The sequence below is a fragment of the Escherichia sp. KTE172 genome, from assembly GCF_000408845.1.
GTDB lineage: Bacteria > Pseudomonadota > Gammaproteobacteria > Enterobacterales > Enterobacteriaceae > Escherichia > Escherichia coli.
In genome coordinates this window covers 322,934-380,604 of the sequence record NZ_KE137316.1, presented here as the reverse complement: position 1 = coordinate 380,604, position 57,671 = coordinate 322,934, and the positions used below count along the sequence as shown (strand labels likewise).

Below are 57,671 nucleotides of genomic sequence, written 5' to 3'. Positions count from 1 at the left end.
CACTGCTGTTGCTGGGTGTTCTGGCGGAAATCGCCTCCTGGATTGTTGGTCCTTCTCGCGGGATGTATGTCACAGCGCAGAAAAACCTGCTGCCAGCGGCATTCGCTAAAATGAACAAAAATGGCGTACCGGTAACGCTGGTCATTTCGCAGCTGGTGATTACTTCTATCGCGTTGATCATCCTCACCAATACCGGTGGCGGTAACAACATGTCCTTCCTGATCGCACTGGCGCTGACGGTGGTGATTTATCTGTGTGCTTATTTCATGCTGTTTATTGGCTACATTGTGTTGGTTCTTAAACATCCTGACTTAAAACGCACATTTAATATCCCTGGTGGTAAAGGGGTGAAACTGGTCGTGGCTGTTGTCGGTCTGCTGACTTCAATTATGGCGTTTATTGTTTCCTTCCTGCCGCCGGATAACATCCAGGGTGACTCTACCGATATGTATGTTGAATTACTGGTCGTTAGTTTCCTGGTGGTACTTGCCCTGCCCTTTATTCTCTATGCTGTTCATGATCGTAAAGGCAAAGCGAATACTGGCGTCACTCTGGAGCCAATCAACAGTAAGAACGCACCAAAAGGTCACTTCTTCCTGCACCCGCGTGCACGTTCACCACACTATATTGTGATGAATGACAAGAAACACTAACCATGTCTGAATGGTTATAAGATAAGGGAGCGATAATTCATCGCTCCCTTTTTCGTGCTTGCTGTCGTATTGACTTAACCGGGATAAGTACGAGAATGAGCGCACATCTGTTTACCGGAAACCAGCACATATGGATATCTGCTCCCGAAACGAGAAATTAGCGATTAGAAGACCAGCGATACTGGTTGCACTGGCACTTTTACTGTGTAGTTGTAAAAGCACGCCTCCAGAGTCCATGGTGACACCACCAGCGGGTTCAAAGCCACCAGCCACGACGCAACAATCGTCACAACCGATGCGTGGCATCTGGCTGGCCACGGTGTCTCGCCTCGACTGGCCACCGGTTTCCTCGGTTAACATTAGTAACACCACCAGCCGGGCCCGTGTACAACAACAGGCGATGATCGACAAACTGGATCATCTGCAACGTCTCGGCATAAACACGGTCTTTTTCCAGGTCAAGCCAGACGGTACCGCCCTGTGGCCATCGAAAATTTTGCCGTGGTCCGATCTTATGACCGGTAAGATTGGTGAAAATCCGGGTTACGATCCGCTGCAATTCATGCTCGACGAAGCCCACAAGCGTGGGATGAAAGTACACGCATGGTTTAACCCCTATCGCGTATCGGTTAATACGAAGCCCGGTACTATCAGGGAACTGAATAGCACTCTGGCTCAACAACCAGCGAGCGTCTATGTGCAACACCGCGACTGGATCAGAACGTCCGGCGATCGCTTTGTCCTCGACCCGGGCATCCCTGAAGTTCAGGACTGGATCACATCAATAGTCGCGGAAGTGGTTTCCCGCTATCCGGTAGATGGCGTGCAGTTTGACGACTATTTCTATACTGAGTCACCGGGTTCACGGCTAAATGATAACGAAACGTACCGCAAATACGGAGGCGCATTTGCGTCAAAAGCAGACTGGCGGCGCAACAATACTCAGCAGTTAATTGCGAAGGTATCGCACACCATTAAAAGCATTAAGCCGGAAGTCGAATTTGGCGTTAGCCCGGCAGGCGTGTGGCGTAACCGATCACACGATCCGCTCGGTTCCGATACCCGAGGCGCGGCAGCCTATGACGAATCCTACGCTGACACCCGTCGATGGGTGGAACAAGGATTGCTGGATTACATTGCTCCCCAAATTTACTGGCCGTTCTCACGGAGTGCCGCACGTTATGACGTTTTGGCAAAATGGTGGGCGGATGTCGTTAAACCGACCAGGACCCGCCTGTATATCGGTATCGCCTTCTATAAAGTGGGTGAACCTTCAAAGATAGAGCCAGACTGGATGATTAACGGCGGCGTGCCGGAACTGAAAAAGCAGCTCGATCTTAACGATGCCGTGCCAGAAATTAGCGGCACAATCTTGTTCCGTGAGGACTATCTGAATAAGCCACAGACTCAACAAGCGGTCAGCTATCTGCAAAGTCGTTGGGGCAGTTAAACTCCCATTCTTACTTTGTAACAAGCCGGTGCTTTCCCCCCGGCTTGTTACCCTCTTGAAATATCCCACTAGTAATCATGCTTACTTAAGTCAAATTAACTACGCAATTAACCACACTTAGTTAAACAGTCATAAATCCCCTAGTAAAAATGTATGAATATGAAAAAACATACGATATTCGCTGTCACCGAAAAATAATTACGATGGGCTATACTCTTCTGAAGAACAGTAGCGTAGATTGAAACTGTCCTAAGTCGCTTATTTGTTTTCAGTATATCTTCATATTTCAGGAGAATATGGTGCAGTTAGTCGACCTCGCACGTTGCGTTTCGTTTTGATTCCGTCTGCTTTCCCAGCCTTATAAGGGTGTGAATTATGGAGATGTATTTTAAAAGAATGAAAGATGAGTGGACCGGGCTTGTCGAACAAGCAGATCCGCTCATTCGTGCTAAAGCCGCGGAAATTGCCGTTGCGCATGCCCATTATCTGAGTATTGAGTTTTACCGAATTGTCCGTATCGACCCGCATGCCGAAGAATTCTTGAGTAATGAACAAGTTGAGCGGCAGTTGAAAAGTGCGATGGAACGCTGGATTATTAACGTGCTTTCTGCCCAGGTTGACGATGTCGAAAGGCTAATACAAATCCAGCATACCGTCGCGGAAGTGCATGCCCGCATAGGAATTCCGGTAGAAATTGTCGAGATGGGGTTTCGGGTGCTGAAAAAAATCCTCTATCCAGTCATCTTCTCTTCGGATTATTCCGCCGCAGAAAAACTTCAGGTCTACCATTTCTCTATTAACAGTATTGATATCGCTATGGAAGTGATGACCCGCGCGTTTACCTTTAGTGACAGTAGTGCCTCAAAGGAAGATGAAAACTATCGTATCTTCTCGTTACTGGAAAATGCCGAAGAAGAAAAAGAGCGGCAAATAGCCTCATTACTTTCATGGGAAATAGATATTATCTATAAAGTCCTGCTGGATTCTGATTTAGGCAGTAGTTTGCCTTTAAGCCAGGCTGATTTTGGCCTGTGGTTTAACCATAAAGGTCGACATTATTTTAGCGGCATAGCCGAAGTGGGCCATATCTCCCGTCTGATTCAGGATTTCGACGGTATTTTCAATCAAACCATGCGTAACACCAGGAATTTGAATAACAGAAGTTTACGGGTAAAATTTTTATTACAGATAAGAAATACCGTATCGCAAATTATTACCTTGCTGCGTGAATTGTTTGAAGAAGTATCGCGCCACGAAGTCGGTATGGATGTACTGACGAAATTACTTAACCGCCGTTTCCTGCCGACGATCTTCAAACGCGAAATTGCCCATGCCAACCGGACCGGTACACCGCTGTCAGTGCTGATTATTGACGTTGATAAATTCAAAGAGATTAACGATACGTGGGGTCATAACACTGGCGATGAAATTCTGCGTAAAATCTCTCAGGCCTTTTATGACAACGTCCGCAGTAGTGATTATGTTTTCCGCTACGGGGGCGATGAATTTATCATTGTTTTGACTGAAGCTTCGGAAAACGAAACGTTACGTACCGCAGAACGTATTCGCAGTCGGGTGGAGAAAACCAAACTGAAAGCCGCAAACGGCGAAGATATTGCCCTCTCACTTTCCATCGGTGCCGCCATGTTTAATGGTCATCCTGACTATGAGCGCCTCATTCAAATAGCCGATGAAGCTCTGTATATCGCCAAAAGACGAGGTAGAAACCGTGTTGAACTCTGGAAAGCCAGTCTTTAGATGCGCCAGGATGCAGAGGTAATCATGAAGCTAACCGATGCGGATAATGCCGCCGATGGCATTTTTTTCCCCGCCCTTGAGCAAAATATGATGGGCGCGGTGTTAATTAACGAAAATGATGAAGTGATGTTTTTCAACCCCGCCGCAGAGAAGCTCTGGGGGTACAAACGTGAAGAAGTTATTGGCAATAACATTGATATGCTGATTCCGCGGGATTTGCGTCCCGCGCATCCTGAATACATCCGTCACAACCGTGAAGGCGGTAAAGCGCGCGTCGAGGGGATGAGTCGGGAGCTGCAGCTGGAGAAAAAAGACGGCAGTAAAATCTGGACCCGTTTTGCGCTATCGAAAGTGAGCGCCGAGGGGAAAGTTTATTACCTGGCGCTGGTACGGGATGCCAGCGTAGAAATGGCGCAAAAAGAACAGACCCGACAATTGATTATTGCCGTTGACCATCTCGACCGACCAGTGATTGTCCTCGATCCGGAACGCCATATTGTGCAGTGCAATCGTGCATTTACCGAAATGTTTGGTTACTGCATTAGCGAAGCCAGCGGTATGCAGCCCGATACACTCCTGAACATTCCAGAATTCCCTGCTGATAACCGCATTCGTTTACAACAGTTGCTATGGAAAACCGCCCGCGATCAGGACGAATTTCTGCTGTTGACGCGCACCGGTGAAAAAATCTGGATTAAAGCCTCTATCAGCCCGGTCTATGATGTGCTCGCGCATCTGCAGAACCTGGTAATGACTTTCTCGGATATCACCGAAGAACGGCAAATCCGCCAGCTTGAAGGCAATATTCTCGCCGCCATGTGCAGCAGCCCGCCATTTCATGAAATGGGGGAAATTATTTGTCGTAACATCGAATCTGTACTCAACGAATCGCATGTTTCGCTGTTCGCGCTGCGCAACGGGATGCCGCTACACTGGGCGTCATCTTCGCACGGTGCAGAAGTTCAAAATGCGCAAAGCTGGTCAGCGACCATTCGTCAGCGTGATGGTGCGCCTGCGGGGATCCTGCAAATTAAAACCTCGTCAGGAGCAGAAACCAGCGCCTTTATCGAACGCGTGGCAGATATCAGCCAGCATATGGCCGCGCTGGCGCTGGAACAGGAAAAAAGCCGTCAGCATATTGAACAACTCATCCAATTTGATCCGATGACCGGTCTGCCAAATCGCAATAACCTGCACAATTACCTCGATGACCTGGTCGACAAAGCCGTCTCTCCGGTGGTGTATCTCATCGGTGTTGACCATATTCAGGATGTGATTGATAGCCTTGGCTATGCGTGGGCCGATCAGGCATTGCTGGAAGTGGTCAATCGCTTTCGTGAAAAACTCAAACCGGATCAGTATCTCTGTCGTATCGAAGGTACGCAGTTTGTCCTCGTGAGCCTGGAAAACGACGTCAGTAACATAACCCAAATCGCCGATGAGCTACGGAATGTGGTCAGCAAGCCGATAATGATTGACGATAAACCATTCCCGCTCACCTTGAGCATTGGCATCAGCTACGACGTGGGTAAAAACCGCGATTACCTGCTCTCCACTGCTCACAATGCAATGGATTATATTCGCAAGAATGGCGGTAACGGCTGGCAGTTCTTCAGCCCGGCGATGAACGAAATGGTAAAAGAGCGTTTGGTTTTAGGCGCGGCGCTGAAAGAAGCGATTAGCAATAACCAACTAAAACTGGTTTACCAGCCGCAAATCTTCGCAGAAACGGGTGAGCTCTACGGCATCGAAGCCCTTGCTCGCTGGCACGATCCCCTGCATGGTCATGTGCCCCCTTCACGGTTTATTCCTCTCGCAGAAGAGATCGGTGAAATCGAAAATATTGGACGCTGGGTCATCGCGGAAGCTTGTCGTCAGTTAGCAGAATGGCGTAGCCAGAATATTCATATCCCGGCGTTATCCGTTAACTTGTCGGCGTTGCACTTTCGCAGTAATCAGCTGCCTAATCAGGTGTCTGATGCAATGCAAGCCTGGGGTATTGACGGCCACCAGCTGACGGTGGAAATCACGGAAAGCATGATGATGGAACACGATACCGAAATCTTTAAGCGCATTCAGATCCTGCGCGATATGGGCGTAGGTTTATCTGTCGATGATTTCGGCACGGGTTTTTCTGGTTTATCCCGCTTAGTCAGTCTTCCGGTAACGGAAATCAAAATTGACAAAAGCTTTGTCGATCGTTGTCTGACCGAAAAACGCATCCGAGCCTTACTTGAAGCCATTACCAGCATTGGGCAAAGCCTCAATTTAACCGTCGTGGCAGAAGGCGTCGAAACCAAAGAACAATTTGAGATGCTACGCAAGATTCACTGTCGCGTTATTCAGGGATATTTCTTTTCCCGCCCCCTACCCGCCGAAGAAATTCCTGGCTGGATTAGCAGCGTGTTACCGCTGAAAATCTGACAATTTTCTCCCGCCCGCACTCGCGGGTTTTCATTTAACGTGACACTGTCACTTAAATACTGTGATTTCAGCTACGATTCCGGGAGATTCCTTCCTTAACTTCCCCTCTTGCACCAAAACTGCACTACGCTGCACAAATGTTGATCAAAAGTTAAAAAATATAACTTTAAGCCAGCATTCTGGCGCTTATCCCGGCGTGGCATGAGATCTGCATAAGCGGAAAGCGCAGCAATTTTTGTCTTATACAGGAACCGTTTATGTCAGATACCACCGAACTGGTTGATTTAGCCGTGATCTTCCCTGATCTGGAGATCGAATTGAAATACGCCTGCGCTGATAACATCACAGGTAAAGCTATTTATCAGCAAGCGCGTTGTCTGTTACACAAGGATGCGATTACCGCGCTGGCGAAAAGTATCAGTATCGCCCAGCTGTCAGGCTTACAACTGGTGATTTACGATGCGTATCGCCCACAACAAGCACAGGCGATGTTGTGGCAAGCCTGCCCAGACCCGCAATATGTTGTTGATGTGACGGTCGGTTCTAATCACAGCCGTGGCACGGCGATCGACCTGACGCTTCGTGATGAGCACGGGAACATACTGGATATGGGTGCAGAGTTTGATGAAATGCACGAACGTTCCCATGCTTATCACCCTTCCGTCCCGCCCGCCGCTCAGCGCAATCGGCTGTTGCTGAATGCGATTATGACTGGCGGTGGCTTTGTCGGTATCCCGAGCGAATGGTGGCACTTCGAATTACCCCAGGCAGCGAGTTACCCACTACTCGCTGATCAATTCACCTGTTTTATATCCCCTGGCACACAGCACGCCAGTTAATCAGGAAACTGTCATGAAGAGATCGATTTCGTTTCGTCCTACATTGCTCGCGATCGTCCTTGCCACAACAATGCCGGTTGCGCACGCCGCCGTACCGAAAGATATGCTGGTGATCGGTAAAGCTGCCGACCCACAAACCCTCGACCCAGCGGTGACAATTGATAATAACGACTGGACAGTGACCTACCCGTCTTATCAGCGACTGGTTCAGTACAAAACGGACGGTGATAAAGGCTCAACCGACGTTGAAGGCGATCTGGCGAGTAGCTGGAAAGCGTCTGACGATCAAAAAGAGTGGACATTCACCCTGAAGGATAATGCTAAATTTGCCGATGGCACTCCTGTCACTGCCGAAGCAGTAAAACTCTCTTTTGAGCGGTTACTAAAAATCGGCCAGGGGCCAGCAGAAGCATTTCCCAAAGATTTAAAGATTGATGCTCCCGACGAACATACAGTGAGGTTTACCCTTAGCCAGCCATTCGCACCGTTCCTCTACACGCTGGCGAATGACGGTGCATCCATTATCAATCCGGCGGTCTTAAAGGAGCATGCGGCGGATGATGCCCGTGGTTTCCTCGCGCAAAATACCGCTGGCTCCGGACCGTTTATGCTGAAAAGCTGGCAAAAAGGTCAGCAATTAGTTCTGGTGCCAAATCCGCATTACCCCGGCAATAAACCGAATTTCAAACGGGTATCGGTAAAAATTATCGGTGAAAGTGCTTCCCGTCGCCTGCAGCTCTCCCGTGGCGACATTGACATTGCCGATGCGCTGCCGGTGGATCAACTCAACGCACTGAAGCAGGAAAACAAAGTCAATGTGGCAGAGTATCCGTCACTGCGCGTCACCTATCTGTATCTGAATAACAGCAAAGCGCCACTTAATCAGGCGGATCTGCGTCGGGCCATTTCCTGGTCTACCGATTATCAGGGTATGGTTAACGGCATTCTGAGTGGTAACGGAAAACAAATGCGCGGCCCGATTCCGGAAGGCATGTGGGGATACGATGCGACGGCAATGCAATACAACCATGACGAAACGAAAGCCAAAGCCGAATGGGATAAAGTGACGAGCAAACCCACCAGCCTGACGTTTCTCTATTCTGATAATGATCCGAACTGGGAGCCTATTGCTCTGGCGACACAATCCAGTCTCAACAAGCTGGGCATCAACGTGAAGCTGGAAAAGCTGGCGAACGCCACCATGCGCGACAGAGTGGGAAAAGGTGATTATGACATTGCGATTGGCAACTGGAGTCCGGATTTTGCCGACCCGTATATGTTTATGAATTACTGGTTTGAGTCAGACAAAAAAGGTCTGCCGGGTAACCGCTCGTTCTATGAAAACAGTGAGGTCGATAAGTTACTGCGCAATGCGCTAGCGACCACCGACCAGACGCAGCGTACTCGGGACTACCAGCAGGCACAGAAAATCGTCATTGATGACGCTGCTTATGTGTACCTGTTCCAGAAAAACTACCAACTGGCGATGAACAAAGAGGTGAAAGGTTTTGTGTTCAATCCCATGCTGGAACAGGTCTTCAATATCAATACCATGAGTAAATAACGTGACCTTCTGGAGTATTTTACGCCAACGCTGCTGGGGGCTGGTGCTCGTGGTGGCGGGCGTCTGTGTGATAACGTTTATTATCTCGCACCTGATCCCCGGCGATCCGGCGCGGTTACTGGCGGGTGACCGCGCCAGCGATGCTATCGTGGATAATATTCGCCAGCAACTGGGACTGGACCAGCCACTGTACGTACAGTTTTACCGCTACGTCAGCGACCTGTTTCAGGGTGACCTGGGAACATCCATTCGTACCGGGCGTCCGGTGCTGGAAGAGTTGCGTATATTTTTCCCGGCGACGCTGGAACTGGCTTTTTGTGCCCTGCTGCTGGCACTCCTGATTGGCATCCCGCTGGGCATACTCTCTGCAGTCTGGCGAAATCGCTGGCTGGATCATCTGGTGCGAATAATGGCCATTACCGGAATCTCCACACCTGCGTTCTGGCTTGGGCTGGGCGTCATTGTGCTGTTTTATGGTCATCTGCAAATTCTTCCCGGCGGCGGAAGGCTTGATGACTGGCTGGATCCACCAACGCACGTTACCGGCTTTTATCTGCTCGATGCGCTGCTTGAAGGCAACGGTGAAGTCTTCTTCAATGCGCTGCAACATCTCATCTTACCGGCATTAACGCTGGCGTTCGTTCACCTGGGAATTGTCGCTCGCCAGATCCGCTCAGCTATGCTGGAACAATTGAGTGAAGATTACATTCGTACCGCCCGGGCCAGCGGCTTGCCCGGCTGGTATATCGTTTTATGTTATGCGCTACCCAATGCGTTGATCCCTTCGATTACCGTATTGGGTCTGGCGCTGGGCGATTTGTTGTATGGCGCAGTGCTCACCGAAACCGTTTTTGCCTGGCCCGGAATGGGGGCATGGGTAGTGACATCAATACAGGCGCTCGACTTCCCTGCGGTGATGGGATTTGCCGTCGTGGTTTCGTTTGCTTATGTGCTGGTCAACCTGGTGGTGGATTTGCTCTATTTGTGGATTGATCCGCGTATCGGACGTGGAGGTGGTGAATGATGCTAAGCGAGGAAACGTCAGCCGTGCGCCCACCAAAACAAACGCGATTTAACGGTGCAAAACTGGTATGGATGCTGAAAGGCAGCCCGCTTACCGTGACCGGCGCAGTCATCATTGTATTAATGCTACTGATGATGATTTTTTCACCGTGGCTGGCGACGCATGATCCCAACGCCATTGATTTAACCGCCCGCCTTTTGCCGCCTTCTGCGGCGCACTGGTTTGGCACCGATGAAGTGGGACGCGATCTGTTTAGCCGCGTACTGGTCGGCAGTCAGCAATCAATTCTCGCCGGATTAGTGGTGGTCGCCATTGCAGGTATGATGGGGTCGCTACTCGGGTGTCTATCCGGTGTGCTTGGCGGACGCGCAGACGCGATTATCATGCGCATCATGGACATTATGCTGTCGATTCCTTCGCTGGTGCTGACAATGGCACTGGCAGCCGCTCTCGGGCCGAGTTTGTTTAACGCCATGCTGGCGATTGCTATTGTGCGAATTCCCTTTTATGTGCGCCTGGCGCGGGGGCAAACATTAGTTGTTCGCCAGTATACCTATGTTCAGGCGGCGAAAACCTTTGGTGCGTCGCGTTGGCATCTGATCAACTGGCATATTTTACGTAACTCCCTGCCGCCGCTGATTGTGCAGGCATCGCTGGATATCGGTAGCGCGATTTTAATGGCCGCCACGTTGGGATTTATTGGCCTGGGTGCTCAACAACCAAGTGCTGAATGGGGGGCGATGGTGGCGAATGGTCGCAACTATGTGCTCGATCAATGGTGGTATTGCGCATTTCCGGGGGCAGCGATTTTGCTTACCGCCGTCGGGTTTAATCTCTTTGGTGATGGTATTCGCGATCTGCTTGACCCGAAAGCAGGAGGAAAGCAGTCATGACCCAACCCGTTCTGGACATTCAACAACTGCATTTGAGTTTCCCCGGTTTTAACGGTGATGTTCACGCGCTCAACAATGTGTCATTGAAAATCAACCGCGGTGAAATTGTCGGTCTGGTGGGAGAATCCGGCTCGGGTAAATCAGTCACTGCAATGTTGATTATGCGTCTGTTACCGACGGGCAGTTATTGCGTACATCGGGGACATATTTCACTGCTGGGAGAAGATGCTCTTAACGCTCGGGAAAAACAGCTTCGTCAGTGGCGCGGCGCACGAGTGGCGATGATCTTTCAGGAACCGATGACCGCCCTTAATCCGACACGTCGAATAGGTCTTCAGATGATGGACGTGATCCGCCATCATCAACCAAAAAGTCGTCGGGAAGCCAGAGCTAAAGCGATTGCCCTGCTGGAAGAGATGCAAATCCCGGATGCCGTGGAAGTTATGTCGCGCTATCCGTTTGAGCTTTCAGGTGGTATGCGACAGCGGGTAATGATTGCGCTGGCATTCTCCTGCGAGCCGCAATTGATTATTGCCGACGAACCGACTACGGCGCTGGACGTCACGGTACAGTTGCAGGTACTGCGTCTGCTTAAACATAAAGCCCGCGCCAGTGGAACTGCGGTACTGTTCATCAGCCATGATATGGCCGTGGTGTCGCAACTGTGCGATAGCGTTTACGTGATGTATGCCGGAAGCGTGATTGAGAGCGGCGTGACGGCAGACGTTATCCATCATCCCCGGCATCCGTATACCATTGGTTTGCTGCAATGCGCACCGGAACATGGAATACCGCGCCAGCCATTACCCGCTATTCCGGGGACGGTACCAAACCTCACCCATTTGCCTGACGGCTGCGCTTTTCGCGATCGTTGCTATGCGGCAGGTGCACAGTGTGAAAACGTCCCGGCGCTAACAGCGTATGGTGACAACAACCACCGCTGCGCCTGTTGGTATCCTCAGCAGGAGGTCATTAGTGTCTGACACGTTATTAACGTTACGCGACGTCCATATCAATTTCCCGGCCCGAAAAAACTGGCTTGGTAAAACTACGGAACATGTTCATGCCATCAATGGTATTGATTTACAGATCCGTCGTAGTGAAACCTTAGGGATCGTCGGTGAGTCAGGCTGCGGCAAAAGCACCCTCGCACAGCTTTTAATGGGTATGCTGCAACCGAGCCACGGGCAGTACATCCGTTCAAGATCACAACGCATTATGCAGATGGTGTTTCAGGACCCGCTCTCTTCGCTCAATCCGCGCTTACCGGTGTGGCGCATCATCACAGAACCGCTCTGGATAGCTAAGCGTAGTAGTGAACAACAGCGGCGAGCGTTGGCAGAGGAGCTGGCTGTGCAGGTGGGTATTCGTCCGGAGTATCTCGATCGCTTGCCTCATGCGTTCTCAGGCGGGCAGCGGCAACGTATCGCCATTGCCAGAGCACTCTCTTCGCAGCCTGACGTGATTGTGCTTGATGAACCAACCTCGGCGCTGGATATCTCCGTGCAGGCGCAGATCCTCAATTTACTGGTAACGCTACAGGAAAATCGCGGGCTGACTTATGTGCTGATTTCACACAATGTCTCGGTGATACGTCATATGAGCGATCGGGTGGCGGTGATGTATCTCGGACAGATTGTGGAACTAGGAGACGCGCAACAGGTGCTGACAGCTCCGGCACATCCATACACCCGATTATTGCTGGATTCCCTCCCCGCCATTGATAAACCGCTGGAGGAAGAATGGGCATTACGTAAAACGGATCTACCAGGAAACCGCACGTTGCCACAAGGCTGTTTTTTCCGCGAACGCTGCCCTCTGGCAACCCACGGATGTGAAGTCCGGCAATCATTAACAATAAGGGAGGACGGACGTGAGATCCGGTGCTGGCGGGCGCTGTAGAGACGCTAACAACGCATCAGGCAATCACGCGCCTGACGCGTCATCCGGCAACGCTTTACGATTTCAACTGGTAATCAAGCGTAATTTCAGCTTTCAGTACCTGAGAAACCGGGCATCCTGCTTTTGCTTTCTGGATAATGCCGTCAAAAGTAGAGGCATCAATACCCGGCACCGCAACTTCGCTCTTCAGTGCGATTTTAGTAATCGCAAAACCTGCATCCACTTTATCCAGCGACACATCGGCGGTGGTATCAATCGATGTTGGCGTGAATCCCGCTTCCCCCAGCATTAATGAAAGCGCCATTGAGAAACATGCGGCATGCGCTGCGCCAATCAGTTCTTCAGGGTTGGTTCCTTTTTCGCCTTCAAAACGCGTGTTAAATCCATACGGCTGTTGGTTCAGCACGCCGCTCTCGGTGGATACAGTTCCCTTCCCGCGTTTGATATCGCCTTCCCAGTGTGCCTGACCTTTCTTATGGATTGTCATTGTTGCTCTCCTGTGGGCTTAAAAAGGAAATTATAGACTACGTGAGAAACCGCACGAGGATAAGCAGGATATTCCGAATAAAATCCGGCGAAAACATTATCTCTGTACTTAAATTAAATTCCCACAATAGATAACGGGGAATATATAATCCAAAAGATATTGTATCAATATTAATCGGATCGCCCCAATTACAATCCCTATGAATATCATGGTGTTATAATATAAAAATTATCAACCAGGACTAATCTTAACAACGAAGCGGCAAATATTTGCCATGCTGAATGTGCTTTATATATCTGCGATCCGTAGCAGACACCAAAAATACACAGACACGGAGAATCGCTATGTTTACTTATTATCAGGCAGAAAATTCAACAGCAGAACCCGCTCTGGTTAATGCCATTGAGCAAGGCCTTCGGGCAGAGCACGGTGTTGTCACTGAAGATGACATTCTCATGGAGCTGACCAAATGGGTGGAAGCTTCTGATAACGACATCCTCAGTGATATCTACCAGCAAACGATCAATTATGTGGTCAGTGGCCAGCACCCTACGCTTTAAGGTGCTATGCTTGATCGGCAACCTAATTTAGGGGTTTAGCACGTGTTTCTTCGCTACGGCGATGTTGTCCTTAAAACTAGCAACAGGATTGAGGAGTTAAAATGAAATCGAACCGTCAGGCACGTCATATTCTTGGACTGGACCATAAAATTTCTAACCAGCGCAAAATAGTTACCGAAGGTGACAAATCCAGCGTGGTAAATAACCCAACCGGCAGAAAACGCCCCGCTGAAAAGTAATTCATAACCATCAGTCCTCAATGACGATTAAACACCATTGCCTGCGCAATGGTGTTTTTGTTTTTATCTGCTTTATACTTGGGGCCGACGCCCTGGCGGTAAAGCAAAGACGATAAAAGCGTGCCAGGGATGGATATTCAAAAAAGAGTGAGTGACATGGAACCAAAAACAAAAAAACAGCGTTCGCTTTATATTCCTTACGCTGGCCCTGTACTGCTGGAATTTCCGTTGTTGAATAAAGGCAGCGCCTTCAGCATGGAAGAACGCCGTAACTTCAACCTGCTGGGGTTACTGCCGGAAGTGGTCGAAACCATCGAAGAACAAGCGGAACGAGCATGGATCCAGTATCAGGGATTCAAAACCGAAATCGACAAACACATCTACCTGCGTAACATCCAGGACACTAACGAAACCCTCTTCTACCGTCTGGTAAACAATCATCTTGATGAGATGATGCCTGTTATTTATACCCCAACCGTCGGCGCAGCCTGTGAGCGTTTTTCTGAGATCTACCGCCGTTCACGCGGCGTGTTTATCTCTTACCAGAACCGCCACAATATGGACGATATTCTGCAAAACGTGCCGAACCATAATATTAAAGTGATTGTGGTGACTGACGGCGAACGTATTCTGGGGCTTGGTGACCAGGGCATCGGCGGGATGGGCATTCCGATCGGTAAACTGTCGCTCTATACCGCTTGTGGCGGCATCAGCCCGGCGTATACCCTTCCGGTGGTGCTGGATGTCGGAACGAACAACCAACAGCTGCTTAACGATCCGCTGTATATGGGCTGGCGTAATCCGCGTATCACTGACGACGAATACTATGAATTCGTTGATGAATTTATCCAGGCTGTGAAACAACGCTGGCCGGACGTGCTGTTGCAGTTTGAAGACTTCGCACAAAAAAATGCGATGCCGTTACTTAACCGCTATCGCAATGAAATTTGTTCTTTTAACGATGACATTCAGGGCACCGCGGCGGTAACGGTCGGCACACTGATCGCAGCCAGCCGCGCGGCGGGTGGTCAACTGAGCGAGAAAAAAATCGTCTTCCTTGGCGCAGGTTCAGCGGGATGCGGCATTGCCGAAATGATCATCGCCCAGACCCAGCGCGAAGGATTAAGCGAGGAAGCGGCGCGGCAGAAAGTCTTTATGGTCGATCGCTTTGGCCTGCTGACCGACAAGATGCCGAACCTGCTGCCTTTCCAGACCAAACTGGTGCAGAAACGCGAAAACCTCAGTGACTGGGATACCGACAGCGATGTGCTGTCACTGCTGGATGTGGTGCGTAATGTAAAACCAGATATTCTGATTGGCGTCTCAGGACAGACCGGGCTGTTTACGGAAGAGATCATCCGTGAGATGCATAAACACTGTCCGCGTCCGATCGTGATGCCGCTGTCTAACCCGACTTCACGCGTGGAAGCCACACCGCAGGACATTATCGCCTGGACTGAAGGTAACGCGCTGGTCGCCACTGGCAGTCCGTTTAACCCAGTGGTATGGAAAGATAAAATCTACCCTATCGCCCAGTGTAACAACGCCTTTATTTTCCCGGGCATCGGGCTGGGCGTTATTGCTTCCGGCGCGTCACGTATCACCGATGAGATGCTGATGTCGGCAAGTGAAACGCTTGCTCAGTATTCGCCGCTGGTCCTGAACGGCGAAGGTCTGGTACTACCGGAACTGAAAGATATTCAGAAAGTCTCCCGCGCAATTGCCTTTGCGGTTGGCAAAATGGCGCAGCAGCAAGGCGTGGCGGTGAAAACCTCCGCCGAAGCTCTGCAACAGGCCATTGATGATAATTTCTGGCAGGCCGAATACCGCGACTACCGCCGTACCTCCATCTAAGCCTGCGCCCGGTAGTGAAGGCTACCGGGCAATTTCCCTCTCCCTTTTTCAGATCTCATCCATACTGGGTAGTGGCGAATAAATCTCATTTGCCTCACCTGCTATGCAGAACATCATCCGAAAAGGAGGAACTATGAAGGCTGCAGTTGTTACGAAGGATCATCATGTTGACGTTACGGATAAAACACTGCGCTCACTGAAACATGGCGAAGCCCTGCTGAAAATGGAGTGTTGTGGTGTATGTCACACCGATCTTCATGTTAAGAATGGCGATTTTGGTGACAAAACCGGCGTAATTCTGGGCCATGAAGGCATCGGTGTGGTGGCAGAAGTTGGCCCAGGTGTCACCTCATTAAAACCAGGCGATCGTGCCAGCGTGGCGTGGTTTTACGAAGGATGCGGTCATTGCGAATACTGTAACAGTGGTAACGAAACGCTCTGCCGTTCAGTTAAAAATGCCGGATACAGCGTTGATGGCGGGATGGCGGAAGAGTGCATCGTGGTCGCCGATTACGCGGTAAAAGTGCCAGATGGTCTGGACTCGGCGGCGGCCAGCAGCATTACCTGTGCGGGGGTCACCACCTACAAAGCCGTTAAGCTGTCAAAAATTCGTCCAGGGCAGTGGATTGCTATCTACGGTCTTGGCGGTCTGGGTAACCTCGCCCTGCAATACGCGAAGAATGTCTTTAACGCCAAAGTGATCGCCATTGATGTCAATGATGAGCAGTTGAAACTGGCAACCGAAATGGGTGCAGATTTAGCGATTAACTCACGCACCGAAGACGCCGCCAAAATTGTGCAGGAGAAAACCGGTGGTGCACACGCTGCGGTGGTGACAGCGGTAGCTAAAGCTGCGTTTAACTCTGCGGTCGATGCCGTTCGTGCAGGCGGGCGTGTTGTGGCAGTCGGTCTGCCGCCGGAGTCTATGAGCCTGGATATCCCACGGCTGGTGCTGGATGGTATTGAAGTGGTCGGTTCGCTGGTCGGCACGCGCCAGGATCTCACCGAAGCCTTCCAGTTTGCCGCCGAAGGCAAAGTGGTGCCGAAAGTCGCCCTGCGTCCGTTAGCGGACATCAACACCATCTTTACTGAGATGGAAGAAGGCAAAATCCGTGGCCGTATGGTGATTGATTTCCGCCGCTAAGAAGCCTTTGCTGCGACTGCCATGTTCGGGTCGCAGCCTGTTTTGCGAGACGCTTTCCGCAATTTCACTCTTCTTCTTTTCCTCCCCCATCTTTCCCCTCACAATTCGCGAAAACGTAGCGAAATTTGTTGCGCTGCACGGAACAATAGTGATAGTGTTCCTTTCGAGGGAACAAGGATGAAGAGATGATAATGAATTTCAGACACAAGGGATTGCGTGACTTGTTTCTTCTCGGCAAAACCTCCGGCGTTATACCGACGCAAGTCAAACGATTACGCCATCGACTTGCTGTGATTGATGCGGCAAGCTGTCTTGCTGATATCGATATGCCCGGTTACCGACTACACCCGTTAAGCGGCGATCGCGATGGAATTTGGGCGATATCTGTCTCGGGCAACTGGCGAATCACATTTGAATTCGTCAATGGCGATGCATACATACTGGATTACGAGGACTATCACTGATGAAAATGGCCAATCATCCCCGCCCGGGGGACATTATTCAGGAATCACTGGACGAACTTAATGTCAGCCTGCGCGAGTTTGCCAGAGCAATGGAAATTGCGCCCTCAACGGCAAGCCGATTGCTGACCGGAAAAGCAGCTTTGACGCCAGAAATGGCAATTAAACTTTCCGTGGTGATCGGCAGTTCGCCGCAAATGTGGCTGAATCTGCAAAACGCCTGGAGTCTGGCAGAGGCTGAAAAAACGGTGGATGTGTCGCGATTACGCCGTCTGGTTACGCAATAAAAAAATGGCACTTTATAAAGCGCCATTTAGAACTGATGACAAACGCAACATTGCCTGATGCGCTACGCTTATCAGGCCTACAAGTTCACTGCAATCTATTGGATTTGAAGGGTTTGTAGGCCGGATAAGGCGTCACGCCGCATCCGGCATGAACAAAGCCTACGTTGTCTACAATATGAAAATGACGCCTTTTACAGCGCCATTTTCAGCTTAAAGTTCAAAAGAGATTATATCCCTTCTTCACTCTCTTTTTTCGCTTCTGCCTTCTCGATTTCACGATACCAGCGTGGATGGTGTTTCTTCGCCCAGCGACGGCTCACCTTTCCTTCGATCATCCCTTTAATCGATCCTTTCACCCAGAATGCCATATACATATGGATCAGGATGGCGTGGATCAGGATGATACCCGCAGCCGCGTGGATCAGCAGGCTATAACGGACAACCTGTATCGGGAAGTACTGCGCAAAGTACGGACGCCAGATAATCACCCCGGTCACCAGCAGCACGAAAATCATGCTCATGATCGACCAGAACATCATCTTTTGCCCGGCGTTGTACTTACCGACATCCGCCACTTTGTGCTCATTGCCTTTTAATACTTCGACAATGTTCAACAGCCACGGAATATCTTTCTTATCCGGGATGTTGTGATGCACAAAACGCACAAACATAAACATCAGCGCGACGAAAATCGCAATGCCGAAGAACGGGTGCAAAATGCGTCCCATCTGCGGCGTACCGAAGGTTTGCGTCAGCCATTGCAGCGTCGGGAAGAAGAACGAAATCCCGGACAGCGCCACCAGGAAGAAGCAAATCACCACGGTCCAGTGACAGGCGCGATCAATAAATTTGGTGCGCACAATCATTTTCGACTTACTCATGATGATCCTCCTCGTCATCGTCCACTTCCTTATTCGGGCCAATACCGATGTAGTGGAAAATCAACCCGGCAAAAGTGGCAATAAAGCCAGCCGCTGCCAGCGGTTTCAGCGCGCCTTTCCACAGGCTTACCGAGGTGTCGATCTTCGGATCTTTCGGCAGACCGTGATACAGCTCCGGCTGATCGGCGTGATGCAGCACGTACATAACGTGCGTACCACCGACCCCTTCCGGGTTGTAGACGCCAGCATGTTCGTAACCACGCGCTTTCAGTTTCGCCACGCGCTGTTCCGCCAGCTCCAGCATCTCCTTCTTGGTGCCGAAGTGGATAGCCCCGGTCGGACAGGTTTTCACACAAGCCGGTTCCTGGCCGACGCTGACGCGATCGACGCAGAGCGTGCATTTATATACCCGGTTATCCTCTTTGTTGAGGCGCGGAATATTAAACGGACACCCGGCAATGCAGTAACCACAGCCGATGCAGTTTTCCGACTGGAAATCGACAATCCCGTTAGCGTACTGAATGATTGCACCAGCAGACGGGCACGCCTTCAGGCAGCCCGGATCTTCACAGTGCATACAGCCGTCTTTACGGATCAGCCACTCCAGCTTGCCGTTCTGTTCGGTTTCGCTAAAGCGCATCACCGTCCAGGACTTGGCGCTCAGATCGGCGGGGTTATCGTAAACCCCGATGCAGTGCCCCACTTCATCACGGATGTCGTTCCACTCCGAACACGCCACCTGACAGGCTTTACAACCGATACAGGTGGAAACGTCGATAAGTTTCGCGACTTCTGCTTTGTAATCACGCACCTGAGAAGGCGGCGTGATGGAGTTAGTTGCGGACCTTTTGATAATGTCCTGCGTTTCCATAGCCATCTGTTCGCCCCCTTACGCCTTCTCGATGTTGACTAAGAACGCTTTATATTCCGGCGTTTGCGAGTTTGCATCACCGACATTCGGCGTCAGAGTGTTAGCGATATAACCTTTACGCGCGACACCCTCAAAGCCCCAGTGGATTGGAATACCCACCGTTTCAACCTGCTGACCGTTTACATTCAGCGGTTTCAGACGGCGCGTTACCACCGCCACCGCGCGGATAAATCCACGCTTGCTTGAGACAGTGACACGATCGCCATTATTAATGCCTTTCGCCGCCGCCAGCGTTTCGCTGATTTCCACAAACTGTTCCGGCTGAGCAATTGCGTTGAGCAACGCGTGCTTGGTCCAGGTGTGGAAGTGCTCGGTCAGACGATAGGTCGTACCCACATACGGGAACTGCTCTTTTTTACCCATCCGCAGCGCGTCTTGTTCATACAGACGAACAACCGGGTTAGACACCACGTTCGGATGCAGCGGGTTAGTGCCCAGCGGCGTTTCGATTGGCTCGTAGTGTTCCGGGAACGGACCTTCCGCCATTTTGTTGATGGCAAACAGGCGTCCCATCCCTTCCGGCTGCATGATAAACGGTCCGGTTGGTGTACCTGGCGCGGCATTGCCGAAGTCCGGAATATCGTTACCCGTCCACTTGCTGCCGTTCCACTGGATCAGCATCCGTTTCGGATCCCACGGTTTACCGTTGATATCCGCCGAAGCACGGTTGTAGAGTACGCGACGGTTGAGCGGCCACGCCCAGGCCCATCCCAGCGTATTCCCCAGACCGGACGGGTCGGAGTTATCGCGGTTAGCCATCTGGTTGCCCTGCTCTGTCCAGCTACCGGTGTAGATCCAGCAAGAAGATGCGGTTGTACCGTCATCACGCAGATGCGCAAAGCTACTCAGCAACTGACCTTTCTTCGCAATCAGCACGCCATTGGCATCATAGAGATCTTCCAGCGCGTAGCCGTTGTTCTCTTTAGCTACTTCGTCAGATTGCGGTTCGTGCGGCTGCTTGTAGTTCCAGCTCATCTTCATCAGCGGTTCTACGCCTTTACCACCTTCGGCCTGGTACAGCTCGCGCAGATGATGGTAGATACCCGCCAGAATTTCGCCGTCGTTACGCGCTTCGCCCGGCGCGTCCTGACCTTTCCAGTGCCACTGCAACCAGCGACCGGAGTTAGCAATAGAACCATCTTCTTCAGCAAAGCAGGTCGAAGGCAGACGGAATACTTCAGTCTGAATGGACGCCGGATCGACATCGTTCGACTCGCCGTGGTTCTGCCAGAAGGTAGAGGTTTCAGTCACCAGCGGATCGATAACCACCATGTACTTCAGCTTGCTCAGGCAGCTCACCACTTTGTTTTTGTCCGGGAAGGACGCAACCGGGTTAAAGCCCTGGCAGAAATAACCGGTGACTTTGCCTTCATCCATCATGTTGAAATACTTGATGACGTCGTAGGTCTGGTCCCACTTCGGCAGCCAGTCATAGCCCCAGTTGTTCTCTTTCTGTGCAGCATCACCGTAGAAAGATTTCATCAGGCTAACGAAGAACTTCGGATAGTTGCTCCAGTAGTTCACCTGATCAGCCAGCGTCGCTTTCGGCGTATTCGCTTCCAGATACGACTGCAAATCAACCTGTTTTTCTGACGGCAGCGTCAGATAACCCGGCAGGCTGGTTGAGAGCAGACCTAAGTCGGTCAGGCCCTGAATGTTGGAGTGACCACGCAATGCGTTCACGCCGCCACCAGCCATACCCATGTTACCGAGCAGCAATTGGATCATCGCCATGGTGCGGATGTTCTGCGCACCCACGGTGTGCTGCGTCCAGCCCAGCGCGTACAGGAAGGTGGTTGTGCGATCCGGCGCGCTGGTGGAGGCCAGCACTTCACACACTTTCAGGAAGTCTGCTTTTGGCGTACCGCAGATGTTTTCAACGACGTCCGGCGTGTAGCGGGAAACGTGCTCTTTCAGCAAGTTCCACACACAGCGCGGATGAGTCAGTGTTTCATCGCGTTTCGCATAGCCGTTTTCATCGAACTGATAGTTCCAGGACGATTTATCGTACTGGCGTTTTTCAGCGTCATAACCGCTGAACAGGCCATCTTCGAAAGCAAAATCATCACGCACCAGCAGGCTGGCGTTGGTGTAATGCTTAACGTATTCGGCGTTGATTTTGTTGTTTTCGATCAGGTAGCGCAAAACGCCAGACAGGAACGTAATGTCCGTACCGGAACGAATAGGTGCGTAAATATCCGCCACAGAAGCGGTACGCGTAAAACGGGGATCGACAACGATCAAGGTTGCATCGTTGTTGTTTTTCGCTTCCATCGCCCAGCGGAAACCGACGGGATGCGCTTCAGCAGCGTTACCGCCCATCACCATCACGACGTTAGCGTTTTTGATATCCACCCAGTGGTTGGTCATCGCACCGCGACCAAATGTTGGAGCAAGACTTGCTACCGTTGGTCCGTGTCAGACGCGCGCCTGGTTGTCTACCGCCAGCATCCCGAGGGAGCGGGCAAATTTTTGAGTCAGCATCCCGGTTTCGTTGCTGGCACCGGAGGCACACAGCATACCGGTAGAAAGCCAACGGTTTACCGTTACGCCCTGCTCGTTCTTTTCAATAAAGTTAGCGTCACGGTCAGCTTTCATCAGCTTCGCAATACGGGAGAATGCTTCATCCCAGCTAATGCGCTGCCATTTGTCAGAACCTGGCGCACGATATTCCGGGTAGCGCAGACGGTTTTCGCTGTTGACGTAATCCAGCAAACCGGCCCCTTTCGGGCACAGCGCACCACGGCTTACCGGATGATCCGGGTCACCTTCAATGTGATAAATCGCTTCTCTGGCGTTTTTCGCGCCATCACCCAGGCTATACATCAATAGCCCGCAACCTACGGAACAGTATGTGCAGGTGTTACGGATCTCTTTCGCGCGTAATAATTTATAGTTTCGCGCCTGAGCCAGTGCTTGCTTCGGGGCAAAGCCCAATGCCGCTACCGTTGTTCCAGCCATACCGCCCGCGCAGATTTTAAAAAATTGTCTGCGACTGACGTCCATTGCTTTCCTCTTTTTTCAGGGGTATTACTGCGCGAGGAAACTAACAGCAAAATTCTGAATCTTTTTGCGCGAAATCAAAAAGAACACGTGTTTGCCACAAAATAATCCGCCTGCGCAAATTGACCTACCTCAATAGCGGTAGAAAAACGCACCACTGCCTGACAGGCCAGTTAAAAAAATGCTATAAAATTCAGCTTAATTTTTAACGGCAAGAGAGACAAAACAGCGAGCATGACACGACAAAAAGCAACGCTCATAGGGCTAATAGCGATCGTCCTGTGGAGCACGATGGTAGGATTGATTCGCGGTGTCAGTGAGGGGCTCGGCCCGGTCGGCGGCGCAGCTGCTATCTATTCATTAAGCGGGCTGCTGTTAATCTTCACGGTTGGATTTCCGCGTATTCGGCAGATCCCGAAAGGCTATTTACTCGCCGGGTGTCTGTTATTCGTCAGCTATGAAATCTGTCTGGCGCTTTCCTTAGGATATGCGGCGACCCGTCATCAGGCGATTGAAGTGGGTATGGTGAACTATCTGTGGCCCAGCCTGACAATTCTCTTTGCCATTCTGTTTAATGGTCAGAAAACCAACTGGCTGATTGTACCAGGATTATTATTAGCCCTGGTTGGCGTCTGCTGGGTGTTAGGTGGTGACAATGGGTTACATTATGATGAAATCATCAATAATATCACCACCAGCCCATTGAGTTATTTCCTGGCGTTTATTGGTGCGTTTATCTGGGCAGCCTACTGCACAGTAACGAATAAATACGCACGCGGATTTAACGGAATTACCGTTTTTGTCCTGCTAACGGGAGCAAGTCTGTGGGTTTACTATTTTCTCACGCCACAACCAGAAATGGTATTTAGCACGCCAGTCATGATTAAACTCATCTCTGCGGCATTTACCTTAGGATTTGCTTATGCTGCATGGAACGTCGGTATATTACATGGCAACGTCACCATTATGGCGGTAGGTTCGTATTTTACGCCCGTCCTTTCCTCAGCGCTTGCAGCCGTGCTGCTCAGCGCCCCGCTGTCGTTCTCGTTCTGGCAAGGCGCGCTAATGGTCTGCGGCGGTTCCCTGCTCTGCTGGCTGGCGACACGTCGTGGCTAAAATAATTGTCGGGTCTACGGCCCGGCAGTTAATCAGATAAATTCCGACAATATAAAAAAATAAATTTCAAATACCAGTAGTTCACCTTATATTTCATTTCGACTTCGATCACATATCGATAAATAATATTATTTCATCTATTTTTCTCATTGTTTTTAATCACCATTCTATTTTAAAAACAGTATGTCATTTATAAATGACGCCGTTTAAAATTCGTTTAGAAAATACGTTTAACGATAATTAAAAGGATTCTGTTAAATGAAATTAAAAATAGTTGCGGTGGTTGTAACTGGTTTGTTAGCTGCGAACGTAGCACACGCTGCCGAAGTCTATAACAAGGATGGTAATAAACTCGACCTTTATGGCAAGGTTACCGCTCTACGTTATTTTACTGATGATAAGCGTGACGATGGTGATAAAACTTATGCCCGTCTCGGCTTTAAAGGAGAAACGCAAATCAATGATCAAATGATTGGTTTTGGTCACTGGGAATATGATTTTAAAGGCTATAACGATGAAGCCAACGGCTCGCGCGGTAACAAGACCCGTCTGGCCTATGCAGGTTTAAAAATTAGTGAATTTGGCTCTCTGGACTATGGTCGTAACTACGGTGTCGGCTATGACATTGGTTCATGGACCGATATGTTGCCAGAATTTGGTGGCGATACCTGGAGTCAGAAAGATGTCTTCATGACATACCGTACTACCGGTGTGGCAACCTATCGCAACTACGATTTCTTCGGCTTAATTGAAGGTCTGAACTTTGCCGCGCAATATCAAGGCAAAAATGAACGCACTGACAATGGTCATCTTTATGGTGCTGACTACACGCGTGCCAATGGTGACGGTTTCGGTATCTCCTCAACTTATGTTTATGATGGCTTTGGTATCGGTGCGGTGTATACCAAATCCGATCGGACAAATGCGCAGGAAAGAGCCGCTGCTAATCCTCTCAATGCCTCCGGTAAGAATGCAGAACTGTGGGCTACAGGTATAAAATATGATGCCAACAACATCTACTTTGCAGCTAATTACGCTGAAACATTAAACATGACCACCTATGGCGATGGTTATATCTCTAACAAAGCACAAAGTTTTGAAGTAGTGGCACAATATCAATTCGACTTCGGCTTGCGCCCATCACTCGCTTACCTGAAATCGAAAGGCAGAGATCTGGGCCGCTACGGCGACCAGGACATGATTGAGTATATCGACGTTGGTGCGACGTATTTCTTCAACAAAAATATGTCGACCTATGTTGATTATAAAATCAACCTGATTGATGAAAGCGACTTTACCCGTGCCGTAGATATTCGCACCGATAACATCGTCGCAACGGGCATTACCTATCAGTTCTAACATCCTCTCCTGACCAGCCCTTCTCTGGGCTGGTTTTTGATTTAAGTGCTGCTGTATGACTCCTTAAGTAAAAATGAGCAATTTTTGATATTTCTGGTCATTCACCTCAATTAATATTATTCCATACCCTCCGGGGACATCTTACTATAATATTTATTGATGAGTGATTATGACCAATATTAATACAGCTTGTGTAAAAAATAATGCCAGTTATCAATTAAATAACGCATTACCTAACAAAGAAACCATCTCCAGCAATTTTTGTGAACGACTGGCACAATGGGGTAATAAGTCGCTTAATAATGGTGAAGAAAGAGCTATTGCCGTAGAGCGAATTAAAGAAGCTTACAATTCGAACATGGCATCTCTTGATTTGTCATATCTTGATTTGAGTGAGTTACCGCCTATCCCCTCGACAGTTAACACGTTAAATCTGGAAAAAAATTGTCTCACTTGTCTTGACTTTACTGACAATGCCAGCCTCGTCAATATCAACCTCAGCTTTAATAAAATTAAAACGATAACCTTTCCAAATGAATCAAAACTGGAAAATATTTATATTGATCACAACAATCTGGAAAATTTGGATTTAAAAAATCAGTATTCATTGGTTAACCTGGAAGCGCAAAATAACAACCTGACAAAAATTAATATTTCTGATAGTTATAAACTGAAATTTCTTAATCTTGATTATAACAAGCTAGCATCGCTGGATCTCTCCCGGCAAGAATCTCTGATTGAGTTAAGTGCCCATCACAATATGATCACTGACCTTATATTACACAATCATCCCAGGATGAAAAAAATCACTTTAAACGACAACCATATTGCACACTTAAACGCGAAAACCACTACAAAACTGGAATATTTAAACTTAAGCAATAACAATTTATTGCCAACAGATGACATTGATCAATTAATATCATCAAAACATCTTTGGCATGTATTAGTTAACGGCATCAACAATGATCCACTTGCCCAAATGCAGTACTGGACTGCAGTAAGAAATATAATTGATGACACTAATGAAGTGACCATTGAATTATCTTATAACCTGGCAATCACAAATATCGATACCAGCGATGAACATCTTGTAGAAGTAAGCGAGAATTCCGAAGGAAATCATATAAAAGACAATGACTCAATGTCTATTCGTTATAGATCAAAATATTATTCCAGAGAGTACGCTTTAATAGAAGAAGAAACAATATTTTCTGACGCAGAACTAAAAGCCATTCTGCCTATGCATCGCATGTACGGGGTTGGTGACTATAAGTCAAATTCCTCTTCTCTACCCTCACACTCGGGGCTAAAGGACCCAACGGGCACACCCGTCTGTTATTATATTCATAATGAGGATAAACCTTCCTTAGGTTATGGTTCAACACCCAATAATTGGTTAAGCCAATTCTTTTCTACAGAGTTATAAAACACATCCTGATTTATCAAGGGTGATAAATCAGAAAAGAAAGTATTACTACGGAGCAGTTATGAAATTCCCTTCAATATTTAATAAAATAAATCCACAATCCATACAGCAACATCCAGAAAAAAATGAACTTAACTGGATGCTCGAATTAAATCAATGGAAAGCAGAACGCATACTTACAGGTGAAATCCATCGTCCGGAATGCCGAAACGAAGCCGCTAAAAGGATAAATTGTGCTTTTTTGTCGAAACAGAATAATATTGATTTATCAGGGCTTAATTTAACTACTCAACCACCAGGACTGCAAAACTTCACCTCTATCAATCTTGATGAGAACCAACTCAAACATTTTGATGCAACCACCTACGATAGACTCATCAACCTTAGTCTGAATAGTAATGCTCTTGAGTCAATAAATTTTCCTCAAGGTAGAAATGTAAGCATTACACATATATCTATGAATAATAATTCTCTCAGAAATATTGATATAGATAGGCTTTCATCAATTACTTATTTTAGTGCGGCACATAATCAACTAGAGTTTGTGCAATTAGAATGTTGCGAAAGGCTGCAGTACCTGAATCTCAGCCACAATCAATTAACTGATATTGTTGCAGGAAATAAAGATGAACTCTTACTTCTGGATCTATCCCATAATAAACTAACAAGTTTACATAATACCTTATTTCCCAACTTGAATACGTTACTTATCAACAACAACTTGCTTTCTGAAATTAAAATATTCTTTAGCAACTTCTGCAATATTCAGACATTAAACGCTGCGAACAATCAGTTGGAAAAAATAAACCTTCATTTCCTGACTTATCTTTCATCTATCAAAAGTTTAAGGCTGGACAATAATAAAATAACCCGCATTGACACTAAGAATACGTCCGATATTGGAACTTTATTCCCCATAATAAAACAGAGCAAAAACTTAAATTTTTTAAATGTTTCTGGGAAGAACAATTGCCCTACTATGCAGCTCATGTTATTTAATTTATTTTCCCCAGCACTTAAGCTTAATACTGGCCTGGCAATTCTTTCGCCTGGTGCATTTGAAATTCACTCTGAAGGAGTAGATGTGGATAACGAATTGTTTCACTATACTATTAAAGAAGCATATACCCCATATAATATACACACTTATAAAACAGAAGAAGTTGTAAATCAGATGAATATAAAAATTAAAAATATGACATTAGATGAAATAAACAATACTTACTGTAATAACGATTATTACAATGAAGCGATAAGAGAGGAACCGATAGACTTTCTGGACAGATCGTTTTCCTCCAGCTCATGGCCTTTTCAGTGAATAAATCATCACTAATTCTATAAGTGTCTGGTCTTGTTGAAAATATAAACCCTTTGGATTCATCATCTGAAGGGTTGGATCATGACATGCATACATAGCTTAACATCCGTTTAATGGTTAGCTTGTTAGTTACATTTAGTAACACATATCTGTCTGTTTAATCCCCATTCTGCCCCCGCGGTTACGCTTTCTTATCTATTCTTTCAATCAGCACTTCACCTAATTCATCCTTAATTCTAATAACTGGCTATTGCGCCTTACCTCCTGTTTTGTCTTTTTTTCATTACCAATGTGTACATGTGAGGAACAATATGGCACTGCAAAATGAGAAAACTAGTCGTTATCTTTTGCGCGACTGGAAACCAGAAAATCCGGCCTTCTGGGAAAATAAAGGAAAACATATTGCACGAAGAAACCTCTGGATATCAGTCAGTTGTCTACTTCTTGCCTTCTGTGTCTGGATGCTATTTAGCGCAGTTACTGTTAATCTCAATAAAATCGGTTTTAATTTCACTACCGATCAACTCTTTTTATTAACCGCATTACCCTCCGTTTCTGGCGCATTATTGCGTGTTCCCTACTCCTTTATGGTGCCTATATTTGGTGGACGCCGATGGACGGTTTTTAGTACTGCAATCCTGATTATTCCTTGCGTCTGGCTCGGAATTGCCGTGCAGAATCCGAATACTCCTTTTGGGATATTTATCGTTATCGCTTTGCTATGCGGTTTTGCAGGTGCGAACTTTGCTTCGAGCATGGGCAATATCAGTTTCTTCTTCCCAAAAGCCAAACAAGGGAGCGCACTTGGGATTAATGGCGGATTAGGAAACTTAGGTGTAAGTGTGATGCAGCTGGTTGCACCGCTGGTCATTTTTATACCCGTATTTGCCTTTCTCGGCGTCAATGGCGTACCGCAGGCCGACGGTTCGGTGATGTCGCTGGCGAATGCCGCATGGATTTGGGTGCCATTACTGGCGATTGCCACGATCGCCGCCTGGTCAGGGATGAATGATATCGCCAGTTCACGCGCGTCAATTGCCGACCAGCTGCCAGTGTTACAACGCCTGCATCTCTGGCTGCTGAGCCTGCTTTACCTTGCCACCTTCGGTTCGTTTATCGGTTTTTCTGCGGGTTTTGCCATGCTGGCGAAAACTCAGTTCCCTGATGTGAATATTCTGCGCCTGGCGTTCTTTGGCCCATTTATTGGTGCCATCGCGCGGTCGGTTGGTGGTGCTATTTCCGATAAATTCGGCGGCGTGCGGGTGACGTTGATCAACTTCATTTTTATGGCGATTTTCAGCGCCCTGCTGTTCCTTACCTTACCGGGCACAGGCTCCGGTAATTTCATCGCATTTTACGCCGTATTTATGGGGTTGTTTCTGACCGCAGGTCTGGGAAGTGGTTCTACTTTCCAGATGATCGCCGTCATCTTTCGCCAGATAACCATTTATCGGGTGAAGATGAAAGGCGGTAGTGATGAGCAAGCTCAGAGAGAAGCCGTCACCGAAACGGCGGCGGCTCTGGGCTTTATCTCAGCCATTGGCGCAGTGGGCGGCTTTTTCATTCCGCAGGCGTTTGGCATGTCGCTCAATATGACCGGCTCTCCGGTAGGCGCGATGAAAGTGTTTTTAATCTTCTACATCGTTTGTGTGCTGCTGACCTGGCTGGTTTATGGTCGGCGGAAGTTCAGCCAAAAATAAGAGATCGATGCCAGACACGTCTTATCAGGCTACAACCGTGTCGCATCCGACAAGGCATCAGATCCCAATTCATTCCTGGAGCAGGAGTTATGTCATGAGTAAACTTTTGGATCGCTTTCGCTACTTCAAACAAAAGGGCGAAACCTTTGCCGATGGTCACGGACAGGTGATGCATAGCAACCGCGACTGGGAGGACAGCTATCGCCAGCGTTGGCAGTTCGACAAAATCGTGCGTTCCACCCACGGTGTTAACTGTACAGGCTCCTGTAGCTGGAAAATCTACGTTAAAAATGGTCTGGTGACCTGGGAAATCCAACAGACCGACTACCCGCGCACTCGCCCTGACCTGCCCAATCATGAACCTCGCGGCTGCCCGCGTGGCGCAAGTTACTCCTGGTATCTCTACAGCGCTAACCGTCTGAAATACCCGCTCATTCGTAAACGACTGATTGAACTGTGGCGCGAAGCCCTCAAGCAACACAGCGATCCGGTACTGGCGTGGGCATCGATTATGAACGATCCGCAAAAGTGCCTGAGCTACAAACAAGTACGTGGACGCGGCGGCTTTATCCGCTCTAACTGGCAGGAGCTAAATCAGCTGATTGCTGCCGCTAACGTCTGGACCATCAAAACTTACGGCCCGGATCGCGTTGCCGGTTTCTCGCCGATCCCGGCGATGTCGATGGTTTCTTACGCCGCCGGAACACGTTATCTGTCGCTGTTAGGTGGCACCTGTTTAAGTTTCTATGACTGGTATTGCGACCTGCCGCCTGCCTCGCCGATGACCTGGGGCGAGCAAACCGACGTGCCAGAATCTGCCGACTGGTATAACTCCAGCTACATCATCGCCTGGGGGTCTAACGTACCTCAGACACGTACGCCGGACGCCCACTTCTTTACCGAAGTACGCTACAAAGGCACTAAAACCATCGCCATTACCCCTGACTACTCTGAAGTGGCCAAATTGTGCGACCAGTGGCTGGCACCGAAACAAGGCACTGATAGCGCCCTGGCGATGGCAATGGGCCATGTCATTTTAAAAGAGTTTCATCTCGATAATCCCAGCGATTATTTTATCAACTACTGCCGCCGCTACAGCGACATGCCGATGCTGGTAATGCTGGAACCTCGCGACGACGGCAGCTACGTTCCCGGGCGCATGGTCCGCGCATCTGACCTGGTGAATGGACTGGGCGAAAGCAACAATCCGCAGTGGAAAACCGTGGCGGTTAATACCGCAGGTGAACTGGTGGTGCCGAACGGTTCGATTGGTTTTCGCTGGGGAGAAAAAGGCAAATGGAATCTTGAATCCATTGCCGCCGGTACGGAAACCGAATTGTCGTTAACTCTGCTCGGTCAACATGATGCCGTTGCAGGCGTGGCCTTCCCCTACTTTGGCGGCATTGAAAATCCGCATTTTCGCAGCGTAAAAAACAATCCTGTCCTGGTGCGTCAATTACCCGTTAAAAACCTGACATTAGCCGATGGCAGCACCTGTCCGGTGGTCAGCGTTTATGATTTGGTACTGGCGAATTACGGCCTCGATCGCGGGCTGGAAGATGAAAACAGCGCGAAAGATTACGCTGAAATCAAACCGTACACCCCAGCCTGGGGTGAGCAAATTACCGGTGTGCCGCGCCAGTATATTGAAACCATCGCTCGTGAATTTGCCGATACTGCCCATAAAACGCATGGACGCTCGATGATTATCCTCGGCGCAGGTGTTAACCACTGGTACCACATGGACATGAACTACCGGGGAATGATCAACATGCTGATCTTCTGCGGTTGTGTCGGGCAAAGCGGTGGCGGCTGGGCACACTATGTCGGTCAGGAAAAACTGCGCCCGCAAACCGGCTGGTTGCCGCTGGCCTTTGCGCTCGATTGGAACCGACCACCGCGCCAGATGAACAGCACCTCGTTTTTCTACAATCATTCCAGCCAATGGCGCTATGAAAAAGTCTCTGCTCAGGAGTTACTTTCACCGCTCGCCGATGCCAGTAAGTACAGCGGTCATCTGATTGATTTCAACGTTCGTGCCGAACGTATGGGCTGGCTACCTTCTGCGCCGCAGCTGGGGCGTAACCCGCTCGGGATTAAAGCTGAAGCCGACAAGGCCGGATTATCCCCCACAGAATTTACCGCCCAGGCGCTGAATTCGGGCGATTTACGCATGGCCTGCGAACAACCAGATAGCGGCAGCAATCATCCGCGTAATTTGTTTGTCTGGCGTTCTAACCTGCTTGGCTCCTCCGGCAAAGGCCACGAGTATATGCAGAAGTATCTGCTGGGAACCGAAAGTGGGATTCAGGGTCAGGAACTCGGTGCCAGCGACGGGATCAAACCAGAAGAAGTCGAGTGGCAAACTGCGGCGATTGAAGGCAAGCTCGACCTGCTGGTGACGCTCGACTTCCGTATGTCCAGTACCTGCCTGTTCTCCGATATCGTTCTGCCCACCGCCACCTGGTACGAAAAAGACGATATGAACACCTCGGATATGCATCCGTTTATTCATCCCCTATCTGCGGCGGTCGATCCGGCGTGGGAATCACGCAGCGACTGGGAAATCTACAAAGGTATTGCCAAAGCCTTTTCGCAAGCGTGCGTGGGCCATCTTGGCAAAGAAACCGACGTGGTATTACAACCACTGCTGCATGACTCTCCGGCAGAACTCTCACAGCCGTGTGAAGTGCTCGACTGGCGCAAAGGCGAATGCGATCTGATTCCAGGTAAAACTGCGCCCAATATTGTGGCGGTGGAACGCGACTACCCTGCTACCTATGAACGCTTTACCTCGCTCGGGCCATTGATGGACAAACTTGGCAACGGCGGTAAAGGGATTTCGTGGAATACCCAGGATGAAATCGATTTCCTCGGCAAACTCAACTACACCAAGCGTGAAGGCCCAGCACAGGGGCGTCCGCTGATTGACACCGCCATTGACGCATCAGAAGTGATTCTGGCGCTGGCACCGGAAACCAACGGTCATGTTGCAGTCAAAGCGTGGCAGGCGCTGGGCGAGATCACCGGACGCGAACATACCCATCTGGCGCTGCACAAAGAGGACGAGAAGATTCGCTTTCGCGATATTCAGGCGCAGCCACGTAAAATTATCTCCAGCCCCACATGGTCTGGTCTGGAAAGCGATCACGTCTCCTATAACGCGGGATACACCAACGTTCATGAGTTAATTCCGTGGCGCACGCTGTCGGGACGCCAGCAGCTTTATCAGGATCATCCGTGGATGCGTGCTTTTGGTGAAAGCCTGGTGGCTTATCGCCCGCCTATCGACACCCGTAGCGTCAGTGAAATGCGCCAGATACCGCCAAACGGCTTCCCGGAAAAAGCACTTAACTTCCTGACGCCGCACCAGAAATGGGGCATTCACTCAACCTACAGTGAAAACCTGCTAATGCTGACGCTCTCTCGCGGTGGACCAATTGTCTGGATCAGCGAAACCGATGCCCGTGAACTGACCATTGTCGATAACGACTGGGTGGAAGTGTTTAACGCCAACGGCGCGCTGACTGCCCGCGCGGTGGTCAGCCAACGTGTACCGCCGGGTATGACCATGATGTATCACGCCCAGGAACGCATTATGAATATTCCTGGTTCGGAAGTAACTGGCATGCGCGGCGGCATTCATAACTCGGTCACCCGCGTTTGTCCGAAACCAACGCATATGATTGGCGGTTACGCGCAGCTGGCCTGGGGCTTTAACTACTACGGCACCGTCGGCTCGAACCGCGACGAATTCATCATGATCCGCAAGATGAAGAACGTTAACTGGCTGGATGATGAAGGTCGCGATCAGGTACAGGAGGCGAAAAAATGAAAATACGTTCGCAAGTCGGCATGGTGCTTAACCTCGATAAATGTATCGGCTGCCATACCTGTTCGGTGACCTGTAAAAACGTCTGGACCGGACGCGAAGGCATGGAGTACGCATGGTTTAACAACGTCGAAACCAAACCGGGCATTGGTTATCCGAAAAACTGGGAAGATCAGGAAGAGTGGCAAGGCGGCTGGGTGCGTGATGTGAATGGCAAGATCCGCCCGCGTCTGGGCAGCAAGATGGGCGTAATAACCAAAATCTTCGCTAACCCGGTGGTGCCGCAGATTGATGATTACTACGAACCTTTCACTTTCGACTACGAACATTTGCATAGCGCACCGGAAGGCAAACATATCCCTACTGCTCGTCCGCGTTCACTGATTGACGGCAAACGGATGGACAAAGTGATCTGGGGGCCAAACTGGGAAGAATTGTTGGGCGGCGAATTCGAAAAACGCGCCCGTGACCGCAACTTCGAGGCCATGCAAAAGGAGATGTACGGGCAGTTTGAAAACACCTTCATGATGTACCTGCCGCGCTTGTGCGAACACTGCCTCAATCCCAGTTGCGTGGCGACCTGCCCAAGCGGCGCTATCTACAAACGCGAAGAAGACGGCATTGTGCTGATCGATCAGGATAAATGCCGTGGCTGGCGTTTGTGCATTAGCGGTTGTCCGTACAAAAAAATCTACTTCAACTGGAAAAGCGGCAAGTCAGAAAAATGTATCTTCTGTTACCCACGAATTGAGTCAGGCCAACCCACCGTGTGCTCAGAAACCTGCGTGGGTCGCATCCGGTATCTGGGCGTGCTGCTTTACGACGCTGACCGCATCGAGGAAGCGGCGAGCACCGAGCGTGAAGTTGACCTCTATGAACGCCAGTGCGAAGTATTCCTCGATCCACACGATCCCTCAGTGATCGAGGAAGCCCTGAAACAAGGTATTCCACAAAACGTGATTGAAGCTGCCCAGCGTTCGCCAGTCTACAAAATGGCGATGGACTGGAAACTGGCGCTACCGCTGCACCCTGAATACCGCACCCTGCCGATGGTCTGGTACGTTCCTCCGCTGTCACCGATTCAGTCCTACGCAGATGCGGGCGGTTTGCCGAAAAGCGAAGGCGTGCTGCCAGCCATCGAGAGCCTGCGTATTCCTGTGCAATATCTCGCCAATATGTTAAGTGCCGGCGATACCGGTCCGGTACTGCGGGCGCTAAAACGGATGATGGCGATGCGCCACTATATGCGTTCACAAACCGTGGAAGGCGTTACCGATACCCGCGCCATTGACGAAGTAGGCCTGAGCGTCGCCCAGGTCGAAGAGATGTATCGCTACCTCGCCATTGCCAACTATGAAGACCGTTTTGTCATTCCAACCAGTCATCGGGAAATGGCGGGCGATGCCTTCGCAGAACGCAATGGCTGCGGTTTTACCTTTGGCGACGGTTGCCACGGCTCGGACAGCAAATTCAACCTGTTCAACAGTAGCCGTATCGATGCCATCAACATCACCGAAGTACGCGACAAAGCGGAGGGCGAATAATGCAGATCCTCAAAGTGATCGGCCTGTTGATGGAGTATCCGGACGAGCTGTTATGGGAATGTAAGGAGGACGCGCTGGCGTTGATCCGCCGCGACGCACCGATGCTTACGGATTTTACCCGCAACCTGCTTAACGCGCCGCTGCTGGATAAACAGGCCGAATGGTGCGAAGTGTTTGACCGTGGACGTACCACATCGCTGCTGCTGTTCGAACATGTTCATGCCGAGTCCCGCGATCGCGGCCAGGCAATGGTGGACCTGCTGGCGGAGTATGAAAAGGTCGGCCTGCAGTTGGATTGTCGAGAACTGCCCGATTATCTACCGCTGTATCTGGAGTACTTAAGCGTACTGCCGGACGATCAGGCGAAAGAAGGCTTGCTCAACGTTGCGCCGATCCTCGCCCTGCTTGGCGGACGCTTAAAACAACGCGAGGCACCGTGGTACGCGTTATTTGACACCCTGTTGCAACTGGCAGGAAGTACACTTTCAAGTGACAGTGTCACAAAACAGGTGAACAGTGAGGAGCGCGATGACACCCGCCAGGCACTGGATGCGGTGTGGGAAGAGGAACAGGTGAAGTTTATTGAAGATAACGCCACGGCGTGTGACAGCTCGCCGCTTAATCAATATCAGCGACGCTTTAGCCAGGATGTCGCGCCGCAGTATGTCGACATCAGTGCGGGAGGTGGGAAATGATTCAGTATCTGAACGTCTTTTTTTATGATATCTACCCGTACATTTGTGCGACAGTGTTTTTCCTCGGCAGCTGGCTGCGCTACGACTACGGGCAGTATACCTGGCGCGCCTCCTCGAGTCAGATGCTCGATAAACGCGGGATGGTGATATGGTCGAATCTGTTCCATATCGGCATTTTGGGGATTTTCTTCGGGCACCTGTTCGGCATGTTAACGCCGCACTGGATGTACGCGTGGTTTCTGCCGGTGGCGGTAAAACAGCAGATGGCGATGGTGCTCGGTGGTATTTGCGGTGTATTGACGTTGATTGGCGGCGCAGGACTGCTGTGGCGCAGGCTGACTAATCAGCGCGTGCGTGCCACTTCCACTACGCCGGATATTATCATCATGAGCATTTTGCTGATTCAGTGTCTGCTGGGGCTAAGTACCATACCGTTTTCAGCACAGTATCCTGATGGTAGCGAAATGATGAAGCTGGTGGGTTGGGCGCAAAGCATTGTCACTTTCCGTGGTGGATCGTCAGAAATGCTTAACGGCGTAGCGTTCGTTTTCCGCCTGCATCTGGTGTTGGGAATGACCATCTTCCTGCTCTTCCCGTTCACCCGACTGGTGCATGTGTGGAGCGCGCCGTTTGAGTACTTTACTCGTCGGTATCAGATTGTGCGCTCGCGGCGATAATTTCACCCTGGCCGGATAGCCCTTCGCTCTCCGGCCACTTGCAGGCTATGATAGTTCTCCAGCCACAGGAGAACGTTAATGAAACCGCAGGTGTACCACGTCGATGCTTTTACCTCACAACCGTTTCGCGGCAATTCTGCCGGTGTTGTTTTCCCCGCCGATAATCTCAGTGAAGCGCAAATGCAGCTTATCGCCCGCGAATTAGGTCATTCGGAAACTGCTTTTCTGCTGCACAGCGACGACAGCGATGTGCGCATCCGCTACTTTACGCCAACAGTTGAAGTGCCGATTTGTGGTCACGCGACAGTAGCTGCGCACTATGTACGTGCGAAGGTGTTAGGTTTAGGAAATTGCACGGTCTGGCAAACGTCACTGTCAGGAAAACATCGCGTGACTATCGAAAATCACAACGATGATTATCGTATTTCGCTGGAACAAGGTACGCCGGGCTTTGAGCCACCGCTGGAAGGTGAAACACGTGCAGCGATTATCAACGCGCTTCATCTCACTGAGGACGATATTTTGTCAGGCTTGCCAATTCAGGTGGCAACCACAGGACACTCAAAAGTGATGATCCCACTGAAACCAGAAGTGGATATCGACGCCCTTTCGCCTGATCTTGCTGCGCTGACCGCTATCAGCAAACAGATTGGCTGCAATGGTTTCTTCCCGTTCCAGATCCGCCCAGGCAAAAATGAAACCGATGGTCGCATGTTCTCGCCTGCGATTGGTATTGTGGAAGATCCGGTGACTGGCAATGCCAATGGCCCGATGGGTGCATGGTTGGTACATCACAACGTATTGCCCCACGATGGCAACGTGTTGCATGTTAAAGGCCATCAGGGGCGCGCATTGGGGCGTGACGGCGTGATTGAAGTGACGGTGACAATTCGCAATAACCAACCGGAGAAAGTCACCATTTCTGGCACAGCGGTGATTTTGTTTCATGCCGAATGGGCAATTGAATTCTGAAACCGTTGCCTGATGCGCTTCGCTTATCAGGTCTATGTATGCCGGATAAGGCGTTTTGAACTGAACCCCAAAACCTGGACAGTTTCAGTTAACCGGCTTTTTGATACTCAGTCCGGTATTCTACCGGGCTGAGTCCCCCAAGACTGAGTTTTATTCTTTTTTGATTCCAGTAAGTTATGTATTCGTTAACGGCATTTTCCAGCTCTTCTACACTTCTGTAGTCCCGGCGATAGTACATTTCTTCTTTCAGGTGACCAAAGAAATTCTCCATTACCGCATTATCAAGGCAGTTGCCCTTGCGCGACATGCTCTGCACTAACCCTTTGTCTGCCAGGGCAGACTGATAACTTTTTATCCGGTAATGCCACCCTTGATCACTGTGGAGCAGCGGTTTTTCTCCTTCTGCAAGGCTTTCCAGCCCCTTATTTAACATGCGCTTCACCAGCTCCTCTGTAGGCCTGCAGGCAGTTTCCCACGCCACGATTTCCCCGTTAAACAAATCAAGTATCGGGGACAGGTACAGTTTTTGTCCGCCAGCCCTGAATTCGGTGATATCTGTCACCCATTTCTCACAGGGAGCTTCCGCTTTGAACTGCCGCTGAAGGATATTTTCTGCAGCGAGTCCCATATTTCCCCGGTAAGACCGGTATTTCTTCAGGCGCACAGGAGACTTCAGGCCGAGCTGTTGCATCAGTTTTCGCACTGTTTTGCCACTGAACTTAAGACCTCTTTTCTGAAGCTCACAATGGATCCGCCGGTACCCATAACATCCCCGGTGTTCATGGAAGATGGAGGCTATGAGCTGTTTCACATCAGCATACTTGTCCTTAGCCTTCTGCAGTGACAGCTGGTAGTACAGCGTGCTTCTGGCCAGCCCTGCAGCCTTTAACAGGTCAGACTGGCAGTGTCCGCACCTCAGGCTCCGGATGACTTTCGTTTTTTCTCCAGCTCCTGGCGCTTTTTTTCCAGGAGATGCTCCTGCATGGCTTTCAGATATGCATTTTCTGCGCGAAGATAACGCAGCTCATTCTTCATCTCTTCCGGCGTCATGTTTGCCTCGTTTTCATGGGTATCATCAGAACGGGTCATGCTTTTCTCCTTCCTGCGCCTGATAAAGGCCTCATTACCAGATTTGCGGTAGCCTTTTATCCAGTTTTTAACCGTGTTGTGGCTGGGAATGTTAAACCGGGCAGCTACCCGGGGTAGAGACTCAGAATGCCCGAGAGCATAAAGAACCACGCAAAGTTTATCTTCAGGAGAATAGCTACGCTTGTGTCTGCAATCCAGTGCCCGAGGACCGTGAAGAAGAAAAAGATTAATCCAGTGTGAGAGGCTGGTGTGAGAAAGTTGAAAGAGTTTTACCGTAGAAATGATGCCTGCATGACCAGCCAGGTAATGATTTACAGCGGCAAGTTTTACTTCAAATGAATGTTTCATAAACTGCACCTTCAGATGTCAGATTATGTCCAACATTTGGGGTGCAGTTCATTACGCCGCATCCGGCAACCTGACATAAATTATTTTCCCGCCTCCGGGTGCGTATCAAACGCCGCCATCACCATCGCTAACTCATCCACAGTAAAGCCATGTTTCGCATCATCTACGCCCAGACCAAACTGTTCCTGCATCACGGCATATAACGACGCCACATCTGGTAGATTTCGCTGCTCCACCGCGTGCCCATTTTCATAATGGGTAAAATGAAAATTGGTCAGTGTCAGCTTGCCGCCGTCCGGCAAATGGCGGCACATCAGCAAATGATGGCGAAAATGCGACTGCGGCCAGTGCGCAGACCAGAAATTGCCCATTACATAATCGCTTTGTTGCTGCTCGCAGAGATCAAAACGGTACATCGACTGCCAGTGCTGATGATGATTAAACTGCAACACCCAATCATCACCCTCCTGTAACAACCGATACTCTCCGTGTGGCGTGATCTGCACGAGATCGGGAACTAAACGAATCGGCGCGGTTAGCGTCTGTCCACCGAAACCGACATCAGCAATCCATTTTTCCCCTTCCAGTTCCACCAACAACAAACGATGGGTGCGCGGCGGTAATGCTGGCGGATTTGATAACACTACGCGCCCTAACAAGCTGCGAACGTTAAACCCCAGCTCGCGTAACACCCGCTCAAACACGCCATTCTGCTCAAAACAGTAACCACCACGACGGGCTGTCACCAGTTTCTCTTCCAGCGATTGATCATCAAGCTGTATTTCCCTTGGCAGCAAAACGTCGAGGTTTTCGAATGGAATGGTGCAATTGTGTTTCAGGTGCAATGCACGCAGCGTATCAATATTGACCGCAGCAGCTCCCGACCAGTTAATACGGGCAAAATAATGATTCAGAATGGGCGTCATCAGGCGTTTCCCTTAGTGGTTTTCTCAACTTATAACCTGGAATAGACGCCGCACCGGCTATTTTGTGCGATCGCGGACATGCATCACGTTCGCAAATCGCCAATCCCGTTAATTTCGTTACTTATAGCGTTACGAGCTACGCTTTTAAAACCCCCTTCTTAGCGAGGCGATACCGTGAGCCGATTCATCCCTGTCGAATTACACCATGCCAGCCGTCTGTTAAATCATGGCCCAACTATTTTAATAACAACTTTTGATGAAAAATCACAGCGACGTAATGTGATGGCTGCGGCCTGGTCGATGCCGGTAGAGTTTGAACCGCCACGTGTTGCGATCGTGGTAGATAAATCGACATGGACCAGGGAGTTGATTGAACGTAACGGTAAATTTGGCATCGTTATCCCGGGCGTTGCAGCAACTAACTGGACGTGGGCGGTGGGAAGTGTGTCGGGTCGTGAAGAAGATAAATTTAATTGCTACGGCATTCCAGTAGTGAAAGGTCCGGTACTTGGTTTGCCTCTGGTCGAGGAAAAATGTCTGGCGTGGATGGAGTGCCGCTTGCTACCTGCGACTTCCGCGCAAGAAAAATACGACACGCTGTTTGGCGAGGTGGTATCAGCAGCGGCAGACGCACGGGTATTTGTCGAAGGCCGCTGGCAGTTTGATGATGATAAACTCAATAAACTACATCACTTAGGTGCTGGCACGTTTGTTACCAGCGGCAAGCGAGTCACCGCGGGCTAAAGAATCATATGCAGCAACCAAGTTGCTTAAGCAATGTTTCAATATGAGTTAAAAGCATATTTTATCTCACGATTGCATATTTTTAGTGAAGATTAATTTATCCTCACCAACATCATAGTAATTGCGTATTATAGCTTCATTAATAAAGCCCTGTTTTGTATAAAATGCGCGGGCGGCACTAAAATCGACATAGCTGGAGGTCTCTACTAAAAGTAGTCTTGCGTGATTGGGACAGGTCAAGAAAAAGCAGTTTTGCAGTTTTTTATTTCAGGGCACAGTTGCGAATATTGAATACCGTATGGACTAATGCGAGAAAATTCCGAGGTATGACTGTTTTGATATAGTGGACAATCAAGCGTCTCGAGTTAACAATGAATTTCAGGTGCCAAGCCTTACAATTTGTAGCATGACGGATATAGGACAACATTAGGAAATCGGACAGAAAATTCATTATAATAAAATGACAACTTATCTCTTTCTCTCACGTTCTGTGAAATTTCACAAAAGTATAAACTGAGCCAATATGCCTTTATATATAAAAAATACTCATGTTTATTATTATCGGAAAAAGCCAAGATTTGATTAAGGCCATCAAAAATATCTTTCTCATGATCTATATGTACTCTTGATGATTTTACAATATCTTTTAATTCGCGGTAAATCTTATTAAATAGCGCAACCGATTCACTGTTATTGAATCCATAGTTGATAAAAAGACATGATTTAACATCCGATATTAGCAAGTCGTCATAATTCATCTCTATTTCAGACAATTTCACGATATACTCAGCTATAGTATTACTTTGTAAGGACTCAACAACTGACAGTAAAACAGATGGATGCAATAATATTTCAAGAAGACTTTTATCGATATTTTTATACACATTTATTGCGAATTCATCACTCGTCCCATCGATGGTGTCAGATATTGAAAAAAATACATAATCGGGGAGTTCATACCACATGTTAATTTTAATAATATCACGACACGCATCTTCTAACTGTTGTAATCTATTACCTTTATTCATAACAACCTTAATATTATTATATGGAATCTTTGGCGGAATCTTCTTACTACGCGTAATTTTACTAAAACTTTGTTAGAGAAAATATGTATATCACTGATAGCATGTTATTAATTCACCATGGTATTATTTAACGAAAACACCCCCGCATGTTTTCACCTCTTTGTATTTATGATAATTAAGGGGAGTTCTAATTTAATATAAACACCTGTACTTTATCACCTTTAGCAAAAATACAACTTTACTACAGAAAATAAAACCCCTGATTCAATTGTAAAAAGTAAATAATAACAAAGAGCATCATTAATTAATAATTTAATGATTTTCACTGTATTATTATAACTTCATACAGAAGTATATTTTTACATAAAGTGTTTATTGATGATTTTTACCAGTTCATCTTTTGCAATAAGTCCTATATTTAAATTAACACACTCAACAATCTGAAGAAATGTGTCACTTAGTGTATGTTCATGATCACCTTTTGTTTCCATTTTGACAAAAAGGCCAAAAGATGCACGAACAAAAGATATCTCGGGGTTATCCCATGTAAACCATCGTATTCCACCACCTTCATTCATATACTCCCTTATTCTATGCTGTTCATTATTAAAAGTTGAAAAATTAACGTTTTTTTCAATGAAGGTATTTTGCGCTAAAGATATTATTTCCCTGGATAATTTATTACAAACACGAGGGTTCGTGTCAAGAATAAACACCATTACATCAAGTGTAAAATGACGTATTTTATCTATATTTTTCTTTTTCATTGGTCCTAGCAATGAACCGTAAACTTTATCAATACGTTCATCAAGCAATCTTACCATATTTTTTCTTTCTATTTCGATGTGATAGTCTGGTTGATTTTGTATCCCGCTATTATTTTGATGGTTCATTGTTTTAATTTTTTTGCTTTTTTTCATTGTTGCCTCGTTGTGTCAAGATTTTAATAGTGGATGAAAAATAACACCGGCTTATTAGATTCAAATTTAGAGCACCGTCATCTGCGCTATTCGATCGCCAGGGCAAGATTACGAAAGCCCGCTCCCCGCAAGGACTGACGCGAGGTAGTCTCTGTCCATAGCTGCTTTTCGCATCTTGCGTCTTAACCCTGCCTTGAATACCTTATCATTCGTTAAAATATTAATAGCGATGTGCCGTATCCCTGAAAATAATTCTGCGGCGTTTCCTCTTCTTATTTTGCAGTCGTCTTCGTTCATTACCACGTCCAGACGCCAGTGCAGCTTATTCTCCACGTGCCAGTGATTTCGTATCGCTGTGGCGAACTTTTTTGCGGTTAAATCAGCAGAACTGATATAATATCTGACCGTCATTTCTGGCTCTTTCTTTTGTTCTGCTATTATTGACCAAAAGGAGACTGCCACGCATAATTTCTTCTGACCTTTCCATTCAAACGTGAAATCAATAAGTTCATCAGGGACATCGCAAACAATATGAAGATGGATTTCTTCTCTGCCGTGACTAAAATGCGAATTATTTAGTACAAAAAAGCGGCGCACCTTGTTCTTTCACAGATTCCTAATATGGCAACTTTAAGTTATCGCCGTCTATACTTATAGAAATTTCATCAGGGGTGACGTAAATAGAATTTTTTTCATCCTCAATTGCCCATAACTGATTAATAAAAAAGTATTTTTTTTCATCTAATAACAAATTATCACATGTAGTAAAATTATTAATATCAAAAAAAATCATCAGCACAATTAATTTTTAAATTTAAAAAATAAAGAAAAATATTATTGATTGATTTGAGTGTAAACCACTTGTCATTAACAAATTTATAGCCAGATGATTTTATAAAATAATAATTATCTCCTGGTATAAAGGCATACATATCATTTAAGGTTATACTCAACAAAAAACTACGACCTGGTTTAATAGTATTCCACCGTTCAGGATTCGTATTAATTTCAAAAGGACATGAACCACCTAAGTAGTCCAACGTGATATTCCCAGAGTTGATTCTGAATGGTTTTTTGCATATCGCATCATATTCATCTCCTTTTCCATCTTTTACTTTCATAGGTAGGTAATATTTAGAAAAAAAATACGTGGTAGAGCTATTGTTAGTAAAGGTTATGTTAGCAAAAATCCTGTTGTTTTTTTTACTCATAGCTAATTGAGCATTGACATCCGCTATATAATTCATATGATTGCATTTTTTCTTACACTCATCATAATTTTCGATAGGATAAATTAATGGCCTTCCTTTGATATCTCTCTCAAGCCCAAACCCGTATTTTTTTATTAAAACCATTTCATCCGCAGTCGATTGAAAGGAATAGAAAAATATAATATTTACGATTGTCATTATTATGATTTTTTTTATAGCTTGCAGCATTAATATATTTCTCGACTTATTAGTTAATGGAGAAGTGCTTTTTCTAATTCCGCTATTTTTTTCTTAACTGAATTGCTTAATATTTCATCATTAATCGAGTCTATCTCACTTTCAATTAATCTTATTTCAAAATATCTTTCTATGTTATATGCATTCTCGAATATTTGATCTTTTTGTTTAGAGATCAGTTTAGTTGCAATACGGATATGTTCGTCATATGAAACTTCATCCTCTTTGCACGTTGAATATTTATCAGTAGTTGTATAATCCTGTGACCACATACCACCTTTTTTATTATCCCCATAATACCACTGAATATGAGACATTTCATGACATAAAGTAGCAACATGAGAATCCTTTCCCGTTACTGGATTTTTTTTGCCATCTCTATACTCAAATTTTGCGCCTATGTTAATTATATAGGGCATATCCTTACTTGGGCTGACGAATGCTGCAAATTCATTACAACCTGTATAATTTATAAAACTGCTCATTGTTAAATCATTAGCTATAATCATTAATCTTCTCACACCATCCATCATAAGAAATCTAGCATTCATGCGCCTACCTGTATTATGTCCATATTTTCTTATATTAACCTCCTTATTTCCTTTAACACCAAAGATCTTACTGAAATCATATTCCTCCTGTGCTCCCCATCTCAAAAGATCATCTGCTCTTTTTATCAAAACCAACTTTTGTGCCTTACGAGCCTTATCAATCATTATTTTAAAATGATCAGTTATTTTTTGCTCTTTCACACATTCTTCTGGCTCTGGCTTTGGTTGTCCAGAAGTTTGATTATTATCGTCCATAGTGTCCTTCCATTGAGAGAAAATCATCATTCGCAAATAACAACTTCACTTTAATTTCATGTTTGCTAGATACAAAAAAACGCTCTGTATACCCCTCTTCATCCGTTTCTCCGCGGGTCTGCGTGCCATCCTCAAAGAAGGCAATGTAGCGGGTTTCTGAATACGGTATCCCGTCATCGTCTGTAAAATGGAACTGGAGAGTATATTTTTCAGGTTCATCCTCATCGTCACCTCGATCATCACCACCACTTCCGGTCACGCAGTTCCCTCCAGAGTCTTCATTTTCTTCTCCGGAATCACTGCCATCACCACTCTTCTCATCCCCCAGTGTCTTCAGCACCGCCGGTTGCAGCGCCGGCACCGGCGTCCCCGGACTACCGCCGCTATTGAGATTGATTTTCGGCCCGACGATGTCCACGCCCCCTGAATGGATGACCACAAACGAGCCACTCACCTTCAGGCTTATCCGGCTGCTGCTCTCCAGCACGATATCCCCGTCCACCTTTATCCCCAGCGCGCCACTCACCTTCCTCGCCAGGTCCCCCTTCACCACCAGGCTGTGCTTTCCCTCCACCAGACTGATATGGTTCCCCGTCGTCTTATGCTCCTGCTTCCCTTCCACCGTCACTTTACGGTCATTTCTGACGTACAGGCCGTCATCATTACTCACGCTCACCGTCCGGTCATTCGTCACCTGCAGCGTCTGGTCATTACGTACCGTGATGCACCGGTCGTTCGCCACCGTGATACTCTGGTCGTGGCCCCCTTCTTTTCTGGTCCCGACCTGAACCGTCTGCCCCTTCACCACCGTTATCTTCTGGTCGTTCCCGATGGTTTCCGTATGGTCATGTTTCACATCCGTTGTCCGGTCGTTGAGCACCTCCGTATCCATGTTCTTCTGGGCATGGATATACACCTGCTCATTACTGGTGGCGTCTTCAAACCGCAGCTCGTTAAATCCGCTTCCTTTATAGGTTTTTGACCGGATGGTCATCTGCGTCTTCGTTCCCGGCAGGTCGCCCGGCGAACGGTTGTCCTCATGGTACGTCCGCCCCATGATTATCGGCTGGTCCGGGTCGCCGTTCAGGAAGTCCACTATCACCTCCTGACCCACCCGTGGTATCGCCAGGTTACCGAACCCCGGCCCCGCCCACGCCTGCGACACCCTCACCCAGCATGAACTCGCCTCCGTTGCCGGGTTATACCTGTCCCAGTGAAACTGCACTCGCACACGTCCGTGTTCGTCGCAGAAGATTTCCTCTCCCGCAGGACCGGTGACAATGGCGCTCTGTGGCCCGTCCACCTTCGGTTTGTTTTGCAGCCGTGGACGCCACGTCCGGTCCGCCGGTATCACCTCTAACTGATTGCCCAGCGTGGTTCCCTTTCCCTGGCTGCCGTGCAGCGCCTGCGGCTGGTTTCCTGACAGTATGCTCTGTACCACCTGCCATTCACGGTTCAGCATCTTCTGCGGATGCCCCGTCAGCATAAACCGCGTTCCCGGCCACAGCTTCGGCGAATTACTCTGCCCTGTGGCCTTTTCCGCATCACTGCGCAGGCTCTCCATCTGGTACAGCGTGAAATCCTTGCCGTGCTGTTCATCCTTGTACCTTCCCGGATAATCAAATATCTCATACTGCTCCAGCTGTCCGTTCAGGTTCTCACCCTGCTGCTCATACATCCCCGGCCAGTCCGGCACCTTAAAGGTGTAATCCTGGCTCTGCACCGATGACGGGCGGACATGCGCCTCATAACGGAACATACTGACACACTCCGTCTCCGCTCCTGCCGATGTGTCCGGGTTAAACGGAAACTCCCCCGCCTGTGACAGCCCCGCCACATCGTCGCACAGCGTCAGCTTCTGCTCCGGACTGTCCGCCGCAAACCGCTCAAAGAAGAAAAGACCCTCCTCCGCCCATAGCCGGGACAGAAACGCCAGGTCCGACTCCCCGTACTGGACACAGAACTCCCGCGCCGGATGGTCCTCATAAAACAGCGGCGTCCACTCCGTGACGCCGTTCTCGTTCAGTAACGTGGCCGATATCGTCCGGATATCCTGCTGCTGGAAGATACGAAAGTTCTGCCGCAGCCCGCACCGCCATAACGGCGGCTCAATACGCAGGTGATAACGCATCTGCCAGCCGTTATTCTCCTGCATGCCAAAACCCGCCACCACGCCGGTGACATAACGCTGCGCCACTGCGCCCTGCCAGATGGTCAGTGTCGCCTTCTTCTCCAGCAGCATCTCCGCCGTCTGCATAAAAGAGTCGCTGGCAACATCCACACTCATCACAAACGGATATGACTGGTTCTGGATTAACCTGAAATTCACCACTGCAAAGGTGTCCGGCTCCTGGCCGTCAACCTCCAGCGTAAAGCGAAGACCTTTTAAGGACATAAATACCTCTCAGACATATCAGCCTATATTTACCGTACCGCCACCAATAACCACGCCGCCGCAGTCAACAGCATCACCGCTTCTGGCGGCGGGCAGGCCGTCAATAAAGACGGTTGAAGAACCTCTGGCGATTTTACGGGGATGAGGGGGATGCTTCGGTTTAGCATGCGGCGTCAGCGGATCTCCCTGACGGGCTGCGGGAAGACCATCGATAAAGACGGTGGATGACCCGGCGGTGATGACGGTCTCGTAATAACCGTCGTGCTGGGTGCCTTTGTCGGTGAGTTTGGCTGCTAAAGGCATAATTCCTCCTGTTCAGAATTTCTACAGCAGCAGGTTTCAAAAATCGGGAGAAATATTCAACGAAATATTAATCACTTCACCGGATGTTCTGATGCGTACCTTCACTGGTCTATTTAAGTAATACAAATTGTTGGCGTGTATTAAGTTCCATTTTGTTCTCCTTAATTATGTAAGGAGTATTTGATCATGTATAAGCAATAAAAACAGCTTCAGGAAATAAGGAATATCGCAATTTTTAAACATAAAATGCGAATCGTTCAATACAAAAAAGCAGCGTTGCGTAATCTTTCCCTGATTAAATACGCTACCGCCCTACCCTGATGACATGATCTGCACTGCACTATCATATCGACATGTTTCTCTACATGCGAAAAGATGTTTTATTTTCGGATTATATTAAATTGATATTTCATATAAAAAACGAAATTACATCAATCATATAAATAGTTGTACCAACTTTAATTACTATTCATAGCAAACAAATGGATATCCAGTTAATTACGCCAGTGATTCATTAACATTAACCTCCGGCATTATTGTTAAATAATGACATTCCTTTTTAATACTTCTTGTAATTTCGGTAACTGACATACAGCTTCAGCGATCGCGCTGATATTCTGCGCATTATCGTGAAACCATTCATGCCCCGGCCCCCATGTGCGCATGGTGCAGAGATAACAGTCCACCAGCGTTAGTTGCTCGCCAAAGGCATAAGGTTCAGCGGTCAATTGTGAATTCAGCCAGATATAAAGCGATTTACGATATTCAATAACATTATTCTTTAACTGTTCGGGTGCGTCAGGAGCCCAACGCTCAGGGTAATCGGCGAAAGTGAATGTTGGATAGACATTAGCAACCAGCCAGACCAATAGCCGTTGAAACTGCTGACGTTCGGCGCGCCCAACCGGTGGCGCAAGGTCCGGGCGACGATCGAGAACCATCAATGCAATCGCCGCTGTCTCCGTCATAATCTCGTCATTTTCCAGCGCCAGTGTCGGAATCTGACACAACGGGTTCAGGGTTTTCAATAACTCGCGTGAGGTTCCCTCGTGGTCAAAACCACTGACATCAACGAACTGATAAGGAATATCAGCCAGTGTTAGCATCAGCTCACTGATTGTAGAGCCCCATCCGGGTACGCCATACACCTTAATCATATGCCCCTCACAATCTTTTAAAGATTAAGTGTAGGACAGTACACAGGTTAACCAGCAAAAGGATTTGTCATTTTTTCGTCAGTTGTATTATTCCCCTTCAGGATTGTAAGGGGATGTTTTGCATCGTTTATCGATAACGGGTAGGATGCTGCGCCGATAGTTTTATACCCATAAAGAATAATGGTGATAACTATCATCGCCAGGATGAATAAACATTGTTCATGGCAACTTATATGACTTTTTCATTAAAGCAATCAGGGAGAGCAATGAGTAAACACGACACCGACACTTCAGATCAGCACGCCGCGAAACGCCGCTGGCTTAATGCCCACGAAGAGGGGTATCACAAAGCGATGGGCAATCGCCAGGTACAGATGATCGCCATTGGCGGCGCGATTGGTACGGGTTTGTTTTTAGGCGCGGGAGCCCGACTGCAAATGGCGGGGCCAGCACTGGCACTGGTCTATTTAATCTGCGGCCTGTTTTCATTTTTTATTCTGCGTGCATTGGGTGAGCTGGTGCTACACCGCCCTTCCAGTGGCAGTTTTGTCTCTTATGCCCGTGAGTTTTTAGGAGAGAAAGCCGCTTACGTTGCAGGCTGGATGTACTTCATCAACTGGGCGATGACGGGGATTGTCGATATTACCGCCGTCGCTCTGTATATGCATTACTGGGGTGCGTTTGGCGGCGTGCCGCAGTGGGTCTTTGCGCTCGCTGCGCTGACCATCGTTGGCACCATGAATATGATCGGTGTGAAATGGTTTGCCGAGATGGAGTTCTGGTTTGCGCTTATTAAAGTGCTCGCCATTGTGACCTTTTTGGTCGTGGGTACAGTGTTCCTCGGTAGTGGTCAGCCGCTGGATGGCAACACCACTGGTTTTCATTTAATTACCGATAATGGCGGCTTCTTCCCCCACGGTTTGCTGCCTGCGCTGGTGTTGATTCAGGGCGTAGTGTTTGCTTTTGCCTCCATTGAAATGGTGGGTACAGCTGCCGGAGAATGTAAAGATCCGCAGACCATGGTGCCTAAAGCGATTAACAGTGTGATTTGGCGTATTGGCCTGTTTTACGTCGGCTCCGTGGTGTTGCTGGTTATGTTATTGCCGTGGAGCGCATATCAGGCGGGGCAAAGTCCGTTCGTGACGTTTTTCTCTAAACTGGGTGTGCCATATATCGGCAGCATTATGAACATTGTGGTGCTGACCGCTGCCCTCTCCAGCCTGAACTCAGGTCTGTACTGCACCGGACGTATTCTGCGCTCAATGGCGATGGGCGGTTCCGCACCGAGTTTTATGGCGAAAATGAGTCGTCAGCATGTGCCGTATGCCGGGATTCTGGCGACACTGGTTGTGTATGTCGTCGGCGTATTCCTCAACTATCTGGTGCCGTCGCGCGTATTTGAGATTGTGTTGAACTTCGCGTCGCTGGGAATCATCGCCTCATGGGCGTTTATCATCGTGTGCCAGATGCGCCTGCGTAAAGCGATTAAAGAAGGCAAAGCCGCGGATGTGAGTTTTAAACTGCCTGGCGCGCCCTTCACTTCCTGGCTGACATTACTGTTTTTGCTGAGCGTCCTGGTGCTGATGGCGTTCGATTACCCGAACGGGACTTATACCATCGCGGCGCTGCCGATTATCGGTATTCTGCTGGTTATAGGCTGGTTTGGTGTGCGCAAACGCGTTGCTGAAATTCACAGCACTGCGCCAGTCGTCGAGGAAGATGAAGAACAACAGGAAATTGTGTTTAAGCCTGAAACGGCGAGTTAATTGCAAAATTGCCCGGCTACGTGCCGGGCAAATTCAAATTACTGACGAAGGTACCGGATACGGCGTGATAAAAGTCAGGCAAGTCTCTCCGTTTTCACCCTCGCCATATCTATTACAGCGCAATACGAATCACATCGTCCGGCTGGGTAGCTTCCTGCTGTTTAGTGGATTTTTGTTTCACACTGACATACAGCGTTTTGCCATCGGCAGACAGCGCCAGGCTGTTCGGATGAGTCGGCGTATCGAACGTTTTCACCACTTTATAGCTTTTCGCGTCAATCACACTGACTTTACCTGCCTGACGATGCGTTACGTAGGCTTCATTACGCGCCGGGTTAAACAGCACAGCCAGTGATTCCGGTGCCGCAACCTTCGCCAGAATATTGCCATTACGGGTATCGACCACTAACACTTCTGCGGCTTTAGAATCGGTGATAAATGCACGCTGCCTGGCGGTATCAAGGCTAATGTTGATAAAGAAGTGCTCTTTGCCGTCATCCAGCAGCTTTTTACGGCTGAGGATTTTATTGTCGGCGGTGTCGATGGTAATCAATTCGCCGTCAGCGTTAGTGGTGTAAAGACGTTTGCCTTTGCTATCCAGCGCCAGACCGGTACTCATTTTACCGGTGTTCTGGATGGCGGTTTTCAGTTTGATATTCTCGCCATCAACGACCCAAATCACGCTCTCTTTACCAATACCACTGATGTAAACGGTGTTCGTGGCATCATCAGCTACCAGCTCACGCGGTTGCAGCGGGCGCACCTCTTCCGTGCGCTTACGATCATCCAGCACCAGACGGCCTTTCACTTCGCCCGTTTTGGCATCTATCGCCGTGACCGCGCTGTTTACAGTGTTACCAAACCACAACGTCTGAGTCGTGTTATTGATGGTGGCACCAAACGGCTTGAGATCGTTATGGATCGCCTGCGTCACTTCCAGAGTAACCGGATCAAGACGATAAACCACGCCGCCTTTATCCAGTTTGCGGCTTTGCGAAGTGGCGAGCCACAGCGCGTTCTCCTGCTGGCTATAAGCCATTTCGTAGGCACCTTTACCTACCGCTTTACGCAGCATTTCTTCTGCAGCCTGCGTACTGAATGATGAAGCAACAAGCAATGAACCTAACAGTAATGAACCACGCAGGCGCGATGAAAACAGATGACGTAAATGCATGACGACTCCCTTTGATGAACCGATATTTTTGCTGCTTCACAATGCTTCGCTAAGCGTAATCATCGTTACGCTCTTGTTATAAATGGGAATGGTAATCATTATTTTCTCAAATGTGGAGCATTTCTTGCCGTTACGACTACAATTTTCTCAATTACTTAACGTATCGTGCCGTTTCGTTTTCCATATATTTACAATTTTATTACCATGGCGGCGTTTTCCCATTCTTAACCTGGCTTTTTTCATGAAGATTTTTTCCGTCCGACAGACCGTTTTGCCCGCACTGCTTGTCCTTTCCCCCGTTGTTTTTGCCGCTGATGAACAGACCATGATTGTCAGTGCCGCACCGCAGGTGGTTTCAGAACTGGATACCCCAGCAGCCGTGAGCGTGGTGGATGGCGAGGAGATGCGCCTGGCAACACCGCGCATTAACTTGTCCGAATCACTGACCAGCGTGCCTGGTTTGCAGGTACAAAACCGGCAGAACTATGCGCAAGATTTACAGCTGTCGATTCGCGGATTTGGCTCCCGCTCCACTTACGGAATTCGCGGTATTCGCCTGTATGTGGACGGTATTCCCGCCACCATGCCCGACGGACAAGGGCAAACATCCAACATCGATTTAAGCAGTGTACAAAATGTGGAAGTGCTGCGCGGCCCCTTCTCTGCTCTGTATGGCAACGCGTCTGGCGGTGTAATGAATGTCATCACCCAGACCGGACAACAGCCACCAACCATTGAAGCCAGTAGTTACTACGGCAGTTTTGGCAGCTGGCGCTATGGGCTGAAAGCAACAGGCGCAATGGGCGACGGCACTCAGCCTGGCGATGTCGATTACACCGTCTCAACCACGCGCTTTACGACCCACGGCTATCGTGATCATAGTGGCGCACAGAAAAATTTAGCCAATGCCAAACTGGGCGTACGCATTGATGACGCCAGCAAATTAAGCCTGATTTTCAATAGTGTGGATATCAAAGCAGATGACCCAGGTGGGCTAACCGAAGCAGAATGGAAGGCGAATCCGCAACAAGCGCCACGCGCTGAACAGTACGACACGCGAAAAACCATCAAGCAAACTCAGGCTGGGTTGCGCTATGAACGTAGCCTGAGCGCACAAGATGATATGAGTGTGATGATGTATGCCGGGGAGCGAGAAACGACCCAGTACCAGTCAATCCCGATGGCACCACAACTTAACCCGTCGCATGCGGGCGGCGTGATTACTCTGCAACGCCATTATCAGGGGATAGACAGCCGCTGGACACACCGTGGCGAGCTGGGCGTTCCGCTCACGTTCACTACCGGCCTGAACTACGAAAACATGAGTGAAAATCGCAAAGGCTACAATAACTTCCGCCTGAATAGCGGCGTGCCGGAATACGGGCAAAAAGGTGAGTTGCGCCGTGACGAACGCAATCTGATGTGGAACGTCGATCCCTATTTGCAGACACAGTGGCAGCTGAGCGAAAAACTGTCGCTGGATGCTGGCGTGCGCTACAGCTCCGTATGGTTTGATTCCAACGACCATTACGTTACTCCGGGTAACGGCGATGACAGCGGTGATGCCAGTTATCACAAATGGCTACCTGCCGGTTCGTTAAAATATGCAATGACCGATGCCTGGAATATCTATCTGGCAGCCGGGCGAGGTTTTGAAACGCCGACGATTAATGAGCTGTCTTATCGTGCTGACGGTCAAAGCGGTATGAACTTTGGTTTAAAACCATCCACCAACGATACAATTGAGATCGGCAGTAAAACGCGTATTGGTGATGGGCTGCTTAGTCTCGCATTGTTCCAGACCGACACCGATGATGAAATTGTTGTCGATAGCAGTAGCGGTGGGCGTACGACTTACAAAAATGCCGGAAAGACCCGTCGTCAAGCCGCTGAGCTGGCATGGGATCAACGTTTCGCGGGAGATTTTCGTGTAAAAGCGTCCTGGACCTGGCTCGATGCGACCTATCGCAGCAATGTTTGCAATGAACAGGATTGTAACGGTAATCGGATGCCAGGGATCGCCCGTAATATGGGCTTTGCGTCGATAGGTTATGTACCGGAGGATGGCTGGTATGCAGGTACGGAAGCGCGTTATATGGGCGATATTATGGCAGATGATGAAAATACGGCCAAAGCGCCGTCTTATACTCTCGTCGGCTTATTCACCGGGTATAAATACAATTACCACAATTTAACTGTGGATTTATTTGGTCGTGTCGATAATTTATTCGATAAAGAATACGTTGGTTCTGTCATTGTCAATGAGTCAAACGGGCGATATTACGAACCTGCGCCCGGGCGAAATTATGGTGTCGGCATGAATATTGCATGGCGATTTGAGTAATTACCTTGATGCCCGGTATTTGCCGGGCATTTACTTTAACGATTGTATTGCTGGTATAAAATAGCAATATTTTGTTGCATAATTTCAGCAAGACAATGTCTGCATCCCTCTTTGTCTTTTGCTTTTAACGCGGCGAGTAATAGACGATAGTTTTCTATACGCTCCCGTAATTCCGCTGGATTAATCGCTTCATAGAGATAATGTAAACCAGGTCCCATCCTGACCCACAGTTGCTCAATCATCTCACACAGGATGGGCATATTTGAACGATGATAAATCGCTAAGCGAAATAGCCTGTTCGCATTAATGATTTGTTCCATGTCGCCCTTTTCTTGCGCCTGCTGTAATTTCTCGAGCAATTCCTCGAGTTCCGCCAGGTCTTGCGGGGTGAGGTTTTCAACAGCCAGAGTAACTGCCATTAATTCCAGCTCGTAGCGGATCCGATTGATTTCGTCTAATTGACGTTTCCCCACTTCCGGAACTGTAAATGCTTGCGCTGGTGCGACAGAAAGCGCATTCACCGAAACCAGACGTAATAATGCTTCACGCACAGGTGTAATACTCATACCTAATTGCTCCGCCAGATTTTTAGTAATCAGGCGTGCGCCAGGTTTTAGTGCGCCAATACTAAGCTGATGTTTCAGGTCATTCTCAACCTGCAGAGTCAAACTGACATGTTTCATTTTTTCCGTTCCAGGCATTTTAATTCCTTCGCGTGTTTTCTGTCCAACCCTGCCTGCATGGCAGAAGGAGTTCACCTGGGGTATTAAAGTGAATAATCATAAACCACTCACCTTTGTTGTTATTAGCAGCAGAACAATGACGTGGTTAGTTAATTAAAGCTGAAAATAAGCTTTTTGCCTGGATTTTTATGGCGGCTTACGCCGCCGTCGTATCTTTAATCATCACCCGCCACGCGGATCACCACTTTGCCGAAGTTTTTACCCTTCAGCAGGCCGATAAATGTCTGTGGCGCATTCTCTAAACCGTCAGTAATTTCTTCGCGGTAGTGGATTTTATCCTCTTTCACCCATTGCCCCATCTCCTTCTGAAACTCATGGATGCGGTGACCATAATCCTGAGCGATAATAAATCCTTGCAAGCGAATACGTTTTTTCAGCACCGTAGCCATCAGCAGAGGTAAACGATCCGGGCCGGGTGGTAGCTCTGTAGCGTTATAGCTGCTCACTAAGCCGCAGACGGGAATGCGCGCAGATGTATTAAGTAACGGTAGCACCGCATCAAATACTTTACCGCCCACGTTTTCATAATAGATATCAACGCCTTTTGGGCACGCTTTCGCCAGTTGTTCGGCAAAATCATCCGCGTGATGGTCAAGACAAACATCAAAGCCTAACACCTCGGTAGCATGGCGGCATTTTTCCGCGCCACCGGCTATCCCCACCACCCTGCAACCTTTAAGTTTGCCGATTTGACCCACCGTCGCCCCCACTGGTCCTGTCGCCGCAGCTACCACCAGCGTTTCGCCCTCTTTGGGCTGACCGATATCCAGCAGCCCCATATAAGCGGTAAAGCCTGGCATCCCCAGCACACCCAGCGACCACGATGGATTTTGCGGATGATCGCCAAGTTTCACCAGATCATCACCACTGGATATGTCATAGTCCTGCCATCCACTGTAGCCCAGCACCCAGTCGCCAGGCTGATAATCAGGATGATTCGACTCCACGACACGGCTCACCGTGCCGCCGACCATCACGCCGCCAATATCAACCGGCGGTGAATAAGATGGCTCATCGCTCATACGTCCACGCATATACGGGTCCAGTGACAAATAAACTGTGCGCAGTAACACCTGTCCCTCACCCGGTGTGGCGATATCATCTTCTTCAAGACGGAAATTCTCCGGAACCGGCGCGCCATGCGGACGCGAGGCCAGAACCCAACGTCGATTACGCTGTTTTTGTTGCCCCATAATGCTCTCCTGTGCTTTTGGCATGAATCGATCAATAGTAGCAGGCTCACGGGATTGGTTTTGTTTGCAGCCGTCACATCCCCTCTGCAACACGCAATAATTTCATCGAGGAATCCGTTGCTTCGGGCTGTTTTCGATAGTATTGATAACGTCATCATCATTATTTAATCGAGGCCAGACATGTCCATCCGTTTTGCCCGCAAAGCCGACTGTGCTGCCATTGCGGAAATTTATAACCACGCCGTGTTGTATACGGCGGCTATCTGGAATGACCAAACGGTGGATGCAGATAACCGCATTGCCTGGTTTGAAGCGCGGACCATAGCAGGTTATCCGGTGCTGGTGAGTGAAGAAGATGGCGTCGTTACAGGATATGCCTCGTTTGGCGACTGGCGTAGTTTCGATGGTTTTCGCCATACCGTGGAACATTCGGTTTATGTCCATCCCGATCATCAGGGCAAAGGTCTGGGGCGTAAATTGTTAAGCCGATTGATTGATGAAGCGCGGGATTGCGGGAAGCATGTCATGGTCGCGGGGATCGAATCGCAAAATCAGGCTTCGCTGCATCTCCACCAGTCGCTGGGATTTGTCGTCACCGCGCAAATGCCGCAGGTAGGCACTAAATTTGGGCGCTGGCTGGATCTGACATTTATGCAGTTGCAACTCGACGAGCGCACTGAACCGGACGCGATTGGATGAATCAGTCGCTTACCCTTGCTTTTTTGATTGCCGCCGGAATTGGTCTGGTGGTGCAAAACACGCTGATGGTGCGCATCACCCAGAGCTCCTCTACCATTCTCATCGCCATGTTGCTGAACTCTTTGGTAGGAATTGTGCTGTTCGTTTCTATTTTGTGGTTTAAACAAGGTATGGAGGGGTTTGGTGAACTGGTGTCCAGCGTGCGCTGGTGGACACTTATACCTGGCTTGCTTGGATCGTTTTTTGTCTTCGCCAGTATCAGCGGATATCAGAATGTGGGAGCGGCAACAACTATTGCAGTACTGGTCGCCAGCCAGCTGATTGGCGGTCTGGTGCTGGATATCTTCCGCAGCCATGGCGTACCACTTCGGGCGTTGATCGGCCCAATTTGTGGCGCAATTTTACTTGTGGTTGGCGCCTGGCTGGTGGCCAGACGCTCATTTTAATCAGAGGATGGTACCGCCTTTGGTTAACTGTTCGTGGCGCGCTTCCATATCTTCTTTATGCTTGCGACCATGATGAGCAATAGCGGTGCGCAAACGCTGCTGCTGGGTATAGCGATCTTCCCGACTTAACTCCGCGTCATCGCTCAGGGCGATTAATAATTCGTTCATATGGGCAATGACGCTCTCTTCAATCGCGGCATCCACGCGCGCGATGACTTCATCCAGATGCGACATACTTTCTCCTTAGCCACTTGTGAAATTTATCGATTCATCCAAATGATATAAGTCTGTGTGGTGCCGTCAAGCCAGTGAGTAAGATTTAAAACAGTGAAAACAACAGCGCCACCGGGAAACTCATCGGCCATGTTGCCCCCACCAGAAAGGCGCTTAAGAAACGGATGCGTTTCTTATCGTGAGAAAGAAACCAGGTGATAAGAAATGCGATTGCTGCCATAACCGCATAAAAAACAAGCATGTGTTGATAGAGAGACATGTACGGGCGTCCAGCCAGATGAATAAAACGCGCGCAAATATGCGTCATTTTTTGACGTGCATCAAGTTTTTTCACCAGTTTGAGAAAAAATCATCAAACAGCAACTTGCCCTTATCCATCTTCAGAATGAGTATTATTGCGGATTTTCTTAACCCGTACTATACACATAGGGGCAATGATAAAAGGTGGCAAAAATGAATGTTTCCAGTAGAACTGTAGTACTGATAAATGTCTTTGCTGCTGTTGGTTTGTTTACTCTTATCTCTATGAGATTTGGCTGGTTTATTTGATGTAGTGATTTTGCACGCAGCACGTACTGTCAGAGAAATCAGTGCTCTGACAGTACGCAAGATCATCTCATACTCTCCAGGTTTACAACATTATCCTTAATATTTACTTCTTTTTCCTGACATCTACATTGAGGTAATGACTCCAACTTATTGATAGTGTTTTATGTTCAGATAATGCCCGATGACTTTGTCATGCAGCTCCACCGATTTTGAAAACGACAGCGACTTCCGTCCCAGCCGTGCCAGGTGCTGCCTCAGATTCAGGTTATGCCGCTCAATTCGCTGCGTATATCGCTTGCTGATTACGTGCAGCTTTCCCTTCAGGCGGGATTCATACAGCGGCCAGCCATCCGTCATCCATAT

Annotated in this window: 50 protein-coding genes and 2 pseudogenes (1 of these 52 cut by a window edge); 32 read left to right on the top strand and 20 right to left on the bottom strand. The window is 48.6% G+C overall.

Going from position 1 to position 57,671, the window contains the following annotated elements; genetic code table 11:
• From gadC to G434_RS21825, 10 genes are all read left to right on the top strand, one after another.
• A protein-coding gene (gadC, locus tag G434_RS21780) for an acid resistance gamma-aminobutyrate antiporter GadC (RefSeq protein WP_000246013.1) crosses the window boundary here: on the top strand, nucleotides 1-653 show its end. Its footprint begins 883 nt before the window's first position; the window shows 653 of its 1,536 coding nt (coding positions 884-1,536); its start codon lies beyond the left edge, outside the window; the stop codon is at nucleotides 651-653.
• 130 nt (nucleotides 654-783) lie between these two features.
• Nucleotides 784-2,103, top strand: coding sequence for a family 10 glycosylhydrolase (locus G434_RS21785; protein ID WP_000350363.1), 1,320 nt, complete (start codon nucleotides 784-786; stop codon nucleotides 2,101-2,103).
• A gap of 375 nt (nucleotides 2,104-2,478) precedes the next feature.
• Complete coding sequence (gene dosC, locus G434_RS21790) at nucleotides 2,479-3,861, top strand: diguanylate cyclase DosC (RefSeq protein ID WP_000426278.1); 1,383 nt, start codon at nucleotides 2,479-2,481, stop codon at nucleotides 3,859-3,861.
• A gap of 24 nt (nucleotides 3,862-3,885) precedes the next feature.
• Nucleotides 3,886-6,285: an oxygen-sensing cyclic-di-GMP phosphodiesterase DosP gene (gene dosP / locus G434_RS21795; RefSeq protein ID WP_001513298.1), complete on the top strand. Its 2,400-nt coding sequence runs from the start codon at nucleotides 3,886-3,888 to the stop codon at nucleotides 6,283-6,285.
• Nucleotides 6,286-6,542: 257 nt separating this feature from the next.
• Complete coding sequence (gene ddpX / locus G434_RS21800) at nucleotides 6,543-7,124, top strand: D-alanyl-D-alanine dipeptidase (protein ID WP_001285826.1); 582 nt, start codon at nucleotides 6,543-6,545, stop codon at nucleotides 7,122-7,124.
• Between the two features lie 13 nt (nucleotides 7,125-7,137).
• Nucleotides 7,138-8,688 (top strand): ABC transporter substrate-binding protein, encoded by a 1,551-nt coding sequence (locus tag G434_RS21805; RefSeq protein ID WP_000830536.1) that lies wholly within the window; start codon nucleotides 7,138-7,140, stop codon nucleotides 8,686-8,688.
• A gap of 1 nt (nucleotide 8,689) precedes the next feature.
• Nucleotides 8,690-9,712 (top strand): ABC transporter permease, encoded by a 1,023-nt coding sequence (locus G434_RS21810; protein ID WP_000145091.1) that lies wholly within the window; start codon nucleotides 8,690-8,692, stop codon nucleotides 9,710-9,712.
• Nucleotides 9,709-10,605 (top strand): D,D-dipeptide ABC transporter permease, encoded by an 897-nt coding sequence (gene ddpC, locus G434_RS21815; protein WP_000979593.1) that lies wholly within the window; start codon nucleotides 9,709-9,711, stop codon nucleotides 10,603-10,605. Before G434_RS21810 ends, ddpC begins: the two co-directional genes overlap by 4 nt.
• Nucleotides 10,602-11,588 (top strand): ABC transporter ATP-binding protein, encoded by a 987-nt coding sequence (locus G434_RS21820; protein WP_000193511.1) that lies wholly within the window; start codon nucleotides 10,602-10,604, stop codon nucleotides 11,586-11,588. Before ddpC ends, G434_RS21820 begins: the two co-directional genes overlap by 4 nt.
• Nucleotides 11,581-12,507 carry an oligopeptide/dipeptide ABC transporter ATP-binding protein gene (locus tag G434_RS21825; RefSeq protein WP_001285562.1) on the top strand — a complete coding sequence of 309 codons (927 nt, stop codon included), beginning with the start codon at nucleotides 11,581-11,583 and terminating at the stop codon, nucleotides 12,505-12,507. The genes G434_RS21820 and G434_RS21825 overlap by 8 nt, the downstream gene beginning before the upstream one ends.
• A 55-nt stretch (nucleotides 12,508-12,562) precedes the next feature.
• Here the strand turns inward: G434_RS21825 and osmC are convergent, their stop codons facing one another.
• Nucleotides 12,563-12,994 (bottom strand): peroxiredoxin OsmC, encoded by a 432-nt coding sequence (gene osmC, locus G434_RS21830; protein ID WP_000152305.1) that lies wholly within the window; start codon nucleotides 12,992-12,994, stop codon nucleotides 12,563-12,565.
• Nucleotides 12,995-13,338: 344 nt separating this feature from the next.
• Between osmC and bdm the strand changes: the two genes are divergently transcribed.
• From bdm to G434_RS21860, 6 genes are all read left to right on the top strand, one after another.
• A complete protein-coding gene (gene bdm / locus G434_RS21835) occupies nucleotides 13,339-13,554 on the top strand; it encodes a biofilm-dependent modulation protein (protein WP_000495766.1) in 216 nt (71 codons plus the stop codon).
• Nucleotides 13,555-13,655: 101 nt separating this feature from the next.
• Complete coding sequence (sra, locus tag G434_RS21840) at nucleotides 13,656-13,793, top strand: stationary-phase-induced ribosome-associated protein (protein ID WP_000841554.1); 138 nt, start codon at nucleotides 13,656-13,658, stop codon at nucleotides 13,791-13,793.
• Between the two features lie 156 nt (nucleotides 13,794-13,949).
• The gene (maeA, locus tag G434_RS21845; RefSeq protein ID WP_000433464.1) at nucleotides 13,950-15,647 is read left to right on the top strand and encodes a malate dehydrogenase; all 1,698 of its coding nucleotides are present in this window, start codon (nucleotides 13,950-13,952) and stop codon (nucleotides 15,645-15,647) included.
• A 133-nt stretch (nucleotides 15,648-15,780) separates the two neighbouring features.
• Nucleotides 15,781-16,791 carry an alcohol dehydrogenase AdhP gene (adhP, locus tag G434_RS21850; RefSeq protein ID WP_000642407.1) on the top strand — a complete coding sequence of 337 codons (1,011 nt, stop codon included), beginning with the start codon at nucleotides 15,781-15,783 and terminating at the stop codon, nucleotides 16,789-16,791.
• A 185-nt stretch (nucleotides 16,792-16,976) separates the two neighbouring features.
• Entirely contained in the window at nucleotides 16,977-17,255 is a 279-nt protein-coding gene (locus tag G434_RS21855) for a type II toxin-antitoxin system RelE/ParE family toxin (protein ID WP_000605676.1), read from the top strand.
• A complete protein-coding gene (locus tag G434_RS21860) occupies nucleotides 17,255-17,539 on the top strand; it encodes a HigA family addiction module antitoxin (RefSeq protein WP_000781370.1) in 285 nt (94 codons plus the stop codon). The genes G434_RS21855 and G434_RS21860 overlap by 1 nt, the downstream gene beginning before the upstream one ends.
• A gap of 227 nt (nucleotides 17,540-17,766) precedes the next feature.
• On the opposite strand, the gene fdnI is transcribed toward G434_RS21860, so the two are convergent.
• From fdnI to fdnG, 3 genes are read right to left on the bottom strand one after another with little or no spacing between them, the layout of a single operon-like run.
• Nucleotides 17,767-18,420 carry a formate dehydrogenase-N subunit gamma gene (gene fdnI, locus G434_RS21865; RefSeq protein WP_000045646.1) on the bottom strand — a complete coding sequence of 218 codons (654 nt, stop codon included), beginning with the start codon at nucleotides 18,418-18,420 and terminating at the stop codon, nucleotides 17,767-17,769.
• Nucleotides 18,413-19,297 (bottom strand): formate dehydrogenase N subunit beta, encoded by an 885-nt coding sequence (fdnH, locus tag G434_RS21870; RefSeq protein WP_001240565.1) that lies wholly within the window; start codon nucleotides 19,295-19,297, stop codon nucleotides 18,413-18,415. Before fdnH ends, fdnI begins: the two co-directional genes overlap by 8 nt.
• Before the next feature lie 12 nt (nucleotides 19,298-19,309).
• Nucleotides 19,310-22,357 carry a formate dehydrogenase-N subunit alpha gene (fdnG, locus tag G434_RS21875; RefSeq protein ID WP_012602782.1) on the bottom strand — a complete coding sequence of 1,016 codons (3,048 nt, stop codon included), beginning with the start codon at nucleotides 22,355-22,357 and terminating at the stop codon, nucleotides 19,310-19,312.
• A gap of 231 nt (nucleotides 22,358-22,588) precedes the next feature.
• Between fdnG and yddG the strand changes: the two genes are divergently transcribed.
• The 10 genes and pseudogenes from yddG to G434_RS21930 all read left to right on the top strand — a co-directional run bounded on the left by yddG (nucleotide 22,589) and on the right by G434_RS21930 (nucleotide 36,996).
• Nucleotides 22,589-23,470 (top strand): aromatic amino acid efflux DMT transporter YddG, encoded by an 882-nt coding sequence (gene yddG, locus G434_RS21885; RefSeq protein WP_000198203.1) that lies wholly within the window; start codon nucleotides 22,589-22,591, stop codon nucleotides 23,468-23,470.
• 258 nt (nucleotides 23,471-23,728) lie between these two features.
• Nucleotides 23,729-24,829: a porin OmpC gene (gene ompC, locus G434_RS21890; RefSeq protein WP_000768393.1), complete on the top strand. Its 1,101-nt coding sequence runs from the start codon at nucleotides 23,729-23,731 to the stop codon at nucleotides 24,827-24,829.
• A gap of 760 nt (nucleotides 24,830-25,589) precedes the next feature.
• Nucleotides 25,590-25,877: pseudogene (locus tag G434_RS30635) on the top strand (hypothetical protein); the annotation flags it as partial.
• 442 nt (nucleotides 25,878-26,319) lie between these two features.
• On the top strand, nucleotides 26,320-27,576 hold the full coding sequence (locus G434_RS21900) for a leucine-rich repeat domain-containing protein (RefSeq protein WP_000671707.1): 1,257 nt from the start codon (nucleotides 26,320-26,322) through the stop codon (nucleotides 27,574-27,576).
• Between the two features lie 311 nt (nucleotides 27,577-27,887).
• Entirely contained in the window at nucleotides 27,888-29,276 is a 1,389-nt protein-coding gene (narU, locus tag G434_RS21905; RefSeq protein ID WP_001207931.1) for a nitrate/nitrite transporter NarU, read from the top strand.
• A gap of 94 nt (nucleotides 29,277-29,370) precedes the next feature.
• Entirely contained in the window at nucleotides 29,371-33,111 is a 3,741-nt protein-coding gene (gene narZ / locus G434_RS21910; protein ID WP_001309496.1) for a nitrate reductase Z subunit alpha, read from the top strand.
• The gene (gene narH, locus G434_RS21915; protein ID WP_000702560.1) at nucleotides 33,108-34,652 is read left to right on the top strand and encodes a nitrate reductase subunit beta; all 1,545 of its coding nucleotides are present in this window, start codon (nucleotides 33,108-33,110) and stop codon (nucleotides 34,650-34,652) included. The genes narZ and narH overlap by 4 nt, the downstream gene beginning before the upstream one ends.
• Nucleotides 34,652-35,347 carry a nitrate reductase molybdenum cofactor assembly chaperone gene (gene narW / locus G434_RS21920; RefSeq protein ID WP_001166367.1) on the top strand — a complete coding sequence of 232 codons (696 nt, stop codon included), beginning with the start codon at nucleotides 34,652-34,654 and terminating at the stop codon, nucleotides 35,345-35,347. The genes narH and narW overlap by 1 nt, the downstream gene beginning before the upstream one ends.
• The gene (gene narI, locus G434_RS21925) at nucleotides 35,344-36,024 is read left to right on the top strand and encodes a respiratory nitrate reductase subunit gamma (RefSeq protein ID WP_000617123.1); all 681 of its coding nucleotides are present in this window, start codon (nucleotides 35,344-35,346) and stop codon (nucleotides 36,022-36,024) included. Before narW ends, narI begins: the two co-directional genes overlap by 4 nt.
• 78 nt (nucleotides 36,025-36,102) lie before the next feature.
• A complete protein-coding gene (locus tag G434_RS21930; RefSeq protein ID WP_000804426.1) occupies nucleotides 36,103-36,996 on the top strand; it encodes a PhzF family isomerase in 894 nt (297 codons plus the stop codon).
• Between the two features lie 88 nt (nucleotides 36,997-37,084).
• Here the strand turns inward: G434_RS21930 and G434_RS29575 are convergent.
• Together G434_RS29575 and nhoA are read right to left on the bottom strand one after the other, a co-directional pair.
• A protein-coding gene (locus G434_RS29575; protein WP_113621764.1) for an IS3-like element IS1397 family transposase occupies nucleotides 37,085-38,433 on the bottom strand; the annotation gives its coding sequence in 2 pieces (ribosomal slippage) (nucleotides 37,085-37,953 and nucleotides 37,953-38,433; 1,350 coding nt in all).
• A gap of 80 nt (nucleotides 38,434-38,513) precedes the next feature.
• Nucleotides 38,514-39,359: an N-hydroxyarylamine O-acetyltransferase gene (gene nhoA / locus G434_RS21940; protein ID WP_000187915.1), complete on the bottom strand. Its 846-nt coding sequence runs from the start codon at nucleotides 39,357-39,359 to the stop codon at nucleotides 38,514-38,516.
• Nucleotides 39,360-39,533: 174 nt separating this feature from the next.
• Between nhoA and G434_RS21945 the strand changes: the two genes are divergently transcribed.
• Nucleotides 39,534-40,103 carry a flavin reductase family protein gene (locus tag G434_RS21945; RefSeq protein WP_000085922.1) on the top strand — a complete coding sequence of 190 codons (570 nt, stop codon included), beginning with the start codon at nucleotides 39,534-39,536 and terminating at the stop codon, nucleotides 40,101-40,103.
• A 392-nt stretch (nucleotides 40,104-40,495) separates the two neighbouring features.
• Here G434_RS21945 and G434_RS21950 read toward each other — a convergent pair whose 3' ends face one another.
• The 8 genes and pseudogenes from G434_RS21950 to G434_RS21985 all read right to left on the bottom strand — a co-directional run bounded on the left by G434_RS21950 (nucleotide 40,496) and on the right by G434_RS21985 (nucleotide 48,160).
• Complete coding sequence (locus tag G434_RS21950; protein WP_001032567.1) at nucleotides 40,496-41,131, bottom strand: hypothetical protein; 636 nt, start codon at nucleotides 41,129-41,131, stop codon at nucleotides 40,496-40,498.
• A gap of 359 nt (nucleotides 41,132-41,490) precedes the next feature.
• Entirely contained in the window at nucleotides 41,491-42,051 is a 561-nt protein-coding gene (locus G434_RS21955; protein ID WP_000748591.1) for a hypothetical protein, read from the bottom strand.
• Nucleotides 42,052-42,159: 108 nt separating this feature from the next.
• Nucleotides 42,160-42,621: pseudogene (locus G434_RS0124730) on the bottom strand (ISAs1 family transposase); the annotation flags it as partial.
• A 209-nt stretch (nucleotides 42,622-42,830) separates the two neighbouring features.
• Nucleotides 42,831-43,490, bottom strand: a complete 660-nt coding sequence (locus G434_RS21965; protein ID WP_001323145.1) for a hypothetical protein — start codon at nucleotides 43,488-43,490, stop codon at nucleotides 42,831-42,833.
• Nucleotides 43,491-43,513: 23 nt separating this feature from the next.
• A complete protein-coding gene (locus G434_RS21970) occupies nucleotides 43,514-44,305 on the bottom strand; it encodes a M35 family metalloendopeptidase (protein ID WP_000342577.1) in 792 nt (263 codons plus the stop codon).
• Entirely contained in the window at nucleotides 44,295-46,700 is a 2,406-nt protein-coding gene (gene tssI / locus G434_RS21975) for a type VI secretion system tip protein TssI/VgrG (protein ID WP_000053614.1), read from the bottom strand. Before tssI ends, G434_RS21970 begins: the two co-directional genes overlap by 11 nt.
• A gap of 18 nt (nucleotides 46,701-46,718) precedes the next feature.
• Nucleotides 46,719-47,003 carry a type VI secretion system PAAR protein gene (locus G434_RS21980; RefSeq protein WP_001127492.1) on the bottom strand — a complete coding sequence of 95 codons (285 nt, stop codon included), beginning with the start codon at nucleotides 47,001-47,003 and terminating at the stop codon, nucleotides 46,719-46,721.
• A 539-nt stretch (nucleotides 47,004-47,542) separates the two neighbouring features.
• Nucleotides 47,543-48,160 carry a glutathione S-transferase family protein gene (locus tag G434_RS21985; protein ID WP_000598875.1) on the bottom strand — a complete coding sequence of 206 codons (618 nt, stop codon included), beginning with the start codon at nucleotides 48,158-48,160 and terminating at the stop codon, nucleotides 47,543-47,545.
• A 266-nt stretch (nucleotides 48,161-48,426) separates the two neighbouring features.
• Here G434_RS21985 and ansP point away from each other — a divergent pair, with 266 nt between their 5' ends.
• A complete protein-coding gene (gene ansP / locus G434_RS21990) occupies nucleotides 48,427-49,926 on the top strand; it encodes an L-asparagine permease (protein ID WP_001309490.1) in 1,500 nt (499 codons plus the stop codon).
• A 112-nt stretch (nucleotides 49,927-50,038) separates the two neighbouring features.
• Here ansP and G434_RS21995 read toward each other — a convergent pair whose 3' ends face one another.
• A complete protein-coding gene (locus G434_RS21995) occupies nucleotides 50,039-51,100 on the bottom strand; it encodes a 7-bladed beta-propeller protein YncE (RefSeq protein WP_000550675.1) in 1,062 nt (353 codons plus the stop codon).
• A gap of 241 nt (nucleotides 51,101-51,341) precedes the next feature.
• Between G434_RS21995 and pqqU the strand changes: the two genes are divergently transcribed.
• The gene (pqqU, locus tag G434_RS22000) at nucleotides 51,342-53,444 is read left to right on the top strand and encodes a TonB-dependent receptor PqqU (RefSeq protein ID WP_000689374.1); all 2,103 of its coding nucleotides are present in this window, start codon (nucleotides 51,342-51,344) and stop codon (nucleotides 53,442-53,444) included.
• A 35-nt stretch (nucleotides 53,445-53,479) separates the two neighbouring features.
• On the opposite strand, the gene mcbR is transcribed toward pqqU, so the two are convergent.
• The gene (gene mcbR, locus G434_RS22005; RefSeq protein ID WP_001308642.1) at nucleotides 53,480-54,145 is read right to left on the bottom strand and encodes a colanic acid/biofilm transcriptional regulator McbR; all 666 of its coding nucleotides are present in this window, start codon (nucleotides 54,143-54,145) and stop codon (nucleotides 53,480-53,482) included.
• Nucleotides 54,146-54,342: 197 nt separating this feature from the next.
• Entirely contained in the window at nucleotides 54,343-55,380 is a 1,038-nt protein-coding gene (gene curA / locus G434_RS22010) for an NADPH-dependent curcumin/dihydrocurcumin reductase (protein ID WP_001314716.1), read from the bottom strand.
• Between the two features lie 180 nt (nucleotides 55,381-55,560).
• Between curA and G434_RS22015 the strand changes: the two genes are divergently transcribed.
• Nucleotides 55,561-56,079: a GNAT family N-acetyltransferase gene (locus G434_RS22015; protein ID WP_000027563.1), complete on the top strand. Its 519-nt coding sequence runs from the start codon at nucleotides 55,561-55,563 to the stop codon at nucleotides 56,077-56,079.
• Nucleotides 56,076-56,525 carry a DMT family transporter gene (locus tag G434_RS22020; protein ID WP_001076520.1) on the top strand — a complete coding sequence of 150 codons (450 nt, stop codon included), beginning with the start codon at nucleotides 56,076-56,078 and terminating at the stop codon, nucleotides 56,523-56,525. The genes G434_RS22015 and G434_RS22020 overlap by 4 nt, the downstream gene beginning before the upstream one ends.
• Here G434_RS22020 and ydcY read toward each other — a convergent pair whose 3' ends face one another.
• Together ydcY and ortT are read right to left on the bottom strand one after the other, a co-directional pair.
• The gene (gene ydcY, locus G434_RS22025) at nucleotides 56,526-56,759 is read right to left on the bottom strand and encodes a DUF2526 family protein YdcY (protein WP_000018633.1); all 234 of its coding nucleotides are present in this window, start codon (nucleotides 56,757-56,759) and stop codon (nucleotides 56,526-56,528) included.
• A gap of 85 nt (nucleotides 56,760-56,844) precedes the next feature.
• Complete coding sequence (gene ortT, locus G434_RS22030) at nucleotides 56,845-57,018, bottom strand: orphan toxin OrtT (RefSeq protein WP_000061178.1); 174 nt, start codon at nucleotides 57,016-57,018, stop codon at nucleotides 56,845-56,847.
• Between the two features lie 194 nt (nucleotides 57,019-57,212).
• On the opposite strand from ortT, the gene yncL reads away from it, so the two are divergent.
• Nucleotides 57,213-57,308, top strand: a complete 96-nt coding sequence (gene yncL / locus G434_RS26890; RefSeq protein WP_001303494.1) for a stress response membrane protein YncL — start codon at nucleotides 57,213-57,215, stop codon at nucleotides 57,306-57,308.
• Between the two features lie 147 nt (nucleotides 57,309-57,455).
• On the opposite strand, the gene G434_RS22040 is transcribed toward yncL, so the two are convergent.
• Nucleotides 57,456-57,671, bottom strand: a 216-nt coding sequence (locus G434_RS22040; RefSeq protein WP_001457314.1) for an IS1 family transposase, incomplete at its 5' end; no start/stop codon positions are given.

What these genes read in the sequence shown, in the direction of transcription:
- G434_RS21785 (WP_000350363.1), top strand. Translation starts at nt 784, where the DNA reads ATGGATATCTGCTCCCGAAACGAGAAATTAGCGATTAGAAGACCAGCG.
- dosC (WP_000426278.1), top strand. Translation starts at nt 2,479, where the DNA reads ATGGAGATGTATTTTAAAAGAATGAAAGATGAGTGGACCGGGCTTGTC.
- dosP (WP_001513298.1), top strand. Translation starts at nt 3,886, where the DNA reads ATGAAGCTAACCGATGCGGATAATGCCGCCGATGGCATTTTTTTCCCC.
- ddpX (WP_001285826.1), top strand. Translation starts at nt 6,543, where the DNA reads ATGTCAGATACCACCGAACTGGTTGATTTAGCCGTGATCTTCCCTGAT.
- G434_RS21805 (WP_000830536.1), top strand. Translation starts at nt 7,138, where the DNA reads ATGAAGAGATCGATTTCGTTTCGTCCTACATTGCTCGCGATCGTCCTT.
- ddpC (WP_000979593.1), top strand. Translation starts at nt 9,709, where the DNA reads ATGATGCTAAGCGAGGAAACGTCAGCCGTGCGCCCACCAAAACAAACG.
- G434_RS21820 (WP_000193511.1), top strand. Translation starts at nt 10,602, where the DNA reads ATGACCCAACCCGTTCTGGACATTCAACAACTGCATTTGAGTTTCCCC.
- osmC (WP_000152305.1), bottom strand. Translation starts at nt 12,994, where the DNA reads ATGACAATCCATAAGAAAGGTCAGGCACACTGGGAAGGCGATATCAAA.
- bdm (WP_000495766.1), top strand. Translation starts at nt 13,339, where the DNA reads ATGTTTACTTATTATCAGGCAGAAAATTCAACAGCAGAACCCGCTCTG.
- sra (WP_000841554.1), top strand. Translation starts at nt 13,656, where the DNA reads ATGAAATCGAACCGTCAGGCACGTCATATTCTTGGACTGGACCATAAA.
- maeA (WP_000433464.1), top strand. Translation starts at nt 13,950, where the DNA reads ATGGAACCAAAAACAAAAAAACAGCGTTCGCTTTATATTCCTTACGCT.
- adhP (WP_000642407.1), top strand. Translation starts at nt 15,781, where the DNA reads ATGAAGGCTGCAGTTGTTACGAAGGATCATCATGTTGACGTTACGGAT.
- G434_RS21855 (WP_000605676.1), top strand. Translation starts at nt 16,977, where the DNA reads ATGATAATGAATTTCAGACACAAGGGATTGCGTGACTTGTTTCTTCTC.
- G434_RS21860 (WP_000781370.1), top strand. Translation starts at nt 17,255, where the DNA reads ATGAAAATGGCCAATCATCCCCGCCCGGGGGACATTATTCAGGAATCA.
- fdnI (WP_000045646.1), bottom strand. Translation starts at nt 18,420, where the DNA reads ATGAGTAAGTCGAAAATGATTGTGCGCACCAAATTTATTGATCGCGCC.
- fdnH (WP_001240565.1), bottom strand. Translation starts at nt 19,297, where the DNA reads ATGGCTATGGAAACGCAGGACATTATCAAAAGGTCCGCAACTAACTCC.
- yddG (WP_000198203.1), top strand. Translation starts at nt 22,589, where the DNA reads ATGACACGACAAAAAGCAACGCTCATAGGGCTAATAGCGATCGTCCTG.
- ompC (WP_000768393.1), top strand. Translation starts at nt 23,729, where the DNA reads ATGAAATTAAAAATAGTTGCGGTGGTTGTAACTGGTTTGTTAGCTGCG.
- G434_RS21900 (WP_000671707.1), top strand. Translation starts at nt 26,320, where the DNA reads ATGAAATTCCCTTCAATATTTAATAAAATAAATCCACAATCCATACAG.
- narU (WP_001207931.1), top strand. Translation starts at nt 27,888, where the DNA reads ATGGCACTGCAAAATGAGAAAACTAGTCGTTATCTTTTGCGCGACTGG.
- narZ (WP_001309496.1), top strand. Translation starts at nt 29,371, where the DNA reads ATGAGTAAACTTTTGGATCGCTTTCGCTACTTCAAACAAAAGGGCGAA.
- narH (WP_000702560.1), top strand. Translation starts at nt 33,108, where the DNA reads ATGAAAATACGTTCGCAAGTCGGCATGGTGCTTAACCTCGATAAATGT.
- narW (WP_001166367.1), top strand. Translation starts at nt 34,652, where the DNA reads ATGCAGATCCTCAAAGTGATCGGCCTGTTGATGGAGTATCCGGACGAG.
- narI (WP_000617123.1), top strand. Translation starts at nt 35,344, where the DNA reads ATGATTCAGTATCTGAACGTCTTTTTTTATGATATCTACCCGTACATT.
- G434_RS21930 (WP_000804426.1), top strand. Translation starts at nt 36,103, where the DNA reads ATGAAACCGCAGGTGTACCACGTCGATGCTTTTACCTCACAACCGTTT.
- nhoA (WP_000187915.1), bottom strand. Translation starts at nt 39,359, where the DNA reads ATGACGCCCATTCTGAATCATTATTTTGCCCGTATTAACTGGTCGGGA.
- G434_RS21950 (WP_001032567.1), bottom strand. Translation starts at nt 41,131, where the DNA reads ATGAATAAAGGTAATAGATTACAACAGTTAGAAGATGCGTGTCGTGAT.
- G434_RS21955 (WP_000748591.1), bottom strand. Translation starts at nt 42,051, where the DNA reads ATGAAAAAAAGCAAAAAAATTAAAACAATGAACCATCAAAATAATAGC.
- G434_RS21965 (WP_001323145.1), bottom strand. Translation starts at nt 43,490, where the DNA reads ATGCTGCAAGCTATAAAAAAAATCATAATAATGACAATCGTAAATATT.
- G434_RS21970 (WP_000342577.1), bottom strand. Translation starts at nt 44,305, where the DNA reads ATGGACGATAATAATCAAACTTCTGGACAACCAAAGCCAGAGCCAGAA.
- tssI (WP_000053614.1), bottom strand. Translation starts at nt 46,700, where the DNA reads ATGTCCTTAAAAGGTCTTCGCTTTACGCTGGAGGTTGACGGCCAGGAG.
- G434_RS21980 (WP_001127492.1), bottom strand. Translation starts at nt 47,003, where the DNA reads ATGCCTTTAGCAGCCAAACTCACCGACAAAGGCACCCAGCACGACGGT.
- G434_RS21985 (WP_000598875.1), bottom strand. Translation starts at nt 48,160, where the DNA reads ATGATTAAGGTGTATGGCGTACCCGGATGGGGCTCTACAATCAGTGAG.
- ansP (WP_001309490.1), top strand. Translation starts at nt 48,427, where the DNA reads ATGAGTAAACACGACACCGACACTTCAGATCAGCACGCCGCGAAACGC.
- G434_RS21995 (WP_000550675.1), bottom strand. Translation starts at nt 51,100, where the DNA reads ATGCATTTACGTCATCTGTTTTCATCGCGCCTGCGTGGTTCATTACTG.
- pqqU (WP_000689374.1), top strand. Translation starts at nt 51,342, where the DNA reads ATGAAGATTTTTTCCGTCCGACAGACCGTTTTGCCCGCACTGCTTGTC.
- mcbR (WP_001308642.1), bottom strand. Translation starts at nt 54,145, where the DNA reads ATGCCTGGAACGGAAAAAATGAAACATGTCAGTTTGACTCTGCAGGTT.
- curA (WP_001314716.1), bottom strand. Translation starts at nt 55,380, where the DNA reads ATGGGGCAACAAAAACAGCGTAATCGACGTTGGGTTCTGGCCTCGCGT.
- G434_RS22015 (WP_000027563.1), top strand. Translation starts at nt 55,561, where the DNA reads ATGTCCATCCGTTTTGCCCGCAAAGCCGACTGTGCTGCCATTGCGGAA.
- G434_RS22020 (WP_001076520.1), top strand. Translation starts at nt 56,076, where the DNA reads ATGAATCAGTCGCTTACCCTTGCTTTTTTGATTGCCGCCGGAATTGGT.
- ydcY (WP_000018633.1), bottom strand. Translation starts at nt 56,759, where the DNA reads ATGTCGCATCTGGATGAAGTCATCGCGCGCGTGGATGCCGCGATTGAA.
- ortT (WP_000061178.1), bottom strand. Translation starts at nt 57,018, where the DNA reads ATGTCTCTCTATCAACACATGCTTGTTTTTTATGCGGTTATGGCAGCA.
- yncL (WP_001303494.1), top strand. Translation starts at nt 57,213, where the DNA reads ATGAATGTTTCCAGTAGAACTGTAGTACTGATAAATGTCTTTGCTGCT.